Annotated in this window: 57 protein-coding genes (2 of these 57 cut by a window edge); 41 read left to right on the top strand and 16 right to left on the bottom strand. The window is 72.3% G+C overall.

The annotated features are described in order from the left end of the window. Both ACILRH_RS11130 and ACILRH_RS11125 read left to right on the top strand, forming a co-directional pair. Positions 1 to 330 carry the 3' portion of a hypothetical protein gene (locus tag ACILRH_RS11130; RefSeq protein ID WP_395693260.1) on the top strand. Its footprint begins 1,140 nt before the window's first position, so only the last 330 of its 1,470 coding nucleotides appear in the window; its start codon lies off the left edge, out of view; it ends in the stop codon at positions 328 to 330. Between the two features lie 128 nt (positions 331 to 458). After that, complete coding sequence (locus ACILRH_RS11125) at positions 459 to 902, top strand: hypothetical protein (protein ID WP_395693258.1); 444 nt, start codon at positions 459 to 461, stop codon at positions 900 to 902. 225 nt (positions 903 to 1,127) lie between these two features. Here ACILRH_RS11125 and ACILRH_RS11120 read toward each other — a convergent pair whose 3' ends face one another. Next, complete coding sequence (locus ACILRH_RS11120) at positions 1,128 to 1,733, bottom strand: TetR/AcrR family transcriptional regulator (protein ID WP_395693255.1); 606 nt, start codon at positions 1,731 to 1,733, stop codon at positions 1,128 to 1,130. Positions 1,734 to 1,957: 224 nt separating this feature from the next. Between ACILRH_RS11120 and ACILRH_RS11115 the strand changes: the two genes are divergently transcribed. Continuing rightward, the gene (locus ACILRH_RS11115; protein ID WP_395693253.1) at positions 1,958 to 2,743 is read left to right on the top strand and encodes a lysostaphin resistance A-like protein; all 786 of its coding nucleotides are present in this window, start codon (positions 1,958 to 1,960) and stop codon (positions 2,741 to 2,743) included. A gap of 126 nt (positions 2,744 to 2,869) precedes the next feature. On the opposite strand, the gene ACILRH_RS11110 is transcribed toward ACILRH_RS11115, so the two are convergent. The 4 genes from ACILRH_RS11110 to ACILRH_RS11095 all read right to left on the bottom strand — a co-directional run bounded on the left by ACILRH_RS11110 (position 2,870) and on the right by ACILRH_RS11095 (position 6,614). After that, the gene (locus ACILRH_RS11110) at positions 2,870 to 3,463 is read right to left on the bottom strand and encodes a hypothetical protein (RefSeq protein ID WP_395693251.1); all 594 of its coding nucleotides are present in this window, start codon (positions 3,461 to 3,463) and stop codon (positions 2,870 to 2,872) included. Between the two features lie 106 nt (positions 3,464 to 3,569). Then, entirely contained in the window at positions 3,570 to 4,754 is a 1,185-nt protein-coding gene (locus ACILRH_RS11105; protein WP_395693249.1) for a DUF5667 domain-containing protein, read from the bottom strand. A 79-nt stretch (positions 4,755 to 4,833) separates the two neighbouring features. Continuing rightward, complete coding sequence (locus tag ACILRH_RS11100; RefSeq protein ID WP_395693248.1) at positions 4,834 to 5,616, bottom strand: sigma-70 family RNA polymerase sigma factor; 783 nt, start codon at positions 5,614 to 5,616, stop codon at positions 4,834 to 4,836. Positions 5,617 to 5,735: 119 nt separating this feature from the next. Next, on the bottom strand, positions 5,736 to 6,614 hold the full coding sequence (locus ACILRH_RS11095; RefSeq protein ID WP_395693247.1) for an HAD family hydrolase: 879 nt from the start codon (positions 6,612 to 6,614) through the stop codon (positions 5,736 to 5,738). Positions 6,615 to 6,697: 83 nt separating this feature from the next. Between ACILRH_RS11095 and ACILRH_RS11090 the strand changes: the two genes are divergently transcribed. From ACILRH_RS11090 to hemB, 7 genes are all read left to right on the top strand, one after another. Then, positions 6,698 to 8,230 carry a class I adenylate-forming enzyme family protein gene (locus ACILRH_RS11090; protein ID WP_395693245.1) on the top strand — a complete coding sequence of 511 codons (1,533 nt, stop codon included), beginning with the start codon at positions 6,698 to 6,700 and terminating at the stop codon, positions 8,228 to 8,230. Further along, positions 8,227 to 8,475 carry a glutaredoxin family protein gene (locus ACILRH_RS11085; protein ID WP_395693244.1) on the top strand — a complete coding sequence of 83 codons (249 nt, stop codon included), beginning with the start codon at positions 8,227 to 8,229 and terminating at the stop codon, positions 8,473 to 8,475. The genes ACILRH_RS11090 and ACILRH_RS11085 overlap by 4 nt, the downstream gene beginning before the upstream one ends. A 254-nt stretch (positions 8,476 to 8,729) precedes the next feature. Continuing rightward, entirely contained in the window at positions 8,730 to 9,431 is a 702-nt protein-coding gene (locus ACILRH_RS11080; RefSeq protein ID WP_395693243.1) for a redox-sensing transcriptional repressor Rex, read from the top strand. Further along, the gene (locus ACILRH_RS11075) at positions 9,428 to 10,720 is read left to right on the top strand and encodes a glutamyl-tRNA reductase (RefSeq protein WP_395693241.1); all 1,293 of its coding nucleotides are present in this window, start codon (positions 9,428 to 9,430) and stop codon (positions 10,718 to 10,720) included. Before ACILRH_RS11080 ends, ACILRH_RS11075 begins: the two co-directional genes overlap by 4 nt. After that, positions 10,717 to 11,664 carry a hydroxymethylbilane synthase gene (hemC, locus tag ACILRH_RS11070; RefSeq protein ID WP_395693240.1) on the top strand — a complete coding sequence of 316 codons (948 nt, stop codon included), beginning with the start codon at positions 10,717 to 10,719 and terminating at the stop codon, positions 11,662 to 11,664. The genes ACILRH_RS11075 and hemC overlap by 4 nt, the downstream gene beginning before the upstream one ends. Then, positions 11,661 to 13,304, top strand: coding sequence for a uroporphyrinogen-III synthase (locus tag ACILRH_RS11065; protein WP_395693238.1), 1,644 nt, complete (start codon positions 11,661 to 11,663; stop codon positions 13,302 to 13,304). The genes hemC and ACILRH_RS11065 overlap by 4 nt, the downstream gene beginning before the upstream one ends. Before the next feature lie 105 nt (positions 13,305 to 13,409). Further along, positions 13,410 to 14,405: a porphobilinogen synthase gene (hemB, locus tag ACILRH_RS11060; RefSeq protein WP_395693236.1), complete on the top strand. Its 996-nt coding sequence runs from the start codon at positions 13,410 to 13,412 to the stop codon at positions 14,403 to 14,405. 15 nt (positions 14,406 to 14,420) lie between these two features. Here the strand turns inward: hemB and ACILRH_RS11055 are convergent, their stop codons facing one another. Next, positions 14,421 to 15,650, bottom strand: a complete 1,230-nt coding sequence (locus ACILRH_RS11055) for a lytic transglycosylase domain-containing protein (protein WP_395693234.1) — start codon at positions 15,648 to 15,650, stop codon at positions 14,421 to 14,423. A 223-nt stretch (positions 15,651 to 15,873) separates the two neighbouring features. Between ACILRH_RS11055 and hemL the strand changes: the two genes are divergently transcribed. Genes hemL through ccsB form a run of 6 tightly spaced genes read left to right on the top strand, consistent with a single transcriptional unit; the run spans position 15,874 to position 21,935 of the window. Further along, entirely contained in the window at positions 15,874 to 17,217 is a 1,344-nt protein-coding gene (gene hemL, locus ACILRH_RS11050; protein ID WP_395693232.1) for a glutamate-1-semialdehyde 2,1-aminomutase, read from the top strand. Further along, positions 17,214 to 17,897, top strand: coding sequence for a histidine phosphatase family protein (locus tag ACILRH_RS11045; RefSeq protein ID WP_395693231.1), 684 nt, complete (start codon positions 17,214 to 17,216; stop codon positions 17,895 to 17,897). Before hemL ends, ACILRH_RS11045 begins: the two co-directional genes overlap by 4 nt. Further along, a complete protein-coding gene (locus ACILRH_RS11040) occupies positions 17,897 to 18,514 on the top strand; it encodes a TlpA disulfide reductase family protein (RefSeq protein WP_395693230.1) in 618 nt (205 codons plus the stop codon). Before ACILRH_RS11045 ends, ACILRH_RS11040 begins: the two co-directional genes overlap by 1 nt. After that, the gene (locus ACILRH_RS11035; protein WP_395693228.1) at positions 18,507 to 19,268 is read left to right on the top strand and encodes a cytochrome c biogenesis CcdA family protein; all 762 of its coding nucleotides are present in this window, start codon (positions 18,507 to 18,509) and stop codon (positions 19,266 to 19,268) included. Before ACILRH_RS11040 ends, ACILRH_RS11035 begins: the two co-directional genes overlap by 8 nt. A 49-nt stretch (positions 19,269 to 19,317) precedes the next feature. Further along, positions 19,318 to 20,937, top strand: a complete 1,620-nt coding sequence (locus tag ACILRH_RS11030; RefSeq protein WP_395693226.1) for a cytochrome c biogenesis protein ResB — start codon at positions 19,318 to 19,320, stop codon at positions 20,935 to 20,937. Then, positions 20,934 to 21,935, top strand: a complete 1,002-nt coding sequence (ccsB, locus tag ACILRH_RS11025) for a c-type cytochrome biogenesis protein CcsB (protein ID WP_395693224.1) — start codon at positions 20,934 to 20,936, stop codon at positions 21,933 to 21,935. The genes ACILRH_RS11030 and ccsB overlap by 4 nt, the downstream gene beginning before the upstream one ends. Before the next feature lie 119 nt (positions 21,936 to 22,054). On the opposite strand, the gene ACILRH_RS11020 is transcribed toward ccsB, so the two are convergent. Further along, positions 22,055 to 22,255: a hypothetical protein gene (locus ACILRH_RS11020; protein ID WP_395693222.1), complete on the bottom strand. Its 201-nt coding sequence runs from the start codon at positions 22,253 to 22,255 to the stop codon at positions 22,055 to 22,057. Between the two features lie 44 nt (positions 22,256 to 22,299). On the opposite strand from ACILRH_RS11020, the gene ACILRH_RS11015 reads away from it, so the two are divergent. Next, positions 22,300 to 22,566, top strand: coding sequence for a DUF4229 domain-containing protein (locus ACILRH_RS11015; RefSeq protein WP_395693221.1), 267 nt, complete (start codon positions 22,300 to 22,302; stop codon positions 22,564 to 22,566). A gap of 20 nt (positions 22,567 to 22,586) precedes the next feature. Here ACILRH_RS11015 and ACILRH_RS11010 read toward each other — a convergent pair whose 3' ends face one another. From ACILRH_RS11010 to ACILRH_RS11000, 3 genes are read right to left on the bottom strand one after another with little or no spacing between them, the layout of a single operon-like run. Continuing rightward, on the bottom strand, positions 22,587 to 22,718 hold the full coding sequence (locus ACILRH_RS11010) for a hypothetical protein (protein WP_395693219.1): 132 nt from the start codon (positions 22,716 to 22,718) through the stop codon (positions 22,587 to 22,589). A 24-nt stretch (positions 22,719 to 22,742) separates the two neighbouring features. After that, positions 22,743 to 23,618, bottom strand: a complete 876-nt coding sequence (locus tag ACILRH_RS11005; RefSeq protein WP_395693217.1) for a 1,4-dihydroxy-2-naphthoate polyprenyltransferase — start codon at positions 23,616 to 23,618, stop codon at positions 22,743 to 22,745. 10 nt (positions 23,619 to 23,628) lie between these two features. After that, complete coding sequence (locus ACILRH_RS11000; protein WP_395693215.1) at positions 23,629 to 24,888, bottom strand: MFS transporter; 1,260 nt, start codon at positions 24,886 to 24,888, stop codon at positions 23,629 to 23,631. Positions 24,889 to 24,924: 36 nt separating this feature from the next. On the opposite strand from ACILRH_RS11000, the gene ACILRH_RS10995 reads away from it, so the two are divergent. The 6 genes from ACILRH_RS10995 to ACILRH_RS10970 all read left to right on the top strand — a co-directional run bounded on the left by ACILRH_RS10995 (position 24,925) and on the right by ACILRH_RS10970 (position 31,490). Then, entirely contained in the window at positions 24,925 to 25,941 is a 1,017-nt protein-coding gene (locus ACILRH_RS10995) for an AMP-binding protein (protein ID WP_395693214.1), read from the top strand. Further along, a complete protein-coding gene (locus tag ACILRH_RS10990; protein WP_395693212.1) occupies positions 25,938 to 26,879 on the top strand; it encodes an o-succinylbenzoate synthase in 942 nt (313 codons plus the stop codon). The genes ACILRH_RS10995 and ACILRH_RS10990 overlap by 4 nt, the downstream gene beginning before the upstream one ends. Further along, complete coding sequence (gene menD, locus ACILRH_RS10985; protein ID WP_395693211.1) at positions 26,876 to 28,438, top strand: 2-succinyl-5-enolpyruvyl-6-hydroxy-3-cyclohexene-1-carboxylate synthase; 1,563 nt, start codon at positions 26,876 to 26,878, stop codon at positions 28,436 to 28,438. Before ACILRH_RS10990 ends, menD begins: the two co-directional genes overlap by 4 nt. A 213-nt stretch (positions 28,439 to 28,651) precedes the next feature. Further along, positions 28,652 to 28,882 carry a hypothetical protein gene (locus ACILRH_RS10980; RefSeq protein WP_395693210.1) on the top strand — a complete coding sequence of 77 codons (231 nt, stop codon included), beginning with the start codon at positions 28,652 to 28,654 and terminating at the stop codon, positions 28,880 to 28,882. Then, positions 28,858 to 29,568 carry a helix-turn-helix domain-containing protein gene (locus tag ACILRH_RS10975; protein ID WP_395693208.1) on the top strand — a complete coding sequence of 237 codons (711 nt, stop codon included), beginning with the start codon at positions 28,858 to 28,860 and terminating at the stop codon, positions 29,566 to 29,568. The genes ACILRH_RS10980 and ACILRH_RS10975 overlap by 25 nt, the downstream gene beginning before the upstream one ends. Positions 29,569 to 29,624: 56 nt before the next feature. Beyond that, complete coding sequence (locus ACILRH_RS10970; RefSeq protein WP_395693207.1) at positions 29,625 to 31,490, top strand: Na+/H+ antiporter; 1,866 nt, start codon at positions 29,625 to 29,627, stop codon at positions 31,488 to 31,490. 12 nt (positions 31,491 to 31,502) lie between these two features. Here ACILRH_RS10970 and ACILRH_RS10965 read toward each other — a convergent pair whose 3' ends face one another. Both ACILRH_RS10965 and ACILRH_RS10960 read right to left on the bottom strand, forming a co-directional pair. After that, complete coding sequence (locus ACILRH_RS10965) at positions 31,503 to 32,339, bottom strand: SDR family oxidoreductase (RefSeq protein ID WP_395693205.1); 837 nt, start codon at positions 32,337 to 32,339, stop codon at positions 31,503 to 31,505. Next, positions 32,336 to 32,818: a GNAT family N-acetyltransferase gene (locus ACILRH_RS10960; RefSeq protein ID WP_395693203.1), complete on the bottom strand. Its 483-nt coding sequence runs from the start codon at positions 32,816 to 32,818 to the stop codon at positions 32,336 to 32,338. The genes ACILRH_RS10965 and ACILRH_RS10960 overlap by 4 nt, the downstream gene beginning before the upstream one ends. 31 nt (positions 32,819 to 32,849) lie before the next feature. Here ACILRH_RS10960 and ACILRH_RS10955 point away from each other — a divergent pair, with 31 nt between their 5' ends. Further along, positions 32,850 to 33,485: an MBL fold metallo-hydrolase gene (locus tag ACILRH_RS10955; RefSeq protein WP_395693202.1), complete on the top strand. Its 636-nt coding sequence runs from the start codon at positions 32,850 to 32,852 to the stop codon at positions 33,483 to 33,485. Positions 33,486 to 33,617: 132 nt separating this feature from the next. On the opposite strand, the gene ACILRH_RS10950 is transcribed toward ACILRH_RS10955, so the two are convergent. Continuing rightward, positions 33,618 to 34,844, bottom strand: a complete 1,227-nt coding sequence (locus tag ACILRH_RS10950) for an isochorismate synthase MenF (protein WP_395693201.1) — start codon at positions 34,842 to 34,844, stop codon at positions 33,618 to 33,620. 64 nt (positions 34,845 to 34,908) lie between these two features. Between ACILRH_RS10950 and ACILRH_RS10945 the strand changes: the two genes are divergently transcribed. Then, the gene (locus ACILRH_RS10945; protein ID WP_395693199.1) at positions 34,909 to 35,541 is read left to right on the top strand and encodes a hypothetical protein; all 633 of its coding nucleotides are present in this window, start codon (positions 34,909 to 34,911) and stop codon (positions 35,539 to 35,541) included. A gap of 114 nt (positions 35,542 to 35,655) precedes the next feature. Here the strand turns inward: ACILRH_RS10945 and ACILRH_RS10940 are convergent, their stop codons facing one another. Next, positions 35,656 to 36,534: a peptidoglycan-binding protein gene (locus tag ACILRH_RS10940; RefSeq protein ID WP_395693197.1), complete on the bottom strand. Its 879-nt coding sequence runs from the start codon at positions 36,532 to 36,534 to the stop codon at positions 35,656 to 35,658. A gap of 129 nt (positions 36,535 to 36,663) precedes the next feature. On the opposite strand from ACILRH_RS10940, the gene ACILRH_RS10935 reads away from it, so the two are divergent. From ACILRH_RS10935 to ACILRH_RS10860, 16 genes are all read left to right on the top strand, one after another. Beyond that, positions 36,664 to 37,353 (top strand): demethylmenaquinone methyltransferase, encoded by a 690-nt coding sequence (locus ACILRH_RS10935; RefSeq protein WP_395693195.1) that lies wholly within the window; start codon positions 36,664 to 36,666, stop codon positions 37,351 to 37,353. Between the two features lie 216 nt (positions 37,354 to 37,569). Next, a complete protein-coding gene (locus ACILRH_RS10930; protein ID WP_395693193.1) occupies positions 37,570 to 37,929 on the top strand; it encodes an NADH-quinone oxidoreductase subunit A in 360 nt (119 codons plus the stop codon). Positions 37,930 to 38,064: 135 nt separating this feature from the next. Then, positions 38,065 to 38,619: a NuoB/complex I 20 kDa subunit family protein gene (locus tag ACILRH_RS10925; RefSeq protein ID WP_395693191.1), complete on the top strand. Its 555-nt coding sequence runs from the start codon at positions 38,065 to 38,067 to the stop codon at positions 38,617 to 38,619. Then, complete coding sequence (locus ACILRH_RS10920; RefSeq protein WP_395693189.1) at positions 38,616 to 39,329, top strand: NADH-quinone oxidoreductase subunit C; 714 nt, start codon at positions 38,616 to 38,618, stop codon at positions 39,327 to 39,329. Before ACILRH_RS10925 ends, ACILRH_RS10920 begins: the two co-directional genes overlap by 4 nt. Next, on the top strand, positions 39,329 to 40,669 hold the full coding sequence (locus ACILRH_RS10915) for an NADH-quinone oxidoreductase subunit D (protein ID WP_395693187.1): 1,341 nt from the start codon (positions 39,329 to 39,331) through the stop codon (positions 40,667 to 40,669). Before ACILRH_RS10920 ends, ACILRH_RS10915 begins: the two co-directional genes overlap by 1 nt. Continuing rightward, positions 40,666 to 41,457 (top strand): NADH-quinone oxidoreductase subunit NuoE, encoded by a 792-nt coding sequence (gene nuoE, locus ACILRH_RS10910; protein WP_395693186.1) that lies wholly within the window; start codon positions 40,666 to 40,668, stop codon positions 41,455 to 41,457. Before ACILRH_RS10915 ends, nuoE begins: the two co-directional genes overlap by 4 nt. Before the next feature lie 57 nt (positions 41,458 to 41,514). After that, positions 41,515 to 42,825 (top strand): NADH-quinone oxidoreductase subunit NuoF, encoded by a 1,311-nt coding sequence (gene nuoF, locus ACILRH_RS10905; protein ID WP_395693184.1) that lies wholly within the window; start codon positions 41,515 to 41,517, stop codon positions 42,823 to 42,825. Then, positions 42,822 to 45,239 carry an NADH-quinone oxidoreductase subunit G gene (locus ACILRH_RS10900; protein ID WP_395693182.1) on the top strand — a complete coding sequence of 806 codons (2,418 nt, stop codon included), beginning with the start codon at positions 42,822 to 42,824 and terminating at the stop codon, positions 45,237 to 45,239. Before nuoF ends, ACILRH_RS10900 begins: the two co-directional genes overlap by 4 nt. Further along, a complete protein-coding gene (nuoH, locus tag ACILRH_RS10895; protein WP_395693180.1) occupies positions 45,236 to 46,561 on the top strand; it encodes an NADH-quinone oxidoreductase subunit NuoH in 1,326 nt (441 codons plus the stop codon). The genes ACILRH_RS10900 and nuoH overlap by 4 nt, the downstream gene beginning before the upstream one ends. Beyond that, positions 46,561 to 47,130, top strand: a complete 570-nt coding sequence (gene nuoI, locus ACILRH_RS10890; RefSeq protein WP_395693178.1) for an NADH-quinone oxidoreductase subunit NuoI — start codon at positions 46,561 to 46,563, stop codon at positions 47,128 to 47,130. The genes nuoH and nuoI overlap by 1 nt, the downstream gene beginning before the upstream one ends. A 26-nt stretch (positions 47,131 to 47,156) precedes the next feature. After that, on the top strand, positions 47,157 to 47,957 hold the full coding sequence (locus tag ACILRH_RS10885; RefSeq protein ID WP_395693583.1) for an NADH-quinone oxidoreductase subunit J: 801 nt from the start codon (positions 47,157 to 47,159) through the stop codon (positions 47,955 to 47,957). Beyond that, a complete protein-coding gene (nuoK, locus tag ACILRH_RS10880) occupies positions 47,954 to 48,253 on the top strand; it encodes an NADH-quinone oxidoreductase subunit NuoK (RefSeq protein WP_395693176.1) in 300 nt (99 codons plus the stop codon). The genes ACILRH_RS10885 and nuoK overlap by 4 nt, the downstream gene beginning before the upstream one ends. Positions 48,254 to 48,271: 18 nt before the next feature. Then, positions 48,272 to 50,203: an NADH-quinone oxidoreductase subunit L gene (gene nuoL / locus ACILRH_RS10875; protein ID WP_395693175.1), complete on the top strand. Its 1,932-nt coding sequence runs from the start codon at positions 48,272 to 48,274 to the stop codon at positions 50,201 to 50,203. Beyond that, positions 50,200 to 51,735: an NADH-quinone oxidoreductase subunit M gene (locus tag ACILRH_RS10870; RefSeq protein ID WP_395693174.1), complete on the top strand. Its 1,536-nt coding sequence runs from the start codon at positions 50,200 to 50,202 to the stop codon at positions 51,733 to 51,735. Before nuoL ends, ACILRH_RS10870 begins: the two co-directional genes overlap by 4 nt. Continuing rightward, the gene (gene nuoN, locus ACILRH_RS10865; RefSeq protein ID WP_395693173.1) at positions 51,735 to 53,333 is read left to right on the top strand and encodes an NADH-quinone oxidoreductase subunit NuoN; all 1,599 of its coding nucleotides are present in this window, start codon (positions 51,735 to 51,737) and stop codon (positions 53,331 to 53,333) included. The genes ACILRH_RS10870 and nuoN overlap by 1 nt, the downstream gene beginning before the upstream one ends. Positions 53,334 to 53,401: 68 nt before the next feature. Then, positions 53,402 to 54,334 (top strand): polyprenyl synthetase family protein, encoded by a 933-nt coding sequence (locus tag ACILRH_RS10860; protein WP_395693581.1) that lies wholly within the window; start codon positions 53,402 to 53,404, stop codon positions 54,332 to 54,334. Between the two features lie 99 nt (positions 54,335 to 54,433). Here ACILRH_RS10860 and rarD read toward each other — a convergent pair whose 3' ends face one another. Both rarD and ACILRH_RS10850 read right to left on the bottom strand, forming a co-directional pair. After that, the gene (gene rarD / locus ACILRH_RS10855) at positions 54,434 to 55,345 is read right to left on the bottom strand and encodes an EamA family transporter RarD (protein ID WP_395693171.1); all 912 of its coding nucleotides are present in this window, start codon (positions 55,343 to 55,345) and stop codon (positions 54,434 to 54,436) included. A 4-nt stretch (positions 55,346 to 55,349) separates the two neighbouring features. Continuing rightward, on the bottom strand, positions 55,350 to 56,010 hold the 3' portion of the coding sequence (locus ACILRH_RS10850) for a 2-oxoacid:ferredoxin oxidoreductase subunit beta (RefSeq protein ID WP_395693169.1). 431 nt of this gene lie beyond the right edge of the window; the window shows 661 of its 1,092 coding nt (coding positions 432–1,092); the start codon falls outside the window, past its right edge; its stop codon occupies positions 55,350 to 55,352.

Here is a 56,010-nt window from a genome sequence, read left to right as displayed (position 1 = left end):
GCCACCCGGGTCACCCGCCGGGTCGATCTGGACCACTGTGTCCCCTACCAGCAGCAGGGCCCCGCCGGCCAGACCGAGGGGCAGACCGGTGACCACAACGCCGCACCCCTGGGCCGCACCGAGCACCGCGCGAAGACCCACCTGGGCTACACGGTGCGACAACTCGGGCCAGGCGACTACGTCTGGCGCACCCCCCACCGGCTCTACCGCCGCGTCGATGCCACTGGCACCCACCCCATCGATCCCGAGGACGCCGAACAGCTCATCGCCGACGCCGACCTCGACCGCGCCCTGGACCGCATCGAACACGAGTTCCGCCAAGCCAGCTGACCCCTGCGCCCAGCGGAGGTGCCGACGGCCGAACGCCGTGCAACGTCACACCCTCGAAAGGCGCGGACCCCCAGATCCGGTGGTCGGAACGGGCTACGAGAGGACGAGCCGGCCAGTAGTTTCGGGCGATGGGGACGATGCCCGCCGGTCACGAGACCCAGATACCGGAGCGTCCACCACGAGGGTTGCCGCGTCTGTACCGGACTGCGTTCAAGGTCGGACTGGCAGCGCTCGGGCTGATCACGCTCATGTGCATTGTGCATGCGACCGGCGTCCTGTCCCCGAAGCCCCTGACCTACGAGGCTCCATGGGTCGAGGATGCCGAAAATACGGCACCCACGACCGTCAGCCCTGAGGGTCGCCACGTCACCGTGCGCTACTCGGGCGGAGCCTGCGACCAGAGTGCCGATGCGAACGTCGAGGAATCGCCCACCCAGGTGACGATCACCGTCGTCGTGACGGAGCAACGCGGGGAGTCCTGCCCCGCCATGGGGGTGTTCCGCACCATCACGGTCACCCTCGACAGCCCGTTGGGTTCTCGCCGTCTGGTAGACGGCTCCCACTCCTCGTAGACCGAGGGTGACTGGCATGGGCATGACTGCGCTCTCCGCGGCATGAGCGCTTGCGGGCCAGGGCGTCGCACGCTATCTGCGGCAAAGTCGGACGATCGGCGGCGAGGGCCCTCGTAGGCGCGGGCAGAGCGCTGCCCGCTGGTCGACCCCCAGCCTGATGGCAGGTCGAGGCGAGGAGTTCCGGCCGTTCGGAGACGACATGCTGTGGTCTCTTGGGGATCGCGGTCACTCCGTCAGGGGTTCGAGTCCTGCCGGTCGGCTGGTTACTGACTCGATGTAGTGCTTCATGGCGGCGTCGACCCGGTGCTGGTCACCCGTGACGGCTAGGTCCAGCTGGAGGCCGCGGACTTGGGCGAGGAAGCCGGTTGCGATGTTCCGTGCTGCGGGTCCTGGCATGTCGTAGGCCAAGAGGCTGGCCTCGATGGGGCCGAGGAAGTCGGTGATGAGCATCGTGGCCAGTGACCCGAAGCGCCCGGGTGTGCGCACCTGCAGGGCGACCAGCTCGAAGAGGAGCACGAACTGGCGGCGCTCGGCGGGTTGGGACAACTGCTGCCAGGCAACTGACATGGCCTCGGCCGGTGTGGTCGGGGTGCGGCCTCCGGCCGAGCGGACCAGGTTGTCGAGCAGGGCCTCGCGGATGCTGTTGACCACCTCGATGACCAGCTGCTCCTTGCTGCCGAAGTGGCGCAGGAGCGTGCCGTGGGTGACTCCGAGCTCTGCGGCCATCGGTCGCAGCGACAGCTCCGCGATGCCGTGGTCGAGGACGTACTCCACCGAGGCGTCGAGTAGCTCGGGTCGTCGGTGCTGGAACCGCAGCGCCCGTCCGTCCACGCGATCACCCCCACTCACCCGGCTTTCACCTCGCCAACCTTAGGAGAACTGCCACCCCGGCTCACCCCAATCTTTCCTGACCAACTGGTTTACCAAACCACTCGGTCCGCCTAGTCTGGTCCACGTCATCGGCCACATGTGCTGGTACCGCCGGTTGATGTCAACCCCACACGCCCACCGCCGACTCGGCTTCTGTCCGGGTCGACCATCACACGAGGTCCCTCATGCGCGTCGAACCCCGTCCCTTGATCACGGTCGGCCTCGCGGTCGGCTACATGGCGATCGTCGCGATCACCTGGATCGCCGTTGGTACCGACTACGACACGGTCGGTGACTCGGCAGCGAACATCGTCAAGGGCATCGTCCTCCCGGTCGCGCTCGCGTCGGCGTTCACGGCCGCGGTCACCAGCTACCTGGGGTGGTGGGGGCCCGCGATCCGTGAGGACCTGGGCGCTCCCCGGTGGCTGTGGGCGGTGCCGGTCTTGATGTTCCTGCCCGGACTCGGCTCGGTGCTTGGAGGGATCGGTCCTGCCGACCGGTCCGCGTCCTACCTCCTCGCGCTGGGCGTCGGCACGCTGCTGGTCGGGTTCGGCGAGGAGATGTTGACCCGGGGCACCGGCCTCGTCGGCCTGCGCGGCGGTTTCCGCGAGCCCATGGCCTGGTTCTTCAGCTGCCTGCTCTTCGGGCTGGTGCACGCCCTCAACCTCTTCTTCGGACAGTCCTTCCTCTCGACCGTCCAGCAGATCGCCATCGCGTTCGTCGCCGGCTCGGTCCTCTACCTCACGCGGCGACTGGCCGGCACCCTGGTCCTCTGCATGCTGCTGCACGCCTGGATCGACTTCACCACCTTCGCCTTCAACGATGCCGCCGCCGACGCAGAGTCGCCCTTTGGCGTGCTGGGCTTCGCCCAGTGGCTGGCGTTCGTGCTGGCCATCATCGGCATCGTGATGGTGCTGCGGGGCAGTAGCGACCAGCGCGACGACACACCCACGGCCCAGCCCGCCATCTGAGAAGATCCCCGGCACCCGGTGCCGGGATCCCGGATGTCGTGCTGGTTCGGGCGCAGCTCCCCGCACATCATCCGGATCTCGGCATGACCGTGCACTTCGCGGCTCCGGACCCGGACGCGTCGCGGGCTAGCTGGCGCGGATGGTGTAGTCGACGCTGTCGGCGACGTCCAGTCCACGTTCGCCTGACTCGCGCTCATAGTCGTAGGTGACCCGGTCGACCGTCGCAACGCCCGCCCTGGACGGGGTCACCACCAGGATCAGGTACTCCAGTGGGTCGTCCCCGCTGCCACCCCAGCGCACGTGGGTGCCGTCTTCGACGTACCGCACCTCGCGGCACGCTGTACCGAGGTCGCGTGCGTAGCCCGCGATGAACGTGTCCTGGCCGGCGCCGAGCACGCACACCGCTACCCGCGCGGTGGCCGCGGCGGTGTTCGTCCGGAAGTGGACCTTCGGGGCGCCTCGGAACGTCAGGACCTCATCGTCTTCCGCGCGCGGAAGGGCAAGCCCGGCGAATCCCGCGGCCGCCTTCACCGGCCGAGGGTCAGCGTCGAATCCGACGACTGTCCGTTCGCCCAGCACCGTCGGCGCGGTCGGTGGCCGCAGTGCCCACCAGGTCACGATGCCGGCGGCGACCAGCAGCACTACGGACGCGGCGATGATCTGCCGCCGTCGATCCACTGCTGACACGCCGTCGCGTATGCCGGTCCGAGCCTCGGTCATGACCGGAGTATGGCCCGGGGTAGACAGTGACGCTCGCACATCGGCCTCCACGATCGCTCACCGACTGCGCACGCAGCCGGGGAGGGACCCGACCGGCACGGCCGGCTCAGGGAGCCGGCGAGGAGAGCCCGCCGACCACGCCGTCGACCCCGTCGACGACGCTCCCGAGGATCGCCCCGACGCCGTCGACGGCACCGTCGACGGCCTCGCCGACGGTGGACGGGGACGGCGACGGGGTCCTGCTGGGGTGCTTCTTGCCGCCGGAGGTGTCGGCACCACCGCCGAGGGCATCGGCCAGCCCGTCGGTCAGCGCCTGGAGCGGGCCGGTGCTGGCGGTCGGGCCGGGAACGACCGGGTCGGTGACGCTGCCCGGGCCGACGTCACCGGGCTGCACGGTCGGCAGAGCCGGACCCTTCGGGCCGGCCGCGTGGTGCCTGCTGCCGGTCGTCGCGCTCGGCCGGGGCGGGGTCGGCGCCACGACCGCCTGCTGGGCGGCGGCGAGCACCGGCGGGATCGACTCGACCGGCGTACCGCAGTCGGGGCAGCGGTCGGTGGCCTCGGCATCGATGGTCTGCACCGTGCGGGCCGCGCGGATCAGCTCGTCGCGGGCCGACGCCGGCACGAGGGGCTCGAGGGCCGCCAGCCGGTCCAGGCTGTCCGCGCTGAACTCGTGCACCTCGGCGATCGAGGAGCTGTCGCCGTGGTGGGCGTAGTCGGCGAGCAGCAGGTCGGAGCCCTGGACCGCCTGGTCGGTGAACGTGCTGAGCGTGTCCGAGACCCGCAGGTCGGCGCCGAACCCGTCCTGGCGGACCAGCGCGTCGGCCTCGTCGAGCCGGTCGGTGGCGTTCGCGAGGATCGTGGAGCCGCGGTTGCCGTCGCCCACCGACAGGCCCGCGTGCGCGTTCTCGATGACGCGCTTGACCGGGTAGAGCGCCTCACCGGGCAGCGCGCTCTGGGACGCCACGGCGACACCGGTGGTCACGCCGACGATCGCGAGCCCGCCGATGGCCGCGGCCAAGCGCCGCTCGCGGCGCGGCCGGCGCTCGGGTAGCCGCAGCCGGGAGGTGTCCGGCCCGGCCAACGCCGTGGCCGCCTCGGCCATCAGCTGCGCGCGGAGCTCGGAGACGAACTCCGGCCGTGCGGTGACGACCGGCACCGACCGCAGAGCACCCACGAGCTCGAGGAACTCGGCGTCGCGGGGAGACCCGTCGGCCGGGTCGGGGCCGGAGGCGGACTCCACCCACGTGTCGAACTGGTCGGCGCGACGCTGCGCCGAGAACCCCCACGTCATGTCGACCTCAACGAGTGCGCGGGCGCAGGAGTTACGGTGCGCGCCCGCGTGCGGTCGGAGATCCGGAGCCGGGCCGCCATCAGTCCCGGATCCCTTCCGGCATCAGCTTGGCCAGGTTGCGCACGCCGCGCAGCTGCAGCTGCTTGACGGCGCCGTCGGAGCGGCCCAGCACCGCCGCGGTCTCGGCGATGCTCATGCCCTGCAGGAAGCGCATCACCAGGCAGTCCCGCTGCTCCGGCGGCAGCTCGGTGAGCGCCTGGAGCAGGATCTCGTTGGTCAGCCCGGCGAGCACGCTGGACTCGGGTCCCTCGGTGGCGTCGTCGTGCAGCGCCATGTCCTCGGTGGTCAGCTCCAACCGGGTGCGACCCGCCTTGAAGTGGTCGGTCGCCAGGTTGCGGGCGATCGTCATCAGCCAGGCGCCGAAGTCCTTGCCCTGCCAGCGGAAGCCGTTCATGCTCCGCAGCGCGCGGAAGAAGGTCTCGGAGGTGAGGTCCTCGGCCAGCGTGCTGGAGCGGGTGCGGTAGAAGAGGAACCGGTACACCGAGGGCTGGTAGTGGTCGTAGAGCAGCCCGAACGCCTCGGTGTCGCCGCCGCGGGCGAGCTCGACGAGGGCGATCAGGCGGGTCCGCTCGCCCTCGTCCTCCTCCGAGGACGCCGCGAGGTCGGCGTCGTCGTAGCGGCCGCCACCACCGTTCGCGGTGCCCGGGCCGGGCCGGTCGCCGGCGACGGCCTCGATCGCGAGGACGCCCGGGAGACCCGCGCAGCGAGCCTCCGGCACCGGCACGGGGTCGAGGAGCACCTGCGCGACCAGCCGGCGCAGGGCATCGAGCCCGCGCACGACGTCGCTCTCTCCCCACGGCATGGACCGGTGACCTCCCCAAGCAGCTGCCCCCGAAGCCTGCCCATGGTAAACGCGAGTTACTCCTTGGTAAACCCGTGGATCGTCGACCGTAATCAGTGCCAGGGATGAGGTGCCGGGAATCAGTGGCGCCGGGACCGCAGGGTGGCGCCGGCGGCGACCGCCCCCGTGACGGCACCCGCGACCGCTCCGGCCAGCACGCCGGCCCGCAGCGCCTTCCGGCCGGTGCGGTAGTCCCGGATCCGCCAGCCCTGCTCCCGGGCGTGCGCCCGCAGCCGCGCGTCCGGGTTGACGGCGCACGGGTCGCCGACCATCGAGAGGAGGGGCAGGTCGTTGTAGGAGTCGGAGTACGCCGACGAGCGGTGCAGGTCCAGCCCCTCCCGCTCGGCGAGCGCCCGGACCGCCTCCGCCTTGGCCGGGCCGTGCAGCATGTCGCCGACCAGGTGCCCGGTGTAGACGCCGTCGACGTGCTCGGCGACCGTGCCCAGCGCCCCGGTCAGGCCCAGCCGCCGGGCGATGATCTGGGCGATCTCGATCGGCGCCGCGGTCACGAGCCAGACCCGCTGGCCCTCGTCGAGGTGGAGCTGGGCCAGCGCCCGGGTCCCGGGCCAGATCCGGTCGGCCATCGCCTCCTCGAAGATCTCCTCGCCCAGCTCCTGGAGCTCGGTGACGGTGTGGCCGGCGATGAAGCCCAGCGCCGAGGCGCGTGCCTCGGCGACGTGCTCGGGGTCCTCGACCCCGACCACCCGGAAGTAGGCCTGCTTCCACGCCGCGCCCAGGATCTCGCGGGTCGTGAAGAACTTGCGCCGGTGGAGGCCGCGCGCGAGGTGGAAGATGCTCGCGCCCTGCATGACGGTGTTGTCGACGTCGAAGAAGGCGGCCGCCGTCGGGTCCCGGGGTGCGGCGAGGGCGGACTCGACCTCCGCGGCCGCGGCGGACGCCTCGCCGGCCAGGACCGAGCGTGCCTGCAGGTCGCGAGGACGGGGCCGCTTGTCGGTCACAGGCCGAGCGTAGTGTCCCCGCGGGCGCACCGGGCGCTGCCGGCCGGCGTCCCGCTCCGTGGTGCTGTGGAAGGATCGGGCCCATGTCCGGAGTGCGCGACGTCGCGGAGCTCGTCGGCGCTGCGGCCGCGGAGGAGCCGGACCGGCTCGCCCTGGTCGAGACCGGCGGCCGGCGCCGCACCTGGGCCGAGCTGGAGGACGAGGTCGCCCGCACCGCCACCGGGCTCGGCCGGGAGGGCGTCGTCGGCGGCCAGCGGGTGCTGGTCGCGGTCGGCAACCGGATCGAGTTCGTGACGACGTACCTCGGGGTGCTGCGCGCCCAGGCCGTCGCCGTCCCGGTCAACCCGCTCTCGACCGTCGACGAGCTCGGCCGGATGCTCGAGGACAGCGGCGCCAGGGTGGCGGTGGCCGACGCGGGCACCGCGGGAGCCGTCCGCGCGGCCGCACAGGCCCTGGCCGCGCCGCCCCGGGTGGTGGTCGTCGGCGAGGCGTCGTACGACGAGCTGCTGGACGTCGAGCCTCGCCCGGTGCCGCCGCTGCAGGATCCCGAGAAGCTGGCCGCGCTGCTCTACACCAGCGGCACCTCCGGCCGGCCGCGCGCCGCGATGCTGACCCACCGGGCCCTGCTGGCCAACGTCGACCAGGTCGCGCAGGTCGAGCCGCCGATGGTCGCCCGCGAGGACGTCGTGCTCGGGGTGCTCCCGCTGTTCCACGTCTACGGCCTCAACGCCGTGCTGGGCGCCGTGCTGCGACACCGCGCCGTGCTGGTGCTCGTGGAGCGGTTCGACCCCCACCGGACGCCCGACGTGGTCGCCGCGGAGCGGTGCACGGTGCTGCCGGTCGCGCCGCCGGTCTTCGCCTACTGGGCCGACGAGCCCGAGCTGGCCGAGCGGCTCCGGTCGGTGCGCGTCGTCCTCTCCGGGTCCGCGCCGTTGTCGGCGCAGGCGTGCGAGCAGTTCACGGCACGCACCGGGATCCCGGTGCACCAGGGCTACGGGTTGACCGAGGCGGCACCGGTCGTCACGAGCACGCTCTGCAGCGCGCACCCCCGCCCCGGGTCGGTGGGTGCGGCCCTGCCCGGCGTCGGGCTGCGGCTGGTCGACGAGGGCGGCCGGGCGCCCGAGGGTGACGATGTCGGCGAGATCCAGGTCCGGGGGGCGAACCTGTTCAGCGGCTACTGGCCCGACGGCGACGGCGGTCCCGACGCGGAGGGCTGGTGGTCCACCGGCGACGTCGGGTTCCTGGACGAGGACGGCGACCTGTTCCTGGTCGACCGGCTCAAGGAGCTGGTCATCGTCTCCGGGTTCAACGTCTACCCGACCGAGGTCGAGGACGTCGTCGCCGAGGTGCCCGGCGTCGAGGACGTCGGAGTGATCGGCGTCGAGGACCCGCAGACCGGCGAGGCGGTCGTCGCCTACATGCGCGCCCAGGCGTCCGCCGACCCCGCGGCCCTCGTCATGGCGGTCCGCGAGCACTGCGCGGCACGCCTGGCCCGGTTCAAGCAGCCGTCCCGGGTCGAGGTCGTCGATGAGCTGCCCAGGACGGTGACGGGCAAGGTCCAGAAGGGCCGGCTGCGCACCATCGAGCGGCGCCGGGCCCTGGGGCTGCTGGAGTGAGCCGCGAGCCCGCCCGGGTCACGCTCTACTCCCGTCCCGGCTGCCACCTCTGCGACGACGCCCGCGCCGTGGTCGAGCGGGTGTGCGCCGAGCTCGGCGAGCGGTACGACGAGGTCTCGATCGACGACGACCCCCAGCTGCTCCGGCGGTTCGGCGAGGAGATCCCGGTGACCTTCGTCGACGGCCGCCAGCACGACTTCTGGCGGGTCGACGAGCAGCGGCTCCGCGCGGCGCTCGCCCGCTGAGCCCCCGCTGGGAGGCGCGGCCGGCCCGCGCGAGCACCCACCCGCCGTACGTGGGTCATCTCACATGTGCTAGTCCCAGCCCGGGCGGTGCCCGTCGCCGGTTTTGTTCTCCTGTTCACAAACTCCTACAGTGATCGCGCCGCCGGGTGCACGCGGCCTGTCACGGGCTGGTGCGCGGGTGCCCGACGACGGCCCAGCCCACGGGACCCGCACGGGTCCAGCCCACGGCGACACGGCTTGGAGACGAGAAGGCAGTGACCGCACGGAACTCTCCCGAGAGTGCCCGGCCCGAGAGTGCCCGGGACATCCCCGAGGCGACCGTCGCGCGACTGCCCGTCTACCTGCGGGCCCTCACCACGCTGTCCGAGCGGGGTGTCGGCACCTGCTCCAGCGAGGAGCTGGCGACCGCCGCCGGCGTCAACAGCGCGAAGCTGCGCAAGGACCTGTCCTACCTGGGCAGCTACGGCACCCGGGGCGTCGGGTACGACGTGGACTACCTGCGCTACCAGATCGCCCGCGAGATCGGCGTGACCCAGGACTGGCCGGTCGTCATCGTCGGCATCGGCAACCTGGGCCAGGCGCTGGCCAACTACTCCGGGTTCCGCAGCCGCGGCTTCCGGGTCGTGGCGCTGCTCGACGCCAACCCCGACCGCCACGACGAGGTCGTCGCGGGCATCGACGTGCGCCCCTTCAACCACCTCGAGCGGATCGTGCGCGAGCACTCCGTGGCCATCGGCGTGATCGCGACGCCCGCCCGGGCCGCCCAGGACGTCGCGGACCGGATGGTCGCCTGCGGCATCACGAGCATCCTCAACTTCGCGCCGATCGTGCTCTCCGTCCCGCCCCAGGTCGACATCCGCAAGGTGGACCTGTCGATCGAGCTGCAGATCCTCGCCTACCACGAGCAGCGCAAGACCCAGGGCGCCCAGGCCGCGACCCAGGAGGTGACCGCGTGAGCGTCCTCGTCGTCGGCATCTCCCACAAGTCCGCGCCGGTGTCGCTGCTCGAGCAGGTCGCGCTCGACGAGCAGGGCGTCCACAAGCTCATCGACGACGTGGCCGCCAGCGAGCACGTCACCGAGGCCACCGTCATCGCCACCTGCAACCGGCTGGAGATCTACGCCGAGGTGGACCGCTTCCACGGCTCCGTGGAGGAGGTGTCGCGCCTGCTCATCGACCGGGCCGGCGAGGAGACCGCGGCCATGCTGCCGCACCTCTACGTCCACTACGACGACGGCGCCGTGTCGCACCTGTTCCAGGTCGTCGCCGGCCTGGACTCGATGGCGCTCGGCGAGGGGCAGATCCTCGGCCAGACCCGCGACGCGCTGAGCGCCGGGCAGGAGACCGGGACGGTCGGTCCCGCGCTGAACGTGTTGTTCCAGCAGGCCCTGCGCGTCGGCAAGCGCGCCCGCGCCGAGACCGACATCGACCGGGCCGCCCCGTCGCTGGTCACCGCCGCGCTCGACCGCAGCCACGCCGCCCTGGGCGACCTCACCGGCCACCGGGTCCTGGTGCTCGGCGCCGGGGCGATGGCGGGTCTGGCGACCGCGACGGTCGCCCGCCGCGGCGCGGCCAGCATCACCGTCGCCAACCGCACCAGCAGCAACGCCCACCGCCTCGCCGCGGAGTACGGCGCCCGCCCGGCCGCCCTCGCCGACCTGGAGGCCGAGCTCGCGGTCGCCGACGTCGTCGTGGCCTGCACCGGTGCGACCGGTGCGGTCGTCAGCCGCGACATGGTCGAGCAGGCGGTCGCCGGGGGTCGTCGGATCGCGATCCTCGACCTCGCCCTCCCGCACGACGTGGACCCCGCCGTCGCCGACCTGCCCGGCGTCACGCTCATCAACCTCGCCGAGCTCGCCGAGGAGCTGCGCGACTCCGAGGCCGGCCGCGAGGTCGAGCAGGTGCGCCGGATCGTGGCCCAGGAGGTCGCGGCCTTCCTGACCGCCCGGCGCCAGGCGAGCGTCACCCCGACCGTGGTGGCGCTCCGCTCGATGGCCACCTCGGTCGTCGACGCCGAGATGGAGCGGCTCCAGAGCCGGGTGCCCGACCTCGACGAGGCCACCCGCGCCGAGGTGCTGCACGCCGTGCGCCGCGTCGCCGACAAGCTGCTGCACCAGCCGACCGTGCGGGTCAAGGAGCTGGCCAACGAGGACGGCGCGGTCTCCTACGCCGACGCGCTCGCCCGGCTGTTCGCCCTCGACCAGGACGCCGTCGAGGCCGTCGTCCGGCCGGAGGGCCTCTCATGACCACCCTCCGCATCGGCACCCGCGCCTCCGCGCTCGCCACCACCCAGTCGGGGTGGGTGGCCGACCTCCTGCGCGAGCGGCTCGCCCGGGAGGTCGAGCTGGTCGAGATCTCCACCGAGGGCGACCGCAGCCAGGCCGCCGGCACCTCGTTGGTCGGTGCGTCGTCGACCGGGGTATTCGTCTCGGCGCTGCGCGAGGCGCTCCTCGACGGGCGCGTCGACCTCGTCGTGCACTCGCTCAAGGACCTGCCGACCGCGCCGGCGCCGGGCATCGCGCTGGCCGCCGTACCCGGCCGCGAGGACCCGCGCGACGTCGTCGTCGCCCGCGACGGGCTGACCCTCGGCGAGCTGCCGGTGGGCAGCCGCGTCGGCACCGGCTCGCCGCGGCGCGCCGCCCAGCTGCACGCGCTCGGCCTGGGCATCGACATCGTCGGGGTCCGCGGCAACGTGGACACCCGGATCGCCAAGGTCCGCTCCGGCGAGTTCGACGCCGTGGTGCTCGCCCGCGCGGGCCTGGCCCGGCTCGGCCGGCTGGACGAGGCGACCGAGGTGCTCGACCCGCTGCAGGTGCTCCCGGCCCCTGGCCAGGGGGCGCTGGCGGTCGAGTGCCGCGCCGACGGCGACCTCGCCGAGGTCGTCCGCGAGGCGATCGACGACCCCGCCGCGCGGGCGGCCGTGGCCGCCGAACGGGCGGTGCTCGCCACCTTGGAGGGCGGCTGCTCCGCGCCGATCGGCGCGCTCGCGGACGTCGTCGAGGGCGAGGACGGCGAAGAGCTCTGGGTGCGGGCCGTGGCGCTCTCATCCGATGGGGCGCTCTCGGTGCGGATGTCCGCATCGGGCGCCCTCGCCGACGCCACCGGCGTCGGGACCCGGTTGGCCGAGGAGATGCTCGCCGACGGAGCAGCACGACTGACGGATCCACCAGCGAAGAGGCAGAACGCATGACGCGAGGCAAGACCACCACCACCGGCACGGGCGCGCTGCGCGGCTGGGTGTCGTTCGTCGGCAGCGGCCCGGGCGACCCCGGCCTGCTGACCGTGCGGGCCGTGGACCTGCTCCAGCAGGCCGACGTCGTGGTGACCGAGTCACCCGAGCACGCCGACCTGGTCCGCGCCCTGCGCGGCGCCACCGAGGGCGGACCCGAGCTCGTCGACGGCGGCTTCGGGGAGGACGGTCAGCCGCTGACCCACGCCGCCCGCGCCAAGGTCGTCGTGAAGCAGGCCAAGCGCGGTCTCCGCGTCGTCCGGCTGATGGCCGGCGACCCGTTCCTCTACGCCTCGGGCCCCGAGGAGGCGCAGGCCTGTGCCAAGGCGGGCATCGCCTTCGAGATCGTCCCGGGCGTCTCCTCGGTGAGCGCCGTGCCGGCGTACGCGGGCATCCCCCTGACCACCAAGGACCAGCGCGAGGTCGCGGTCGTGACGTGTGGCGACAAGGTCGACTGGAGCCGGTACGCCGACCGCCGCACGCTGGTGCTGCTCTCGGCCGTCGGCCAGATCGGTGACATCGCCGCGGCCCTCGTCGCCGCCGGCCGGTCGCCGCAGACCCCGGTCGCGATGACCCGCGTCGGCACCACGACCGAGCAGGCCACCGTCGCCTCGACGCTCGAGCGGATCGCCGCCGACGCGCGGGCCGCGCGGATGTCACCGCCGGCGATCACCGTGGTCGGCGACGTCGTCGACCTGCGCGAGGCCCTCTCGTGGTTCGAGACCAAGCCGCTGTTCGGCTGGCGCGTCCTCGTGCCGCGCACCAAGGAGCAGGCGGGCTCGCTCTCCCAGCGGCTGCGCGGCTACGGCGCCGTCCCGGACGAGGTGCCGACGATCTCCGTGGAGCCGCCGCGCAACCCCCAGCAGATGGACAAGGCGGTGCGCGGGCTCGTCGAGGGCCGCTACGAGTGGATCGCGTTCACCTCGGTCAACGCGGTCAAGGCGGTCCGCGAGAAGTTCGAGGAGTATGGCCTCGACGCGCGCGCCTTCTCCGGGCTCAAGATCGCGGCGGTCGGCGAGAAGACCGCCCAGGCGATCGCGGACTGGGGCCTGCGCGCCGACCTGGTGCCCTCGGGCGAGCAGTCGGCCGCGGGCCTCCTGGAGGACTGGCCGGAGTACGACGAGCTGCTCGACCCGATCAACCGGGTCTTCCTGCCGCGCGCCGACATCGCGACCGAGAACCTGGTGGCCGGCCTGATCGACCTCGGGTGGGAGTGCGACGACGTGACGGCCTACCGGACCGTGCGCGCGGCCCCGCCGCCGGCCGAGACGCGCGACGCGATCAAGACCGGCCGGTTCGACGCGGTCGTCTTCACCTCGTCCTCCACCGTCCGCAACCTGGTCGGGATCGCGGGCAAGCCGCACCCGTCCACGGTCATCGCGGTCATCGGGCCGGCCACGGCGAAGACCGCCGAGGAGCACGGCCTGCGGGTCGACGTGCTGGCGCCCAAGCCGGACGTCGAGGTCCTCGTCGACGCGCTCGCCGACTTCGGCGCCGCGCGCCGGCTGGCGATGGTCGAGGCCGGCCAGCCGGTGACCAAGCCCTCGGACCGCAAGCCTTCCGCGCGTCGGCGCACTCGCGAAGCGGGAGCGGCGACGTAGAGCGGAAGGGTCGAGTAGGTCCGCCTCCGAGGCACGAGGAGGCGACGGCCGTATCGAGACACCGGTGAGGTCAGGAGCAGCCGTGATCGCGTCAGGAGAGTTCGGATGAGCGACGTCCCGGAGGTCGTGGGGCCGACGATCCGGCCGCGGCGGCTGCGCACCACGCCGGCGCTGCGCCGGATGGTCGCGGAGACCTCGGTCGAGCCGCGTCAGCTGGTGCTGCCGCTCTTCGTGCGCGAGGGCATCACCGAGCCGGTGCCGATCTCCTCGATGCCCGGGGTCGTCCAGCACACCCGGTCCTCGCTGCTCGGGGCGGTCTCCGAGGCCGCCGAGCTGGGCCTCGGAGGCGTGATGCTCTTCGGGGTCCCGACGGAGAAGGACGCCGTCGGGTCCGGGGCGACCGACCCCAACGGCGTGCTCAACCTCGCGATCACCGATGTCGTGGGCGAGGTCGGCGACGCGCTCACGGTGATGAGCGACCTGTGCCTCGACGAGTTCACCGACCACGGCCACTGCGGCCTGCTCACCCCGGACGGTCGCGTCGACAACGACCGCACCCTGGCGGCGTACGCCGACATGGCCCGCGCCCAGGCGCACGCCGGCGTCGACATGGTCGGACCGAGCGGGATGATGGACGGCCAGGTCGCGGTCGTGCGCGAGGCGCTGGACGCCGCCGGGCACGCCGACGTCTCGATCCTGGCCTACTCGGCGAAGTACGCCTCGGCGTTCTACGGCCCGTTCCGCGAGGCCGTCGACTCCTCCCTGGAGGGCGACCGGCGCACCTACCAGCAGGACACCCCGAACGCCGTCGAGGGCGTGCGCGAGGCGCTGCTCGACGTCGCGGAGGGCGCCGACATCGTCATGGTCAAGCCGGCCCTGGCCTACCTCGACGTGATCCGCCGCGTGCGCGACGCCGTCGACGTGCCCGTCGCGGCCTACAACATCTCCGGCGAGTACGCGATGGTCGAGGCGGCCGCCGCCCGCGGCTGGATCGACCGCGAGCCCGCGATCCTGGAGACCCTCACCTCGATCCGCCGCGCCGGCGCCGACGTGGTGCTGACCTACTGGGCCGCCGAGGCCGCCCGGCTGCTGCGTCGCTGACCGCGAGTCGGCGCCCTAGTGCGTGTACGCGTACACGCACTTGTCGAACGGGTCGTCGTTCTTCAGCGGGTTGTCGATCTTGCCCTCGAGGGTGCACTGGGCGACCGCCTGGGCGAGGGTGAGCACCTGGTCGACCGGTCCGACCGAGGTCGAGGGGAGCGGTGGGACCGAGACCGGGGTGCCCGGCACGTGCACGCCGCCGCCTCCGCCCGAGCCGCCGTTCCCGCCACCGGACCCGCCGGAGCCGCCGTTCCCGCCCCCGGACCCGCCGGAGCCGCCGTCCCCGCCACCGGAGGGCGTGGGTGCGGCCGTGGGTGCCGGGCTGGGCTGGGCCGTCGGGGCCGAGCCGCCACCGGACTGGTGGTGCTGGCCGTGGTGCTGGTGGTGCCCGCGCGGACCGTGGGCGGCGGGCGCCGGCGCCGGGACGAGGTAGCCCGCGGACGTCGTGCCGTTCGGTGCGGAGGTGAAGTCGCCGTCGGTGTAGGCCGCGGCGATCCGCAGCACCAGGTCGACGTAGGACTGGCTGTGGTTGTAGCGGTAGACCGCAGCGCGCTGGCCGGCCGTGGACGAGAGGTCGTCGTCACCGGAGCACAGGTAGACGGCGGTCGCGAGCGCCGCGTCGTCGATGTCCTGGGGGTTGCGCTTCCCGTCACCGTCGGCGTCGACCCCGACCACCGACCAGGTCGACGGGATGAACTGCATCGGGCCGATGGCGCGGTCGAAGCGGGCGTCGGAGTCGTACTGCCCGGCATCGGTGTCCGCGATCCGGGTGGTGCCGTCGGACCCGTTGAGCGCCGGGCCGTAGATGCCCGGCCGGGCGACGCCCTGGGCGTCGAGCGTGTTGCCGCCGGTGCGACCGTGGTCGGACTCCACCCGGCCGATGGCAGCGATCAGCTGCCACGAGAGGTGGCAGCCCCGGTCGGCGGCGTCGATCACGGTCTCGGCGCGCTGGTAGGCCGCCAGGGCGGCGGACGGGATGCCCGAGGTCGAGGCGGTGGCGACGACCTGCTGCGTGCCACCCGGGACGCCCGGCGCGACGGCGCCGGCGGAGGACACGCTCGCGGGCGCGGTGATCGCCTGCGTCGGGACCGTCGAGCCGTCGGGGAGCGGGGTGTCCGGGCTGGCGTCGGCGGCGGCGACGCCGGTGCCGACCCCTGCGATGCTCGCGGTCCAGGCCGCGGACAGGATGGCGAGAGGGACCAGCGCCATCGCCTTGTGGGCGCGTCCGAAGCGCGCTGTGGTCATGCTGATCGCCCTCCTGCTGCCAGACCGGATGCTCTGACCTTCGTCTGACCCGCCGCCCGAGCCGCGTGTCCCTCGTCACGTGGTGATCGGCACAACGAGTGCACCGCCTGCTGGTTACGCGACAGGGACGACCATTCCCGCAGGTCATGACGGTGAAACGCGCGGCGGGGGGCTGGCACCACCTCCTGGGCGCGCGGTTGGCGGCACTTGGGACAATGGGCCGGTGAGCCCCTCCGCCGACGACCGCACCGCCGCCTCCCGCGCCCTCTTCGAGCGGGCGCGGGCGGTGACGCCAGGGGGCGTGAACTCGCCGGTGCGCGCCTTCAACGCGGTCGGCGGCACCCCTCGGTTCATCCGGTCCGCGCAGGGCGCGTGGCTCACCGACGTCGACGGGACCGAGTACGTCGACCTGATCTGCTCCTGGGGCCCGATGCTGCTCGGGCACGCCCACCCCGAGGTGCTGGCCGCGGTCGAGGCGGCGGTGCGCCGGGGCACGTCCTACGGCGCGCCGACCGAGCCGGAGGTGGAGCTCGCCGAGGAGATCGTGGCGCGGGCACCGGTCGACCGGGTCCGCTTCGTCTCGTCCGGCACCGAGGCCACGATGTCCGCCATCCGGCTGGCCCGCGGCGTCACCGGCCGCGACGTGGTCGTGAAGTTCGCCGGCTGCTACCACGGCCACGTCGACTCGCTGCTGGCCTCGGCCGGCTCCGGCCTCGCGACGTTCGCGCTGCCGGGCACGCCCGGCGTCCCCGAGTCGTCGACCGCGCTCACGCTGGTGCTGCCCTACAACGACCGCGCGGCGGTGGAGAAGGCCTTCGAGGAGCACGGCGACCGGATCGCCTGCCTGGTCACCGAGGCCGCACCGGGCAACATGGGGGTGGTCCCGCCCGACTCCTACGAATCGGGGGGAGGGTTCAACCGGTTCCTGGCCGAGACCTGCGCGCGCCACGGCGCGCTGTTCGTCAGCGACGAGGTGATGACCGGCTTCCGGGCCACCCGGCAGGGTCACTGGGGTCTCGACGGCGCCGTCGAGGGCTGGCGACCCGACCTGGTCACCTTCGGCAAGGTGATGGGCGGCGGCTTCCCCGCTGCGGCGTTCGGCGGCCGGGCCGACGTGATGGCCCAGCTCGCCCCGGAGGGGCCGGTCTACCAGGCCGGCACGCTGTCGGGGAACCCGGTCGCGACCACCGCCGGCCTCACCACCCTGCGACTGGCCACCGACGAGGTCTACGCCCATGTCGGGTCGGCGGCGGAGACGATCCGCGAAGCGGCGGGTGAGGCACTCACGCGGGCCGGGGTCCCGCACGTCGTCCAGACCGCGGGCACCATGTTCTCGGTGTTCTTCACCGACGGCCCCGTCCGGGACTTCGACGACGCCTCGCGCACCGACCAGACGGCGTACGCCGCGTTCTTCCACGCCATGCTGGACCGCGGCGTCTACCTGCCGCCCTCGGCGTTCGAGGCCTGGTTCCTGTCCGCCGCCCACGACGACCGGGCGGTGCAGACCGTCCTGGACGCCCTGCCCCACGCCGCGCAGGCCGCGGCCACCGCCGAGGAGGCCCGGTGACCGACGCGACCGAGACGACCGTCCACCTGCTGCGGCACGGCGAGGTCCACAACCCCGAGGGCGTGCTCTACGGCCGCCGCGACGGCTACCACCTCTCCGAGCTGGGCGTCCGGATGGCCGAGCGGGTCGCCGCGGCGATCGGTGACCGCGACATCACCCAGATCCGCTCCTCGCCCCTGGAGCGGGCCCAGGAGACCGCCCGGCCGCTGGCAGCGGCGCGCGGGCTGGAGATCGTCGTCGACGAGCGGGTGATCGAGTCGACCAACAAGTTCGAGGGGCTGAACTTCGGCGACGGTGCGATGACCATCGTGAAGCGACCGCGGCTGTGGCGGCACCTCTGGAACCCGTTCCGGCCCTCCTGGAGCGAGCCGCACCGCCAGATCGTCGCCCGGATGATGGCCGCCGTCCACGACGTCCGCGAGGCGGCCGCCGGGCACGAGGCCGTGATCGTCTCCCACCAGCTGCCGATCTGGACCACGCGGCTCCACGTCGAGGGCCGCCGACAGCTGCACGACCCGCGCAAGCGGCAGTGCACGCTGTGCTCGCTGACGTCGCTGCACTTCGTCGGTGAGACGATCACCCAGGTCCGCTACTCGGAGCCGGCCGGAGACCTGATCCCGGCCAAGGACAAGAGCGCGCCGTTCTCGGCCGGTGGCGCCCCCGAGGAGAGAAGGCCGTAGTGCGACGTGTCGTGGTGGCCGTCCTCGGCTGCCTGCTCCTCCTCTCCGGGTGCTCCTCCCTCAACGGCACCGGCGACAAGGGCTTCTACTCCGGTGACGGCGAGGTCCACCTGATCGACCCCGCCGACCGCGGCGACCCGGTCGACCTCAGCGGCACCGACCTCGACGGCAAGCCGATCGACCTCGCCGACCACCGCGGCAAGCCGGTGGTCGTCGTCGTGTGGGGCTCGTGGTGCGGCCCCTGCCGCGCCGAGGCGCCGGACGTGGTGGCCGCAGCGCGGCAGATCGGCGGCACCGCCCAGGTCGTCGGCATCAACCTGCGCGACCCGTCGACGAGCACTGGTCAGGCGTTCGTCCGCCGCTTCGACGTCCCCTACCCGTCGATCTTCTCGCCCGACGGCAAGGCCATGCTGGCCTTCCAGGGCACCCTCGGGCCGAACTCGATCCCGTCGTTCGTGGTCCTCGACGACCAGGGGAGGGTCGCGGCGAGCATCCTCGGTGCGCTCCCGGGCCGGCAGACGCTCGTCGACGTGGTCTCGGACGTCGCGGCGGAGGGCGGATCGGGCGGCGCGTCCTCCTCGAGCCCCACCGCCGGGGAGCAGACGACCGATGGCTGAGTGGTTCCAGGACACCGCCCTGTCCGGATCGCTCGTGCTGGCGGTGCCGGTCGCGCTGGTCGCCGGGCTGGTGTCCTTCTTCTCGCCGTGCGTGATCCCGCTGCTGCCCGGCTACCTCTCCTACGCCACCGGCCTGTCAGGAGCCGACCTCGCGAACGGCGTCGCCGGCTCGCGCCGCGGCCGGATGTTCCTCGGGTCGCTGCTCTTCGTCGCCGGCTTCACCGTCGTGTTCGTCATCCTCGGCACGGCGTCCGGTGCGCTCGGGGCCTGGCTGGTGACCTGGGACCGGCAGCTCGCCGTCGTCCTCGGGCTGCTGATGATCGTGCTCGGGCTGGCCTTCGCCGGCTGGCTGCCGTTCCTGAACCGGGAGTGGCGGGTCCACCAGGTGCCCGCGGTCGGGCTGGCCGCCGCGCCGGTGCTCGGCTTCCTCTTCGGGCTCGGCTGGACGCCGTGCATCGGCCCCACCCTCGCCGCGATCACCACCCTGGCGTTCTCGGAGGGCACGGCCGCCCGCGGCGCACTGCTGTCCGCCGTCTACGCGATCGGCCTCGGGCTGCCGTTCATCGCCGCCGGCCTCGCCTACGAGAAGGCGCTCTCGGCGATCGGCTGGGTCCGCCGGCACCAGGTGTGGGTGATGCGGGCCGGTGGCCTGATGCTGATCGGGGTCGGCGTGCTGCTGCTCACCGGCTGGTGGGCCGACGCCGTGAACTGGCTGCAGCTGCGTCTGGTCGAGGACCAGGGCACGGTCATATGAGCACCCCACCAGACCGCTCGCTGCGCTCGCGTCCCGGCGGGGACCCCGCATGAGCACGCCCACGCGCTCCGCGCTGAGCACCCGTCCGCCCGACGACGACCGCCGGGCCGGCGAGCTGACGTTCCGCGAGCTGCTGCGGTGGACCTGGCGGCAGCTCACCTCGATGCGCACGGCACTGGTGCTGCTCCTACTGCTCGCGCTCGCCGCCATTCCGGGGTCGATCATCCCCCAGGACGGCGTCGACTCGATGAAGACGTCGAGGTGGCAGGCCGCGCACCCGAAGCTGACACCGGTCTACGACCGGCTCGGTCTCTTCTCGGTCTACGACTCCCCGTGGTTCTCGGCCATCTACATCCTGCTGATGCTCTCGTTGGTGGGCTGCATCCTGCCGCGCACCTTCCACTACTGGCGCGGCCTGCGGGCCCAGCCACCGGCGGCCCCCCGCAACCTGACCCGGCTGCCGGACCACGCGTCGTACTCGACGACGGCGGCGCCGGACGAGGTGCTCGAGCGCGCCCGCGCGACGCTGCGGGGGAGGCGCTACCGGTTGCGGGCCGGCGAGGACGGTGACGCCGTCTCGGCCGAGCGCGGCTACCTGCGCGAGGCCGGCAACCTGGTCTTCCACCTGTCGGTGCTCGTCGTGCTCGTCGGCTTCGCGCTCGGCAGCCTGTTCGGCTACAAGGGCGGGGTGATCCTGCTGGTCGGCGACCAGTACGGGTTCTCCAACAACCTGACGCAGTACGACGACTTCAAGCCCGGGAGCCTGTTCCGCGCCGACAGGATGGAGCCGTTCTCCTTCAGCATCGACGACTTCAGCGTCGACTGGCTGCTGACCGGCCCGCGGGCCGGCATGGCCCGCGGCTTCCAGTCCCACCTGACCTACCAGGAGTCGCCGGGCGCCCCGGAGCGGGGCTACGACCTCAAGGTCAACCACCCGCTCACGATCGGGAACACCGACGTGTTCCTGATCGGCCACGGCTACGCGCCGGTCATCACCATCACCGACGGCGAGGGGAACACGACCGGGGGACCGACGGTGTTCCTGCCGGTCAACCAGAGCTTCCAGTCGATCGGGGTCGTGAAGGCACCCGACGCCGAGCCCACCCAGATCGGGCTGGAGGGCGAGTTCTACCCGACGGTGGCGTTCTCGAAGCAGACCGGCAGCTACTACTCGCTGCTCGGCAAGCCGCTCGACCCGATGATCTCGATGCTCGTCTACACCGGCGACCTCGGCATGGACTCGGGCGCGCCGCAGTCGATCTACGCCCTCGACAAGTCGCACGTCACGATGCTCACGAAGCCGAACGGCGCGCCGTACCGGATCGACCTGCGCCCGGGCGAGAGCGTGAAGCTCCCCAACGGCCTCGGGACCGTCAGCTTCGACGGCCTGCAGCAGTGGAACAAGATCCAGATCAGCCAGACCCCCGGCAAGTGGATCGCCCTGACCGGGGTCGTGCTCGCCCTCCTCGGGCTGCTCGGGTCGCTGTTCATCCGGCCCCGACGGGTCTGGGTTCGCGTCCGTCGGGAGGGGGACGGCACACTGGTCGAGGTCGCCGCGCTCGACCGGTCGGGCGGTGGCGACACGGCCGCGGTCGTCGACGAGCTCGTGGCCGCCCTGCAGGAACCCCGGGACCGACCCGGTGACGGACCAGGAGAGGACCAGTCGTGACCGACGCCGCGTGGGAGAGCCTCAGCAACCAGGCCGTGGCGGCCTGCGGGCTCGTCTACTTCCTGGCCCTGCTCGCCCACCTGGTCGAGTGGGCCTCGCTCCGCAAGGTCCCGGTCGGTGCCGTCGCGACGTCGGTGGCCGCCGAGGACGTGCCCGGTGGCATCGCGATCGCCACCGGGCCGGACGACGTCGGCACGGACGAGGCGACCGCTCGTCGGACGGCGATGTTCGGGCGCCTGGGCTATCTGCTCACCTGCATCGGCGTCGGCATCCAGCTCGTCGCGCTCGTCGCGCGCGGGATGGCGGCCGACCCGAACCGGGTGCCGTGGGGCAACATGTACGAGTTCACGCTGACCGGCACGTTCGTCGTCGCGTTCCTCTACGTGCTGCTCTACCACCGGCTGCACCTGGCCTGGATGGCCCCGGTGGTCCTCGTCTTCGTGCTCGCGGTGCTGATGATCGCCGTGACCTGGCTCTACGCCCCGGTCGCGCCGCTGACCGAGGCGCTGTCGTCGTACTGGCTGGTGATCCACGTGGTCTCCGCGATCATCGCCACCGGCGCCTTCACCCTGGGCGGGATCACGTCCGCGCTCTACCTGGTCAAGGTCCGCCGCCCGGACACGACGACCGGCTACGTCGCCCGGCTCCCCAAGCCCGAGGTCCTCGACCGGGTCTCCTACCGGCTGCACGCCTTCGGCTTCCCGGTCTGGACCTTCGCGGTGCTGATCACCGGGCCGATCTGGGCCCACCAGGCGTGGTCGTCCTACTGGAACTGGGACCCCAAGGAGGTGTGGGCGTTCATCACCTGGGTGGTCTACGCCGCCTACCTCCACGCCCGCACCACCGCCGGCTGGAAGGGCCGCAACGCCGCGATCCTCGCCCTGGTGGGCATGGCGACGCTGTGGTTCAACTTCATCGGGATCAACTACTTCTCCACCACCTCGCAGCACTCCTACGCGAGCGGCGCGGGGGCGCTCGTTTCGCCGGTCGACCGGTGAAACGTGCACGACACGCCGGTGGGTGACGGCGTGTCCTGCACCGTTCCCCTGACGACCCCGGCCGGCGAGCGTCCGGTGCTGGCCGTCGGGTGCGGGACGTCGGGTGCTGCTGACCCGCGTCAGACGTCAGGGTCCTCCGGGTGCTTGCGCTTGCGGTCCAGGTCGCGCAGGAAGTCCGGGTCGTCGTCGGGACCGATCACCCGCGGCGGCTCGGGACGGGGGCGTCGCGGTGCCGGCACCTCGCCACGCCGCTGGAGGGCTCGGGTCGTCAGGTAGACCGCAACCGCGACGAGGATCACGAGGAGCAGGAACTTCAGCACACCCCCAGCGTAGGCACTCGCTGGTGATGCCTACCCTGAATCCCGTGAAGGAGTTCTGGATCTACAGCGCCCTGCGGCTCGGGCTCTTCGCGGCGTCCCTCGGAGTCGTGGCCGGCGTGTGGTACCTCGCCGCCGGGTCCGTGCCGGTCTTCTGGGCCGTGGTCGTCGCCCTCCTGGTGAGCGGCATCGGGTCCTACTTCGTGCTCGCCGGCCAGCGCGAGGCGCTCGCGCGCCGCGTCCAGGTGCGGGCCGACCGGGCGAAGGAGCGCTTCGAGGAGATGAAGGCCAAGGAGGACGTCGACGACGCCTGAGCGCGCAGGTCGGGCGCCGGTCAGTCCTTGCGGCGACCGAGCTGGCGCTGGATGCGCTCGGGGGACTGCCCGAGGATCTTCGCCAGCAGCGGCACGCGGTAGCGGTAGGCCAGCACCGCCAGCACCACGACGAGCAGGATCACCCAGAGCATGTCCCGAGCGTACGTGAGGGACGGTCAGCCGGCCGCGACGAGCGCGAGCGCAACCAGCACCGCCCACAGCAGCTCGGCGAGCCCCGTCGACTGGAGCACCGGGACCAGACCGGGTCCGGTGGCCCCGGACAGCACCACCCGGCAGCCGCGGAGGGCGACGACGAGGAAGCCCAGGCCCACCAGCGCCCACCAGGTCGTGAGGGCTGCGACCGCGGCGACCGCCGCGACCGCGACGAGGACGAGCGCCACGTAGAGGAGCCGGGTGCGGCGGTCGCCGAGCAGCACCGCGAGCGTCCGCTTGCCGGCCACGGTGTCGGTCGGGATGTCGCGCAGGTTGTTGGCCACCAGGATCGCGCACGCGAGCGCTCCGACGCCGACGGCCGCGGCCAGGGCCGCCCACTCCCAGGTCTCGGTCTGGACGTACGTCGTGCCGGTCACCGCGACCAGGCCGAAGAAGACGAACACCATCACCTCGCCGAGCCCGAGGTAGCCGTAGGGCCGCGACCCGCCGGTGTAGAACCAGGCCGCGAGCACGCAGACGAGCCCGACCAGCACCAGCCACCAGGCGGTGGTCGCGGCGAGGACGAGCCCGGCGACGGCAGCGACGCCGAACGCCACGAAGGCCGCCCGCTTCACCGCGCCGGGCGTGGCCGCACCCGACCCGACCAGGCGCATCGGACCGACCCGGTCGGCGTCGGTGCCGCGCACGCCGTCGGAGTAGTCGTTGGCGTAGTTGACCGCGACCTGGAGCGCCAGGGCCACCACGAGGGCGAGCAGCGCCTTCCACCACACGACGGCGTCGACGTACGCCGCGACTCCCGTCCCGGCGACCACGGGTGAGACCGCGGCGGGGAGGGTGCGGGGCCGGGCGCCGGCCAGCCACTGTCCAGGAGATGCCACGAGGGGAGATTCAAGCAGCCGTCGCCCGGTCCGCGCGCGCCAGGTAGCGCTCGGCGGCCCGTGCCGCGGGGCCCATCCCCAGCACGGCGAGCACGATGACGGAGGCGATGACGACCCAGCCGGTCGCCCCCCACTCGAGCGCGAGGTAGGTGAAGGCGGCCGGTGCCCACACGCTGCCGAGCGTGCCGCCGAGCTGCGACACGCCCTGGTACTCCCCGCGCCGGTCGGGGTCGGAGAGCTCGGACAGGAAGCCCCAGTGGCCGGCGGACTGGAAGAGCTCGGCACCGGTCACCGTCACGTGGCCGAGCCAGACCAGCACGATCGTGACCCAGCCGAGCGTGTCGTGGGTGACGAGCACGACGAAGCAGGACAGGACGAAGAAGGCGCCGCTGATCCGCGCCGCCCGCAGGGACGTCGCGACCGAGTTCACGCCTCGTGCCGCGGGCACCTGCAGCAGCACGGCGAGCACCGTGTTGGTCCCGAAGAGCCAGGCGAGCAGCACGTGGGGTGCGTCGGTCGCCTGCACCAGCCAGAGCGGGATGACGACGTTGAGGAGCACCTGGTTGGTGCCGAGGACCCCGTCGAGGACCGACAGCGACAAGAAGCCCCGGTTGCGCAGGGCACTGCCGGCGCTCGACCCGTCGGCCAGCGCCTTCTCCGCGGGGGACGCGACGACGCGGTCGTGCTCGGCGTCCGGGAGCTGGGTGATGAACGCGGCGTTGACGAACAGGATCGCCGCGGTGACCCAGGGCACCGCGCGCACGAGCGTGTCGCTGTCGAAGGCCAGGGCGAGGCCGCCGATCATCGCGCCGAGGGTGAAGCCGATGTTGAGTGCCGCCCGCATGAAGGCCAGCGACCGCACCCTCTCGTCGTGGGGGAAGACGTCGAGCGTGTAGGCGCCGCGGCCCGACCACCCCGCGTTGCCGACGACCTCGATCGCGACGGTCATCGCCAGGAATGCGGCGAAGCTGCCGATGAACGGCCAGACCAGGTAGAGCGCCGCGCCGACGAACGCCGAGGCGGCCCACTGCCGCCGCGGGCCGACCCGGTCGGCCAGCCGCCCGAGCGGCACGGCGAACGCGAAGGTGACCACGCCGGCGACGGTGAGCCCGAGCCCGACCTGAGCGGCGCTGAGCCCCACGATCTGGGTGAAGAAGACCGCGCTGCCGGTGATGAACGCACCCTCGCCGGTGGCGAACAGCACCGACTGGAGCGACAGCCGGCGTGCCAGCGGCGTCGGGGGCAGGAACCGGTCCAGACGGGTGGGCACCCGGGCATCCCATCACGCGTCGCTAGGGTCGGTCGCGTGGATAACGCCGTCCGTGCGGTCGCCGACTGGCTCGCCGCGGACGACCCCGCGCCCTGGGTCGTCGAGACGTCCGGGTCCACCGGAGTGCCGAAGCGGGTGCTGCTGCCCCGCGCGGCCGTCCTCGCGTCGGTCCGGGCCAGCGCCCGGCGGCTCGGGGCGTCCGGCCGCTGGCTGCTGGCGCTGCCGGCGTCGTACGTCGCCGGCCTGCAGGTCGTCTGCCGCTCGCTCGTCGCCGGGCACGAGCCGGTCCTGCTCGACGAGCACGCCGGCTTCGCTGCGGCGACCGACGCCCTGGGCGAGGTCGACCGGTTCGTCTCGCTCGTCCCCACCCAGCTGCACCGGCTCCTCGACACCGACGTGGCGGCGCTGCGCACCTTCCACACCGTGCTGCTCGGCGGCGGGCCGGTCGACCCGCGGCTTCGCGAACGCGCCCATGACGCCGGCGTCCACGTCGTGGCGACCTACGGATCGGCCGAGACCGCCGGCGGCTGCGTCTACGACGGGCTGCCCCTCGACGGCGTGGGTGTCGCGATCGGCGAGGACGGACGGGTGCGGATCGCGGGACCCACGCTCTTCGCCGGGTACGACGGCGACCCGGCCCGGACCGCCGAGGCGCTCGTCGACGGCTGGTTCCTGACCTCCGACGCTGGCCGTCTCGACGAGGACGGCCGGCTGCACGTGCTGGGCCGGCTCGACGACGTGGTGGTCACCGGTGGGGTGAACGTGCCCGCCCCGGCCGTCGCGGTGCGCCTGCGGGAGCACCCGGCGGTGGTGGCGGCGGAGGTCCTCGGGGTGCCGGACGGGGAGTGGGGCAACCGGGTCGTCGCCTTCGTCGTGGTCGCGACGGGCTCGACCACCGGGATCGGGCTCGACGAGGCCCGCGACTGGGTGGGCGCGGTCCACCCGCGATCGTGGGCGCCGCGGCAGCTGGTCCGCCTCGACGCGGTGCCGCTGCTCGACAACGGCAAGCCCGACCGGCTCGCGCTGCGAGCCCTGGTCGAGGAGCCGGCGTGAGGGTCTTCAGCCTGCCGATGCGCACCCGGTTCCGCGGCATCACCGTGCGCGAGGGTGTCCTGCTCGCAGGACCTGCCGGCTGGGGTGAGTGGAGCCCCTTCCTGGAGTACGACCCGGTCGTCGCGGAGCCGTGGCTCCGTTGCGCGGAGGAGGCGGCCGCCGGTGACTGGCCGGCGCCGGTGCGCCACACCGTCCCGGTCAACGTGACCGTGCCGGCGGTGGGGCCGGAGCAGGCGCACGCGATCGTCCGGGCCGGCGGCTGCCGGACCGCGAAGGTCAAGGTCGCCGAGCCCGGACAGGGGTTGGCCGACGACCAGGCCCGGCTCGAGGCGGTGCGCGACGCGATCGGTCCCGGAGGCCGGGTGCGCATCGACGTCAACGGCGGCTGGGACGTCGAGACGGCGGTCGCCCGCATCGCCGTCCTGGACCGGGCGGCGGGCGGCCTGGAGTACGTCGAGCAGCCGTGCGCGAGCGTCGAGGAGCTCGCCGCCTGCCGCCGTGCCGTCGAGGTGCCGGTCGCGGCTGACGAGTCGATCCGACGTGCCGCCGACCCCTACCGGGTGCGCGACCTCGAGGCCGCGGACGTCGCCGTGCTCAAGGTGCAGCCGCTGGGCGGGGTCCGTGCGTGCCTGCGGATCGCGGAGGACATCGGCCTGCCCGTCGTGGTGTCGTCGGCGCTGGAGAGCAGCGTCGGGATCGCCGCCGGCGTGGCCCTGGCCGCGGCGCTGCCCGAGCTGCCCTACGCCTGCGGCCTGGCCACGGTCCAGCTGCTGGGGCGCGACGTCGTCGCCGACCCGCTGCTGCCGGTCGAGGGCGCGCTACCCGTCCGGGTGCCCACGGTCGACGAGTCGTTGGTGGCGGCCGCGCCCGACCGGGTGGCGCACTGGGAGACCCGCCTCGCCGCGGTGCGTACCGTGCGGCAGGATCGGTCCTCGTGACGTCGACAGCCCTCGCCCGGTCCGTGCTGACCGCTCTGGTCGAGGCCGGCGTCACCGAGGTGGTGGTCTGCCCCGGGTCGCGCAACGCGCCGCTCTCGTTCGCCGCGTACGACGCCGCCGCAGCCGGCCTGGTCCGGCTGCACACCCGCATCGACGAGCGCAGCGCGGGGTTCCTCGGCCTCGGCCTGACCCGCAACGGGCGCCGCGCGGCCGTCGTGTGCACCTCCGGCACGGCGGTGGCCAACCTGCACCCGGCCGTCCTGGAGGCCGCCCACGCGGGCGTGGACCTCGTCGTCGTCACGGCGGACCGGCCGGCCCGGATGCGCGGCACCGGTGCCAACCAGACGACCGACCAGGTCGGCATCCTCGGGCCGCTGGTGCCCACCCAGGACGTCGCGGACCTGGACGTCCGGCAGGCCGGGCCGGTCCACGTCAACGTGCCGCTCGACGAGCCGCTGGTGCCCGAGGACCGCTGGGTGCCCGACGTCGTCCCCGGGACCCCGGTGGCGCGGGTCCGGCCCGCGGTCCACGTGACGATCCCGTCCGGGCCGCGCACCGTCGTCGTCGCCGGTGACGACGCCGGCCCGCCGGCGCGGGTCCTGGCCGAGAGCGCCGGCTGGCCGCTGCTGGCCGAGCCGTCCAGCGGCTCGCGCACGGGCGCCAACGCGATCCGCACCTACCGACTGCTGCTGGCCTCCCACCTCGGTGACCGGGTCGAGCGGGTCGTGGTCTGCGGCCACCCCACCCTGTCCCGCCCGGTCACCCGGCTGCTGTCACGTCCGGACGTCGAGGTCGTCGACACCCCGTCGTACGGCGTCTGGACGCAGCGGCCCTTCCCGGTCGCCGAGCGGCTGCCGGTGGTGCCGGCGGTGGACGCCCCCGACGACCCGGCGTGGCTGGCGGAGTGGCAGGCGGCCGACCGCGGCGTCGCCGCACGGCTCGACGCGCTGCTGGCCGCCGAGCCGGACCTGACCCCTCACGAGGTCGCGGGGGCCGTCGCCCGTGCGCTGCCCGAGGGGGGCCTGCTCGTCGTCGGCGCGTCCAGCCCGGTCCGCGACCTGGACCTGATGGTTCCGCGCTACCGCGTCGGCGCGCGCCGCAAGGTGCTCGCCAACCGGGGCCTGGCCGGCATCGACGGCACCGTCTCGACCGCGGTGGGCGCGGCGCTGGCCCGCCCGGCCAGCACGCGGGCGCTGGCGCTGATGGGTGACGTGACGTTCCTCCACGACGCCAACGGGCTGGTCATCGGGCCCGACGAGGCCGTCCCGGACCTGACGATCGTCGTCGTCAACGACGACGGCGGGTCGATCTTCACGATGCTCGAGCAGGGAGCGGTCGAGTACGCCGACCAGTACGAGCGGCTCTTCGGCACCCCGCACGGCGTCGACCTCGCCAGTCTCTGCGCGGCCACCCGCACCCCGCACCTGCGCGTCACCAGCCTGCCCGAGCTCGAGCAGGCGCTGGCCAGCCCGAACGGCGGCATCGAGGTCGTCGAGGCCGTCGTGCGCCGCGACAACCGCCGCGAGCTCGACGAGCGGATCCGCGCCCTGCGCCCCTGACCGGACTGCGACGGCGCACCCGTCGCTCCGGTCCTGCCGGCCGCGGCGCGCACCCGGGCGGTGCCGGGGGTGGGGCGGGGTCGTCAGGGGAAATGTGCAGGACACGCCGTTCCCCACCGGCGTGTCCTGCACACTTCCCCGGTCGACCGGGGAAACGAGCACCACCGCAACCACGATCAAGCACCCGGCGGCCGGGTGGCGCAGGATCGGCGCATGACCACGACCGCCGACACCGACCTGTTCGCCCGGTTCGTCGACGACCTCGCGGACGCCCTCGACGACCACGACCTGACCGGTGACGAGCGGGCCGCCCGGCTGCACTTCTCCCGCTACCACCTGGACCGGGTGGTGCGGGCGAGCGCGGGGGAGCCGCCGCAGGCGCTGCGGCGCCGGGTCCTCCTCGAGCGGGGGCGTACCGGATGGTCACGACCTCCGCGCCGCTGATCGACGTCGCGGTCGAGGCGGGCTACGGCTCGCACGAGGCGTTCACCCGCGCCTTCACCCGGGCGTACGGCGTCGCGCCGGCCGCCTGGCGTCGCAGGCCCGGCCACATCCAGCTCGCCGCACCGAGCGGCGTGCACTTCCACCCACCCGGCAGCCTCCGGCTGCCCTCACGCAACGAGGTGACCTCGATGGACCTGCTCACGAAGATGGTGGAGCACCACGTCTGGCTGACGGGGGAGATGATCCGCGTCGCGGGCCGGCTCTCCGACGAGCAGCTGGACCAGCCGATCGACCTCGACGTCGACGACGACGAGCAGACGATCCGCTCCCTGCTGTCCCGGCTGGTCGGCCAGATGGGCATGTGGAACGCCGCCCTGGCGACCCGCGACTACGACTGGTCGGTCGAGGAGCACGAGCCGCTCGACGCGATGCGCGACCGGCTCGCCGTCGAGGGGCCGGCGTACCTCGCCCACGTCCGCGACGTCGTCGAGCACGGCCGCCTCGACGAGACCTTCGTCGACGCCCTGTGCGAGCCGGCCGAGGTGTTCACCCACGGCGGGATGATCGCCCACGTCCTCACCTTCGCCGCCCACCGCCGCACCCTCGTCGCGCTCGCCCTGGCGAAGCACGGGGTGGACGAGCTCGGGTGGGGTGACCCGATGCGCTGGGTGGCCGCTCCGGCCTGAGGACACGGGGCGCGAGACGAAACGGGGCGGTCACCAGCGGCAGGGACAATGGCGCGGTGGAGATCGCCCTGTTCCTCGTCCTGCTCGCCGTCGGCGTGCTCGCCGGCGTGGTCGTCGCCGACCGGATCGGCGTCCCCGCGCCGCTCCTGCTCGTGGTCGCCGGCGTGGCCGCGTCGTTCCTGCCGTGGGTCCCGCAGGTCCACCTCGAGCCCGAGGTGGTGCTCCTGGGCCTGCTCCCACCGCTGCTCTACTCGACCGCGATCTCGTCGTCGCTGGTGGACTTCAACGCCAACCGCCGGTCGATCCTGCTGCTCTCCGTGGGGCTGGTGCTGTTCACCACCGCCGGCGTCGGCCTGCTCGTCCACGCGCTCGTCCCGGGCACGAGCTGGGCCATCGCCTTCGCGCTCGGGGCGGTGGTGGCGCCCCCGGACGCCGTCGCCGCGACGGCGATCGGCCGACGGGTGGGTCTCCCACGACGCGTCGTGACGATCCTCGAGGGCGAGTCACTGTTCAACGACGCCACGGCGCTGGTCTCCCTGCGCACCGCGATCGCCGCTGGTGGGGTCGGGATCGAGCTGTGGCGCGTCGGCTTCGACTTCCTGGTCGCCTCGGTCGGTGGCGTGCTGATCGGCGTGGCGGCGTTCTGGGTCGTTGCCCGGATGCGCCGTCGGATCACCGACCCGGTGCTCGACGTCGGCCTCTCCTTCGTCATCCCCTTCGCCTGCTTCCTGCTCGCCGAGGAGCTGCACTCGTCGGGCGTGGTGGCGGTGGTCGTCGCCGGCCTGCTGCTCGGCCACAAGGCGCCGATCCTGCAGACCGCGCAGTCGCGGATCGCCGAGCGGATCAACTGGCGCACGATCGCGTTCCTGCTCGAGAACACCGTGTTCGCGCTGATCGGCCTGCAGGCTCAGTGGATCCTGCAGGACCTCGCCGACAGCACCCTCTCGGGCGGCCGCATCGTCACGGTCTGCCTCGCCACCCTGGTCGCGGTGATCGTGCTGCGGATGGTCTGGATGTTCGGCGCCCGCTACCTGCTGGTGCGGCCCGGCCCCGACCCCGTCACCGGCCAGCGCCCGCCGTGGTCCTTCACCTTCCTCCTCGGCTGGGCGGGGATGCGTGGCGTCGTCACCCTGGCGGCGGCCTTCGTGATCCCCGAGAGGACCGACCACCGCGAGGTGCTGCTGATGGTCGCGTTCACCGTCGTGGCCGGGACGCTGCTGATCCAGGGACTGTCGCTGCCGTGGTTCGCCCGCCGGCTGCACGTGCCCTCGCCCGACCCGCTCGACGACGCGCTCGCCCGGGCGACCCTGCTCCAGCAGGCGTCCAAGGCGGCGCTCGACGAGCTGGAGAAGATCGAGTACGACGACCACACCGGCGTGTGCGACCTGATCCGCCAGCGTCTCGACCAGCGCAACTTCGCCGCGTGGGAGCGGCTCGGGACCACCGCGGACGAGGAGTCCCCGGCTGCGCTCTACTACCGGGTCCGCAGCCAGATGATCGACGCCGAGCGGCGGCGGATCCTGGAGATCCGGCGGTCCGGCAACGTCGCCTCCGACGTCATCGCCGACGTCCTCGCCAGCCTCGACGTCGAGGAGTCGATGCTCGACAACGCCCAGCAGGAGCGGGACGAGACGGCGTCGTACGCCCGCCGCCGCTGGACGATCGGCGAGAAGTGCGCGGACCTGGAGCGCTACCCGACGGTCGACGATGAGCCGGCCACGGCCTGCCAGGCGTGTCTCGACGAGGGCACCCGCTGGGTGGCGCTGCGGCGCTGCCTGGAGTGCGGCAACGTCGCCTGCTGCGACTCCTCGCCGCGTCAGCACGCCACCCGGCACTTCCACGAGACCCAGCACCCGGTCATGCAGTCCGCCGAGCCCGGCGAGGACTGGCGCTGGTGCTACGTGCACCACCTCACGGCCTGACCGCCGTCCGGGTCAGCCGGCCAGGGCCTGCTCGAGCGTGCGGGGCGGGTGCCCGGCCAGCCGCCCGACGTGGTCGGTCACGTCCGCGACCGCGCCGTCGCGGATGGCGGTGTAGGTGCTGACCCACGCGTCGAGCTGCCACTGCTCGGCGCCGTACCTCTCCCGCCGCCACGCGTACGCCGCCTCCTCCGTCTCGTCCTCGAACCGCAGGTCGCGCCCGAGCACGGTGCCGGCCCGCGCCGCCACCTCCGCGAGCGTGAGCGCCTCCGGGCCCGTGAGCGTGTACGTCGCTCCCGCGTGGTCGCCGGGGGAGCGCAGCACCGCGGCGGCACAGTCGGCGACGTCGGCGCGGGCGACCGGGGCCACGCGGCCCTCGCCCGCGGGCCCGCGGATCACGCCGCGGTCGTCGGCGAAGAACGGCAGCACGTCCGCGTAGAAGTTGTCGCGCAGGAAGGTGAAGCCCATCCCGCTCCTGCGCAGGGCGGCCTCGGTGTCCGCGTGGTCCCGGCCGAGGGTGAACGTGGCGTCGGGCGCCGCCCCGGCGAACGACGTGTAGACCACGTAGCGCACCCCGGCCTCGGCCGCGGCGCCGACGACCGTGCGGTGCTGCTGCCGGCGGTCCGCCGACTCCGACGCGGACACCAGGAACAGGGTGTCGACCCCGCGCAGGGCGCTGCGCGCGGCGGCGAGGTCCGCGTAGTCGCACACGCGCACGTCGGTGTCGATGTCGGGGGCTCGTGCCGGGTCACGCACCAGCAGCCGCAGGTCGGTGCGGAAGTCGTCGGAGAGGGCGCGGGCGACCAGCCCGCCCACCGCCCCACTGGCGCCGGTCACGGCGATCACGGTCATGTCCGCACCATCCTGATCTCGACGGCGTCCAGGTCGGCGTAGCGTTCGCGCGCCCCGTCCGGCGCGAACCCGTTGCGGCGGTAGAAGGCCTGCGCGCGGGCGTTGGCCTCGAGCACCCAGAGCGAGCAGCCCCCGGCCGGACGGACCGCCTCCCACAGCGCCTGGCCGAGGCCGGTGCCCCACCAGGAGGCGCGGGTGTAGAGGGCGTAGAGCTCCGAGGGGGTCGCCGGCTCCTCGTCGCGGCACGGTCCCGCGACCGCGAACCCGACCAGCTCGCCGTCGGCCTCGGCCAGCAACCGTGGCGGTCCCGACGCCAGCTGGCGCGACCAGGCCGCGACCCAGCGGTCGGTGTCGGCCAGCCGCTCCTCGAGCAGCCGCGCGTCGACGTACGGACCGTAGGACTCGCGCCAGCACGCCGCGTGCATCGCGGCGCCGGCCTCGGCGTCGGCGGGCGCGGCGGGTCGGAGCGTCGGTGTCACCTCGTCATCGTAGGGAGGGCATCGTAGGGGCATGCGGATCACCAAGCTGGGCCACGCCTGCGTCCGGATCGAGCACGACGGCACGACGGTCGTCATCGATCCCGGCGTGTTCACCGACCCGTCCGCCGTCGACGGCGTCGACGCCGTGCTGGTCACGCACGAGCACCCGGACCACTACCTCGCGGCGCATCTGGAGGCGGCCGACGCCCCGGTCTTCACGATCGAGGCGGTCGCGGCGAAGATCCGCGAGGACGCGCCCGCGGTCGCCGAGCGGCTCACGGTGGTGAGGCCGGGTGAGTCGTTCGACGCCGGCCTGCCGGTGCGCGCGGTGGGCGAGCTGCACGCCGTCATCCACCCCGAGTTCCCGCGCATCACCAACAGCGGGTACGTCGTCGACGCCGGCGGCACGCGGGTCTACCACCCCGGCGACGCGCTCACCGGGCCCGGGGAGGAGGTCGACGTCCTGCTGTGCCCGGTCTCGGCGCCGTGGCTGAAGGCCTCCGAGGCGATCGAGTTCGCCCGCGCGGTCCGCGCGCCGCGCAACCTGGCGATCCACGACCGCGTCTACAGCGAGGCCGGCCTCGGCATCATCGACGCCCACATGAACGCGTTCCTGCCGAAGGACGGCCTGGAGTACGCCCGCCTCGCCGACGGCGCCGACCTGTAGGTCGGCTCGCCGGCGCCCGGTCAGGCTCTTCCTGTCAGGCGTTGCAACCCCCGACAACGTCCGGAAGAGCCTGACAACCCCGGATGAATCCCCGGTCAGCCGGGGATTCATCCACCCCCCAACGACCGACCCTCAGCCGGCGGTGAGCGCGTCCCGGACGGGGACGAACTTGGCCTGGGCCTCGGCGAGCTCGGCCTCGGGGTCGGAGTCGGCGACGATGCCGCAGCCGGCGAAGAGCCGCACGGTGGAGCCCGAGATCGCCGCGGAGCGCAGCGCGATCCCCCACTCGCCGTCGCCGGAGGCGTCCATCCAGCCGACCGGGCCGGCGTAGCGGTCGCGGGCCATGCCCTCGATCTCCGTGATCAGGTCGGTGGCCGTGCCGGTCGGCGTGCCGCCGACGGCGGCCGAGGGGTGCAGCGCCTCGGCGAGCTGGAGCGAGGAGACCGTGGCGGCGTCGTGGACGACGCCGGCGACGTCGGTCGCGAGGTGCATGACGTTGGGCAGGTGCAGGACGAACGGGGCCTCGGGCACGTTCATCGAGGAGCAGTGCGGCTCCAGCGCGTCGGCGACCGAGCGCACGGCGTACTCGTGCTCCTCGAGGTCCTTCGACGAGCGGGCCAGGGTGGCGGCCAGCGCCAGGTCGCGGTCGTCGTCGCCGGTGCGCCGGATGGTGCCGGCGAGGACCCGCGAGGTGACCAGGCCGCGCTCGCGGCGCACGAGCATCTCGGGCGTCGCGCCGAACATCCCGTCGACGTGGAAGGTCCAGCACATCGGGTAGACCTCGCTGAGGCGGTGCAGCGGCCACCGCACGTCGATCGGCTCGTCCGTGGTGGCGACCAGGTCCCGGGCCAGCACCACCTTCTCGAGGTCGCCGCGGTTGATCCGCTCGACCGCGTCGGCGACGACCGACATCCACTGCTCGCCGTTGAGGGAGCCGTCGGCGAACGACACGCCCACCGGGGCGGCGGGGGGCTCGGCCGCCGCGAGCTCGGGCACGGCGACCTCGCCGACCGTCGTGACCCAGGCGACGTCACCGCGCCGGCCGACGACGACCTGCGGCACCACCAGGGTCGAGTCACCCGGCTCGTCGGCGAACGCGAAGGTGCCGAACGAGACCAGGCCGGTGCCCGGCTCGCCCACCTCGTCGTCCACCACGGCGCGCGCGGTCGTCTCGCTCCACCACTTCGCGGCGTCGGCGAAGCGCGTGTGGCCGGTGGTCCGCACCTGTGCCGCGACGCCCCAACCCACGAGGCCGTCTCCACGGCGCAGCCACGACACGGGTCGGTCGGCCGGCACCAAGTCGAGGAGCCGTGTGGCCCCGTCGAGGTCGAGGCGCACGGTGCGGACGGTGAGCGTCACGAGCCGAAGCGTACTCACGACCCCCTGCGGGACCCTCCTCGGCGGGCGAGTAGCGTCGCGGGACGTGAGCTCCTCCACCTCCAGCAGCCGCACCTCCACCTGGGTCGGGATCGCCGTCGGCGTGGTCCTGCTCGCCCTGGTCGGGCTCTTCGCCATCGGGCTGCCCAAGGTCGCGAAGGCCGACGCGAGCGAGGAGGTAGAGCTGGTGCTGCCCGACACGCTGCCCGGCGGCTACGCCGCCGCGGACGACCCGGACTCGTTCGCCGACGGCGAGCTCGCGGCGCAGGCCGAGGCGATCGCCACGCAGCAGGCCGCGAGCACCGAGTACGGCAACACGGTGCTGCCGAAGGTGCTCGGCACCCCAGCGGTGACCCGCAGCTACGTCGTCGACGGCACCCAGGCCGTCTTCGTCCAGGTGTTCCGGTCCGCCGGCGGAGCCTTCGCCCCCGGCGTGCTGACCGACCCCACGACGACGAACGGCGCCGGCGGGACCACGATGGAGAAGGTCGGCGACGGGGCCTGCATCCTCACCTACGGGCAGAGCGCCGACGGCAGCGCCGCCGAGCCCTCCGACAGCCAGTGCCAGGTCACCTCGGGCGACCTCACGGTGCAGATCCAGTCCAGCGGCGTCCCGGCGAAGGACCTCGTCACGGTGGCCGACGGGATCCTCGCGGACCTCTCGCCCGACGCCTCCTGAGCCCTGAGGGCGTCGCTCAGCCTCGATACACCGGTCGCGACCTCCTCCGTCGGTCGCGCGGCTACTCGACCTGGCGCCGGGTCCCCGGTCCTCGCACGCTCAGACCGGGGGCGCTCAGGACCAGTAGACGACGACCGAGTCCCCGACGCGGACCTGGTCGTAGAGATGCTGCAGCCCGTCGTAGTCCCGGACGTTGACGCACCCGTGCGAGGCGCCGGCGTAGCCGACCGTGGCGAAGTCGGAGGAGTAGTGCACCGCCTGGCCACCGGAGAAGAACATCGACAGCGGCATCGAGGAGCCGTAGAGCCGAGACACGTGGTCGGCGTCCTTGAGGTAGACGTGGAACAGGCCCTCGCGGGTCGGGGTGGTGGAGGCGCCGAACCGCACGTCCAGGGTCTGCAGCACGTGGCCGTCGACCACCCACCGCAGGGTCCGGCTGGTCTTGTCGACGCAGAGCACCCGCCCGGTGCGGCAGCGGGGGTCGAGCGCCCCCGGCCGGTTGCCGAGGTTGTGCAGCTCCGCGTCGGTCGGCGCGGTCGTCATCGCGTGGAGCCGGTCGAGCGTGCGCTGGTCGACGACCCCGGTCACCGGGATCTCGCGCTTGCCCTGGAAGCCTCGGACGGCGGTCGTGGTGACGTCGCCGTAGTTCCCGGTCACGTCGGCGGTGAACCAGGCGATCTGCTTCAGCCGCGCCTGCAGGTCGCGCACCTGGTCGCCCTGGTCGCCGGGTCCGAGCAGCCGCGGTCCCGGGGTCAGGGACGGGGTGGGCTTCGGCGTCGGCTTCGGCGTGGCGGTCCGCGTCGGGGTCGGCGTAGGCGTGGGCCGCGCGCTCGGCGTGACGGGGTGGGCAGAGGGCGTCGTCGCGGTGCCGGTGCCCCGGCCGCCGGCCGTCGGCTCGGCGGCGTCGTCCTTCGCGGCGTAGCCGGTCAGGAAGGAGGCGCCGACGAGCAGGGCCGCGACGGCAGCGACGATCACGAGGCGACGGATCAGCATGAGGGCACTCCCGGGGAAGGGTGGAGGTTCCGGACACGAGGGTGACGCCTGGGCGGGGCGTTCGGTTGCACCCGATCCGGCGCGCCCCGGCTCCGTGACCAACCCGTTACGCGAAGTAGTCTCTGCGCCGTGGTCCGTGCCGAGCTCGACAAGCAGCCCTCCGACGTCCGCCGCATGTTCGACGCGGTGGCGAAGAGGTACGACGTCACCAACGACGTCCTCTCGCTCGGTCAGGACCGGCGCTGGCGCCGCGAGGTGATCGCCGCCGTCGACCCGCGGCCGGGGGAGCGGGTGCTCGACCTCGCCGCGGGCACCGGGACGTCGAGCCAGCCGTTCGCCGACCGGGGCGCGGAGGTCGTCCCGTGCGACTTCTCGCTGGGGATGCTCCAGGTCGGCAAGAGGTCGCTCCCGCACCTGCCGTTCACCGCGGGCGACGGCACCGCGCTGCCGTTCGCGGACGGGACCTTCGACGCCGTGACGATCTCCTTCGGGCTGCGCAACATCGTGGACCCGCTCGCCGGGCTGCGGGAGCTGCGCCGGGTGACGCGACCGGGAGGACGGCTGGTCGTGTGCGAGTTCAGCCACCCGACCTGGCCGGTCTTCCGCACCGTCTACCTGGAGTACCTGATGCGTGCGCTGCCGCCGATCGCGCGCGCGGTCTCCTCGTCGCCGGATGCCTACGTCTACCTCGCCGAGTCGATCCGCGCGTGGCCCGACCAGGCCGGTCTCGCGACCATGCTGGCCGACGCCGGCTGGCAGCAGCCCGAGTGGCGCGACCTGTCCGGCGGCATCGTGGCGCTCCACCGCGCCACCCGGTGACCGCGCCGGGGCGGACGCCGATTTAGAGCACGTCCTCGTGCCCAAAAACCCGCAGGTCAGGCCGGATTTTCGGTCACCGGGAGTCGTCTCCCCCGAGCACCCGCCCCCCGCGTGCGCGGGCGCGGAGCGAGTGGTTAGATGTGCGACGGACCACTTCGTGATTCCGTTCACAAGGTCACAATCGACGCTCTGAGGACTGCTCGGAAGAGGCGAGGAATGCAGCTCTACACGCCCGTGCTGGCGCTGGCCGCCCTGGCGGCCGCGTTCGCGATCTTCTCGGTGATCATGAGCTCGCTCGTCGGGCCGCGCCGCTACAACCGCGCTCGGCTCGACTCCTACGAGTGCGGCATCGAGCCCACGCCGCAGCCGGTCGGCGGCGGCCGGTTCCCGGTGAAGTACTACATCACCGCGATGCTGTTCATCGTCTTCGACGTCGAGATCATCTTCCTGTACCCGTTCGCGGTGTACTTCGACTCGCTGCGGCTCTTCGGCCTGGCCGAGATGGTCGTGTTCATCGTCACCGTCTTCTTCGCGTACGCGTACGTATGGAAGCGCGGTGGCCTCGAGTGGGACTGACGATCGCGATGTCCGCGCCCTGCCGGCGTTCTCCTCGGTCGACGGCCGCTCCGCTGCGCTCCGCAAGAAGGCCGCCTTCCCTCGTCGGCCTTGGCATGACACGAACCTCGCGACCCTCAGCTGGAGGAGAAGTTCATGGGGATTGAAGAGAAGCTCCCGAGCGGCGTCCTGCTGACCACGGTCGAGGGCGTCGCCGGCTACATGCGCAAGGCGTCGTTCTGGCCGGCGACCTTCGGCCTGGCCTGCTGCGCGATCGAGATGATGACGACCGGCGGCCCGAAGTACGACCTCGCCCGGTTCGGCATGGAGGTCTTCCGCGCCAGCCCGCGGCAGGCCGACCTGATGATCGTCGCCGGCCGGGTCAGCCAGAAGATGGCACCGGTCCTGCGCCAGATCTACGACCAGATGCCCAACCCCAAGTGGGTGCTGGCGATGGGCGTGTGCGCGAGCAGCGGTGGGATGTTCAACAACTACGCGATCGTCCAGGGCGTCGACCACGTCGTCCCCGTCGACATGTACCTCCCCGGCTGCCCCCCGCGCCCGGAGATGCTCATCGACGCGATCCTCAAGCTGCACGACCAGGTGCAGCACACCAAGCTCGGCAGCAACCGCGCCAACGAGGTCGTCGAGCTCGAGGCGGCGGCCCTCCAGGCGCTGCCCACCTCCGCGATGAGGGGCCAGCTGCGATGACGGAGCAGGACCACACCGACACCACTCCCGAGAACGTCCCGGCGCCGGCCGGCGCGGTCGAGTCGGTCGGTGTCCGCCACGGGATGTTCGGGGTCCACGGCACCGGCGACACCAGCGGCTACGGCGGCCTCACCCAGGCGATCGTCTACCCCGGCGACGCCCAGCGGCCGTACGGCGGCTGGTTCGACGAGGTCGCGGACGCGCTGGTCGCTGCTGCGCAGGACGCGGGCCTCGAGCTCGCGGAGCCCCGCGTGGTGATCCACCGCGGCGAGATCACCTTCCACGTGCGCCGCGAGGACCTCCCCATCGTGGCGAAGCTGCTGCGCGACGACGAGCGGCTCCGCTTCGAGCTCTGCTCGGGCGTCAGCGGCGTGCACTACCCCGACGACACCGGGCGCGAGCTGCACGCGGTCTACCACCTGCTCTCGATGACCTACAACCGCCGGATCCGGCTGGAGGTCACCGCGCCGGACGCCGACCCGCACATCCCGTCGATCGTCTCGACGTACCCGACCAACGACTGGCACGAGCGCGAGACGTTCGACATGTTCGGCATCGTCTTCGACGGCCATCCCGCGCTCACGCGCATCCTCATGCCCGACGACTGGCCGGGTCACCCCCAGCGCAAGGACTACCCGCTGGGCGGCATCCCCGTGGAGTACAAGGGCGGCACCGTCCCGCCGCCGGATCAGCGGAGGAGCTACAACTGATGAGCACCACCGAAGACCTCTACGCGAGCAGCAGCGACACCACCGAGGGTCGCGTCTTCACCGTCACCGGCCAGGACTGGGACTCCATCGTCGAGGGCCTGTCCGAGGAGGCCGACGAGCGGGTCGTCGTCAACATGGGTCCGCAGCACCCGTCCACCCACGGGGTGCTCCGGCTGATCCTCGAGCTCGAGGGCGAGACGGTGACCGAGGCCCGCTGCGGCATCGGTTACCTCCACACCGGCATCGAGAAGAACATGGAGTTCCGCTCCTGGACGCAGGGCGTCACGTTCTGCACCCGGATGGACTACCTGTCCCCCTTCTACAACGAGATGACCTACGTGCTCGGTGTCGAGCGCCTGCTCGACATCGAGGACGACGTGCCGGAGAAGGCACAGGTCATGCGGGTGCTCCTCATGGAGCTCAACCGGATCTCCTCCCACCTGGTCGCGATCGCGACCGGGGGCATGGAGATCGGCGCCCTGACGGTCATGACGATCGGCTTCCGAGAGCGCGAGCTGGTCCTCGACCTGTTCGAGCTGATCACCGGCCTGCGGATGAACCACGCCTTCATCCGTCCCGGCGGCGTGGCGCAGGACCTTCCGCCCGGCGCGCTCGACGAGATCCGCGGGTTCATCGCCCTGATGCGCAAGCGGCTGCCCGAGTACGCCGACCTGTGCAACGCCAACCCGATCTTCAAGGCCCGTCTCGAGGGCGTCGGCCACCTCGACCTCGAGGGCTGCCTCGCGCTCGGCATGACGGGTCCGGTGCTGCGCAGCACCGGCTACCCGTGGGACCTGCGCAAGACCCAGCCCTACTGCGGCTACGAGACCTACGACTTCGACGTGCAGACCTGGGACACCGCCGACTCCTACGGCCGGTTCCGCGTCCGCCTCAACGAGATGTGGGAGTCGCTGAAGATCGTCGAGCAGGCCGCCGAGCGGCTCGCGAAGATGGACGGCGCCCCGGTGATGGTGGCCGACAAGAAGATCGCCTGGCCCAGCCAGCTCGCGATCGGCAGCGACGGCATGGGCAACTCCCTCGACCACATCCGCCACATCATGGGCGAGTCGATGGAGGCGCTGATCCACCACTTCAAGCTCGTCACCGAGGGCTTCCGGGTCCCAGCCGGCCAGGCCTACGTGCCGGTCGAGTCGCCCCGTGGCGAGCTCGGCGCCCACGTGGTCTCCGACGGCGGCACCCGCCCGTTCCGGGCGCACTTCCGCGACCCGTCGTTCACGAACCTGCAGGCGACGAGCGTGATGAGCGAGGGCGGCCTGGTCGCCGACGTCATCGTCGCCATCGCGTCCATCGACCCGGTCATGGGAGGCGTCGACCGATGAGCCTGAGCGAGACCACGCTCACCGAGCTGCGCGAGATCGCGGCCCGCTACCCCGAGGGTCGCTCGGGCCTGCTGCCGATGCTCCACCTGGTGCAGTCGGCCGAGGGCCGGGTGACCTCGGAGGGCATCGAGACCTGCGCGGAGATCCTCGGCATCACCGCGGCCGAGGTCAGCGGCGTCGCGACCTTCTACACGATGTACAAGCGCCGCCCGGTCGGCGACTACCACGTCGGGGTCTGCACCAACACGCTCTGCGCCGTCATGGGCGGTGACGTGATCTTCGAGCGGCTCAAGGAGCACCTCGACGTCGGCAACGACGAGCGCACCGCCGACGCCCCAGGAAAGAAGAGCATCACCCTCGAGCACGTCGAGTGCAACGCGGCCTGCGACTACGCGCCCGTGATGATGGTCAACTGGGAGTTCATGGACAACATGACGCCCGAGTCGGCCGTCGAGCTCGTCGACGACCTGCGCGAGGGCAAGGAGGTCCGCTCCACCCGTGGGCCGCGGGTGGTCACCTGGCGCGAGGCCGAGCGCGTGCTCGCCGGCTTCCCCGACGACCTCGCCGACGAGGGGCCGGCCGCCGGCCCCGCGTCGCTGGTCGGGCTCGGCATCGCCCGCACGAACGGGTGGACTGCGCCGGAGTCGGGTGCGGGCCGTACGGCAGGACAGCCGCAGGAGCTCGGCGAGGCCGCAGCCGACGCGGGCAGCCGCCCGTCGGAGAGCGCGGTCGTCGAGAAGGAGAGCGGCACCTCCGAGACCGCCGCCGAGAAGGGGGAGGCCAAGTGACTGCGTTTCGAGACGCTCGCTTCGCTCGCTCCTCAACAACCGGAGAGAGGACACTCCGTGACTGACACTCTGACCCCGGTCCTGACCGACAACTGGGGCGACGAGCGGGCCTGGACGCTGGCCGCGTACGAGGCGCGCGGTGGCTACCGGGCGCTGGACAAGGCGTTCGCGATGGCGCCGGGCGCCGTGATCGACGAGGTCAAGGAGTCCGGGCTGCGCGGGCGCGGCGGGGCCGGGTTCCCCACCGGCATGAAGTGGGGGTTCATCCCGCAGGACAACCCGCGGCCGAAGTACCTCGTGGTCAACGCCGACGAGTCCGAGCCGGGCACCTGCAAGGACATCCCGCTGCTGATGGCCAGCCCGCACACGCTCCTCGAGGGCGTGATCATCAGCAGCTACGCCTTCGGCGCCCACCAGGCCTTCATCTACATCCGGGGTGAGGTCCTCCACGTGATCCGCCGCGTCCAGCGCGCGGTGCAGGAGGCCTACCTCGCCGGCCACCTCGGCAAGAACATCCACGGCTCGGGCTTCGACCTCGACGTGGTGGTGCACTCCGGTGCCGGCGCCTACATCTGCGGTGAGGAGACCGCACTGCTCGAGGGTCTGGAGGGCCGCCGCGGGCAGCCGCGGCTGCGTCCGCCCTTCCCGGCGGTCGCCGGTCTCTACGCCAGCCCGACGGTCATCAACAACGTCGAGACCATCTCGTCGGTGCCGAGCATCATCGAGCACGGTTCGTCGTGGTTCGCCTCGATGGGCACCGAGAAGTCCAAGGGCTTCGGCATCTTCTCCCTCTCCGGCCACGTCAAGAACCCGGGTCAGTACGAGGCGCCGCTCGGCATCACGCTTCGCCGGCTGATCCTGCTGGCCGGCGGCATGCGCGACGGCCACGAGCTGAAGTTCTGGACGCCGGGTGGCTCCAGCACGCCGCTGCTGACCGCCGAGCACCTCGACGTGCCGCTCGACTTCGAGGCCGTCGGTGCCGCCGGCTCGATGCTCGGCACCCGCGCCCTGCAGATCTTCGACGACACCACCTGCGTGGTGCGGGCGACGCTGCGGTGGACCGAGTTCTACAAGCACGAGTCCTGCGGCAAGTGCACGCCCTGCCGCGAGGGCACCTGGTGGCTGGTGCAGACGCTCTCGGCCCTCGAGAAGGGCCAGGGCAGCGAGGCCGACCTCGACCTGCTCCTCGACCAGTGCGACAACATCCTCGGCCGCTCGTTCTGCGCGCTCGCCGACGGGGCCGTGAGCCCGGTCGCCAGCTCGATCCAGTACTTCCGTGACGAGTACGTCGCGCACCTCACCGGCGGCGGGTGCCCCTTCGACCCCGCCGCTTCGACCCTCTTCGCCGCTGAGGGAGCCTCGGCATGACCACCGCCCCGGACAAGACTCCCGAGAAGGCCGTCGAGACGGTCACCCTCACGATCGACGGGATCCAGGTGAGCGTCCCCAAGGACACCCTGGTGATCCGGGCGGCCGAGGAGGTCGGGGTGCAGATCCCGCGCTTCTGCGACCACCCCCTGCTCGCGCCGGTCGGCGCCTGCCGCCAGTGCCTGGTCGACATCCCGGACGCCGGCAACGGCCGCGGCTTCCCCAAGCCGCAGGCCTCATGCACGCTCCCGGTCGCCGAGGGCATGGTGGTCAACACCCAGGCCACCAGCGAGGTCGCTGACAAGGCTCAGCAGGGGATCATGGAGTTCCTCCTGATCAACCACCCGCTCGACTGCCCGGTGTGCGACAAGGGCGGTGAGTGCCCGCTGCAGAACCAGGCGATGAGCAACGGCCGCGGCGACTCGCGGTTCGAGGGCTACAAGCGCACGTTCCCCAAGCCGATCAACCTCTCCCCGCAGGTGCTCCTGGACCGCGAGCGCTGCATCGTGTGCCAGCGCTGCACCCGCTTCGCCGAGGAGATCCCCGGCGACCCCTTCATCTCGCTCGTCGAGCGCGGGGCGATGCAGCAGATCGGCATCGCCGAGGACGCGCCGTTCCTCTCCTACTTCTCCGGCAACGTCATCCAGATCTGCCCGGTCGGCGCGCTGACCAGCGAGGACTACCGGTTCCGGTCCCGCCCCTTCGACCTGGTCTCCACGCCGGGGGTCGCCGAGCACGACGCGTGCGGGTCGGCGATCCGCGTCGACCACCGGCGCGGCAAGGTGATGCGCCGCCTGGCCGGCAACGACCCGGAGGTCAACGAGGAGTGGATCACCGACAAGGACCGGTTCGGCTTCCACTACGCCACCGAGCCCGACCGGCTGACCTACCCGCAGGTGCGTGACGTACTGCCGGACGGGCGACGTGGCGAGCTGCGCCCGGCGTCCTGGCCCGAGGCGTTCGCGGTCGCCGCTCGCGGCCTGCGCGCCGCGGGCGCGAGCGCCGTGCTGACCGGCGGCCGGGTGACCGCCGAGGACGCCTACGCCTACAGCACCTTCGCGCGGGTGGCGCTCGGCACCAACGACATCGACTTCCGCGCCCGCCCGCTCTCGGCCGAGGAGACCTCGTTCCTGGCCTCCGAGGTGGTGCTCCGCTCGTCGGTGACCTACCGCGACCTGGAGTCCGCCTCCACCGTGGTCCTCGCCGGGCTGGAGCCCGAGGACGAGGCGGGGATGATCTTCCTGCGGCTGCGCAAGGCGGTCCGCCACGGCACCACGCGCGTGGTCGCGGTGGCGCCGTACACCACCCGTGGCTTGGCCAAGCTCGACGCCCACCTGGTGCGCACCGCGCCCGGAGCGGAGGCGTCGGCCCTGGAGTCGATGGTGGAGCACGCCGAGCACGGCGTCGACAAGCACGCGGTCATCCTGGTCGGCGAGCGCCTGGCGACCTCTCCGGGGGCGCTGACCGCTGCGGCGACGCTGGCGGCACGCACGGGCGCCCGCCTGGCCTGGGTGCCGCGGCGAGCCGGGGACCGGGGCGCGATCGAGACCGGCTGCCTGCCCAACCTCCTGCCCGGAGGTCGGCCCGTCGCCGACCCGGCCGCCCGCGTCGACGCGGCGACGACCTGGGGCGTCGACCACCTCCCCGAGACCCCGGGCCGTGACGCCGACGCGATCGTCGCCGCCGTGGTCGCTGGCGAGATCGGCGGCCTCGTGGTCGGCGGCATCGACCCGGCCGACACCGCGGACCCGACGGCCACCCGCGCAGCGCTCGACGCCGCGTCCTTCGTGGTGTCGCTCGAGCTGCGCGAGACGGAGGTCACCCGTGCGGCCGACGTCGTGTTCCCGGTGGCCCCGGTGGTCGACAAGGCCGGCACGTTCGTGACCTGGGAGGGCCGCCCGCGGCCCTTCGAGCAGGTCTTCGCCAACCCTGCCTCGCTGCCGGACCTGCGGATCCTGGCCGGCATCGCCGAGGAGCTGAGCTCGTCGGGGATGGGCGCCCCCCTGGGGTTCCGCACCGTGGCCGAGGCCCGTGCCCGCATGGAGGAGATGGGCCCGTGGGACGGCGAGCGCGCCGCGCACAGCCCGGTCGCGGCCGCGACCGCCGGCGGTGACGGCCTCGCGCTGTCGACCTGGAAGCTGCTCGTCGACAACGGATCGATGCAGGACGGCGACAAGGCGTACCGCGCGACCGGCCGGGCGCCCGTCGTCCGGCTGAGCCGGGCGGCGTACGACGCCGTCGGGCCGGTCGTGACGGTGACCGGTGACCGCGGCTCGGTGACGCTCCCCGCGGAGCCGGCCGACCTCGCCGACGACGTCGTGTGGGTGCCGGCCAACTCCTCCGGCGCCGGCGTGCTCGTGGATCTCGCGTCGCCCGGCAGTCGGGTGACCGTCTCGAAGGGAGCCGAGCTGTGACCGGCATCGCCGTGCTGGCGACCGAGGACACGCTGAAGTACTTCGGCCACGACCCGTGGTGGGTCGTGGGGCTGAAGACGCTGCTGATCTTCGTCGTCCTCGTGCTGCTGACGCTCTTCAACATCTGGTGGGAGCGCCGGGTCGTGGCCCGGATGCAGCACCGGATCGGCCCCAACGTCAACGGCCCCTTCGGCCTCCTGCAGTCGCTGGCCGACGGCGTCAAGCTGGCGCTGAAGGAGGACATCATCCCGACGGCCGCCGACCGTGCGGTCTTCATCCTGGCGCCGATCATCTCCACCACCACGGCGTTCGTGACCTTCGCGGTCATCCCCTTCGGGCCGGTCGTGAACTTCTTCGGGGTCGAGACCCCGCTTCAGCTGACCGACATGCCGGTCGCCGTCCTCTTCGTGATGGCGATCGCGTCGATCGGCATCTACGGCATCGTGCTCGGTGGCTGGTCCAGCGGCTCGACGTACTCGCTGCTCGGCGGCCTGCGCTCGAGCGCTCAGATGATCTCCTACGAGGTCGCGATGGGCCTCGCGCTCGTCGCGGTGTTCCTCTACGCCGGCTCGATGTCCACGTCGGAGATCGTGGCCGCCCAGGGCGACCTGTGGTTCGGGCTGATCCTGGCGCCGTCGTTCGTGATCTACGTGATCGCGATGGTCGGAGAGACCAACCGGGCGCCGTTCGACCTCCCCGAGGCCGAGGGCGAGCTGGTCGGCGGCTTCCACACCGAGTACAGCTCGCTGAAGTTCGCGCTGTTCTTCCTCGCCGAGTACGTCAACATGGCCACCGTCTCCGCGCTGGCGACGACGCTGTTCCTGGGCGGCTGGCACGCGCCGTTCTGGATCGACCACGTCTGGCCCGGCGCCAACGAGGGCTACTGGCCGGTGCTGTGGTTCTTCGGCAAGCTGCTGTTCTTCATCTTCTTCTTCATCTGGCTGCGTGGCACGCTGCCGCGGCTGCGCTACGACCAGTTCATGGCGTTCGGCTGGAAGCGGCTGATCCCGGTCTCGCTGGTCTGGATCGTGGCGGTCGCGACCATCCGTGCCATCTCGCTCGAAGGCGGCATCGACCGCAGCTACCTGCTGATCGGCATCGGTGTGCTCGCCGTGCTGTTCCTGGTGCTCTTCTTCGTCGGCGAGCGGGGCGAGGAGGAGACCACGGCACCGGACGGGGCCGCCACCACGGGCGGCTTCCCGGTCCCGCCGATGCCGGCCGGCGGTGCCGTCCGCGGTGCCGCCCGCCCGCTCACGTTCGAGTCCCGCACCCCGGTGACCGAGCCCGCTGCGTCCACGCGCGGTGCAGGGGAGGAGATCTGATGGCCGAGGAGTCCAAGTCGTTCAAGGAGCAGTTCTGGGACCCGGTCGCCGGGTTCGGGGTCACCTTCCGGACGATGTTCCGCAAGGTCGTGACCGAGCAGTACCCCTTCGAGAAGATGCCGACGGCCCCGCGCTTCCACGGCCGGCACCAGCTCAACCGCTGGCCGGACGGCCTCGAGAAGTGCGTCGGCTGCGAGCTCTGCGCCTGGGCCTGCCCGGCCGACGCCATCTACGTCGAGGGCGACCAGAACGTCGACCTGCCCGACGGGTCGGGCCGGTTCAGCCCCGGTGAGCGCTACGGTCGCGTCTACCAGATCAACTACCTGCGCTGCATCCTGTGCGGGCTCTGCATCGAGGCGTGCCCCACCCGTGCGTTGACGATGACCAACGAGTACGAGCTCGCCGACAACAACCGCGCCGACCTGATCTACGAGAAGCAGGACCTCCTCGCGCCGCTGCTGCCCGGCATGGAGCAGCCGCCGCACCCGATGCTCCTCGGCGACGACGAGGGCGTCTACTACCGCGGCGAGTTCACCGCGCCGACGGCCGGACAGGAGGCCGACAAGTGACCGCGTTCTGGATCCTCGCCCCCGTGATGGTGGTCGCGGCGCTCGGCATCCTCTTCGTCCGCAAGGCCGTGCACGCCGCCCTGCTGCTCGCCGTGGTGATGATCAGCCTGGCCGTGCTCTACGCCGTCCTGGACGCGCCCTTCCTGTTCGCGGTGCAGATCATCGTCTACACGGGCGCCATCTTGATGCTGTTCCTGTTCGTGCTGATGCTCGTCGGCGTCGACGCGTCCGACTCGGTCGTCGAGACGATCCGCGGGCAGCGGGTGCTGGCCTCGCTCGGCGGCCTGGCGCTCGGCCTGGTGCTCGTCATCGGGCTCGGCCAGGTCGCGCTCGGCACGGCGGTCGGCACGGACGCGACCCGCGGCGCCGGCAACATCGAGGCGCTGGCCAACCTGCTGTTCTCCCAGTACGTCTTCGCCTTCGAGGTCACCAGCGCCCTGCTGATCACGGCCGCGGTGGGCGCGATGGTGCTCGCCCACCGCGAGCGCCTCACGCCGAAGGACACCCAGGCCTCGCTGGCCGCCCAGCGGGTGCGCGACTTCGGGGAGAAGGGCACCCACCTCGGGCCGCTGCCGCCCCCGGGTGTCTACGCCCGCCACAACGCGGTCGACACCCCGGCGCTGCTGCCCGACGGCACCGCGGCGGAGTCCTCGGTCTCGCGGGTGCTGGCCGCCCGCGGCACGGTGCGCTCGGGCCCGGCGCTCGCGAGCGACATCGGGGAGATCGGCCGTCAGGTCGGCGGCGCGACCCATGCGGGCCGCGACAGCCAGGCCGCGGTCACGACCACCGAGCAGACCCCGGCGACCGGCGGAGGTGAGGACCAGTGAACATCACGCCCTTCATCGTGCTCTCGGGGATCCTGTTCACGATCGGCTGCGTCGGCGTGCTCACGCGGCGCAACGCGATCGTGGTGTTCATGTGCGTCGAGCTGATGCTGAACGCCACGAACCTCGCGCTGGTCGCCTTCTCCCGCCAGCACGGGAACCTCGAGGGCCAGGTCGCCGCCTTCTTCGTGATGGTGGTCGCCGCTGCCGAGGTCGTCGTCGGGCTCGCGATCATCATGACCATCTTCCGGACCCGTCGCTCGGCCTCGGTCGACGACGCCAGCCTGCTGAAGTACTGACGAGGAGCGTCGAGACACATGTATGCGTTCCACGAGGGCGGCGCGATCCCGGTCGTCGACCCCACGCAGGCCGACGGGGTCTTCGCCCTGCTCTGGCTGGTCGTCGCGCTGCCCCTGGCCGGCGCGGCGATCCTCCTGGTCGGTGGCAGGTACACCGACAAGTGGGGGCACCTGCTCGGCACCCTGCTGCCGATCGGTTCGTTCGCGATCTCCCTGGCGATGTTCGTCTCGCTGCTCGGGCGCAGCGAGGACGACCGCCAGGTGGTCCAGCACCTCTACACCTGGTTCCAGGTCGGCCACCTCGACGTCGGCATGGACCTGATGCTCGACCAGCTGTCGGTGCTGTTCCTGCTGCTGATCACCGGTGTCGGGTCGCTGATCCACATCTACTCGATCGGCTACATGGCGCACGACCCGCGCCGGCGCCGGTTCTTCGGCTACCTGAACCTCTTCGTCGCCGCGATGCTGGTCCTGGTCCTCTCCGAGAACTACCTCGGGCTGTTCCTCGGCTGGGAGGGCGTCGGCCTGGCGTCGTACCTGCTCATCGGGTTCTGGCAGCACAAGCCGTCCGCGGCCGCCGCCTCGAAGAAGGCGTTCGTGATCAACCGCGTGGGTGACATGGGTCTGTCGCTGGCGATCATGATGTTCTTCGTCCTCTTCGGGTCGACGAGCTTCCACGTGATCAGCGACGCCGCGGGCAACGCCTCGCAGACCCAGATGACGATCCTCGGCCTGCTGCTCCTGCTCGGCGCGTGCGGCAAGTCGGCGCAGTTCCCGCTGCAGGCCTGGCTGATGGACGCGATGGAGGGCCCGACCCCGGTCTCGGCCCTCATCCACGCAGCCACCATGGTGACCGCCGGTGTCTACCTGATCGTGCGGTCGAACTTCGTGTTCGACCGGGCGCCCGACGCCCGCACCGTCGTGCTCGTGGTGGCCCTGATCTCGATCTTCTGGGGCGCCTGGATCGGGTGCGCGAAGGACGACATCAAGAAGTCGCTCGCCGGCTCCACCATGAGCCAGATCGGCTACATGATGACCGCGGCGGGGCTCGGCGTCGCCGGCTACCCGTTCGCGATCTTCCACCTGCTCACCCACGGCTTCTTCAAGGCGGACCTGTTCCTCAGCGCCGGCTCGGTGATGCACGGGATGGGCGACGACGTCGACATGCGCCACTACGGCCTGGTCCGCAAGGTCATGCCGGTCACGTTCATCACGTTCACGCTCGGCTACCTGGCGATCATCGGCATCCCGCCGTTCGCCGGGTTCTGGTCCAAGGACAGCATCATCGAGGCCGCGATGGGCCAGAACGTCCTGGTGGGCGCCCTGGCCATCCTGGGCGCCGGTGTCACCGGCTTCTACATGACCCGGATGATGCTGATGACCTTCTTCGGCGAGAAGCGGTGGGAGAAGGACCTCCATCCCCACGAGTCGCCGCTGGTCATGACGATCCCGATGATGGTGCTCGCCGCGCTGGCCGCCGTCGGTGGCCTGCTCATCCTCAACGACTGGATCGTGGACTGGCTCGAGCCCGTCACCGGGACGGTCCCGACCGAGAACCCGCCGCTCCCGGCGCTCGCGACCTCCGCCATCGCCCTGGTGGTCGTCCTCATCGGTGCCGCCACCGCCTGGCAGCTCTTCGGCCGCCGGTCCGTGCCGCGCACGGCGCCGACCGACGTCTCATGGGCAGTCCGGGCGGGTCGCGAGGAGGTCTACGGCAACGTCATCAACGACACCCTCGTGGTCAACCCGGGCCGGCACGTCACGGCGGCGTCGCTCGCCACCGACCGGTACGCCGTCGACGGCACCTTCATGGGCGGCGCGGTCGCGGTCGGTGGGATCGCCGGGTTCGTCCGCAAGGCCCAGAACGGGTTCGTCCGGACCTACGCCCTGTCCCTCCTCGGCGGCGCGCTGATCGTCGCGCTGGCCCTCCTGGCGGTGAACCTCGCATGAGCAACCTTCCCTGGCTCACCATCCTCTGGGTGGTCCCGCTGCTCGGCGCGGTCGTGACCGCGTTCCTGCCACGGGCCCGCGGCGAGGTCCTGCCCAAGCAGGTCGCGCTCGGCTTCTCGCTGCTGACGCTCCTGGTCGGTGTCGGCGTCGCCGTGCAGTTCGACCCGCACGGCGGCATGCAGCTGACCGAGGTGCACGACTGGATCTCCGCGTTCGGCGTCCACTACGCCCTGGGCGTCGACGGGCTCGGCCTGCTCCTCGTGCTGCTGACCGTCGCCCTCGTGCCGATCGTCTTCATCGCCTCCTGGCACGAGGCGGACGGCCTCGGCACGGCGGCGTTCTTCGCCTGGGCGCTCGCGCTGGAGTCGCTCGCCCTGGCCGTCTTCCTGGCCACCGACGTGTTCCTCTTCTACGTCGTCTTCGAGGCCACGCTCATCCCGGCGTACTTCCTCATCGGCCGCTACGGGCAGCCGGGCCGGGCGTCCGCCGCGCTGAAGTTCCTCATGTTCCAGCTCGGCGGAGGCCTCGTGCTGCTCGCCGCGGTGATCGGGCTCTACGTCGTGTCCGCCCGCGCCGGCAGCCCGTCGTACCTGCTGTCGGACCTGCAGAACATCGACATGAGCACCACCTGGGAGCGCTGGCTCTTCATCGGGTTCATGGTCGCCTTCGCCGTGAAGGCACCGCTGTTCCCGGTGCACACCTGGCTGGCCGACACCACCGAGAAGGCGACCCCCGGCACCAGCGTGCTGCTGGTCTGCGTGCTGGACAAGATCGGCACCTTCGGGATGCTGCGCTACTGCCTGGGCCTCTTCCCCGGAGCCTCGCAGTGGGCGACGCCGGTGGTCGTCACGATCGCGCTGATCTCGATCGTCTACGGCGCGTTCCTGGCGATCGGGCAGGACGACATCCTGCGCCTGATCGGCCTGACCTCGCTGAGCCACTTCGGCTTCATCACGCTCGGCATCTTCGCGCTGACGACCCAGGGCGGCTCCGGCTCGATCCTCTACATGGTCAACCACGGCGTCGCGACGGCGGCGATGTTCCTCATCGCCGGCTACCTCATCAAGCGCAAGGGCACCGCGCGGATCAGCGAGATCACCGGCGTCGAGAGCACCGCACCGGTGCTGGCCGGGCTCTTCCTGGTCGCCGGGCTGGCGACCGCCGGACTGCCGGGCCTGAGCCAGTTCGTGTCCGAGATCCTCGTGATGATCGCCGCGTTCGACTACCACTGGTGGGTCGGAGCGGTCGCCGTCACCGGCATCGTGCTGGCCGCGATCTACGTGCTGTGGCTCTACCAGCGCACGATGACCGGGCCGCCGCGCCCGGGTGATGCGGCCGTCAAGGACCTCAACGGCCGCGAGCTCGTGGCGGTCGTCCCGCTCGTCGTCGGGCTGCTGCTCTTCGGCTTCTTCCCGATGCCGCTGCTGCACGCGGCCAACCCGACGGTCGAGAACCTGCTGGTGCACGTGGGCGTCTCCGACGACCAGCCGAGCGTCCCGGCCGCCGAGACCGCTGAGGAAGGCGATCACTGATGGACTTCGTCAAGCCCACCATCGAGTACAGCCAGCTGTGGCCGATGCTCGTGGTCTACGGCGTCGCCTGCCTCGGCGTGGTGGTCGAGGCGTTCGTGCCGCGGGCCCACCGGTTCCGCGTGCAGACGCTCCTCTCGGCGGCCGGGCTGCTGGTCGCGCTCGCCGGCACGATCTATGTCGCCACGAACCTCGACGTGCTCGGTGACGGCACGGCCCGCGGCTCCATCGACGTCGAGGGCACCATCGCCGTCGACGGTCCCACGGTGTTCTTCTGGGGCATCATCCTGCTCTGCGCCCTGGGCGGCGTGCTGCTCTTCGCCGAGCGGCGCCTCGAGGGCGGGGTGTCGGCGTTCGCCGGCCAGGCGGCCGCCCTGCCGGGCACCGAGGCCGAGCGCCAGGCGTCGACCCGCGGCCTGGAGCACACCGAGATCTACCCGCTGCTGCTCTTCGCCGTCGGCGGCATGATGCTCTTCCCTGCCGCCAACGACCTGCTCACGCTCTTCGTGGCCCTCGAGGTGCTCTCCCTGCCGCTCTACCTGCTCTGCGGGCTGGCGCGCCGGCGCCGGCTGCTGAGCCAGGAGGCGGCGCTGAAGTACTTCATGCTGGGTGCCTTCTCGTCAGGCTTCTTCGTGTACGGCGTCGCGCTCACCTACGGCTTCGCCGGGTCGATGGGCTTCTCGGAGATCAACGAGGCGGTCCGTGACGACATCGGCAACCAGACGCTGCTGCTCCTCGGTCTCGGCATGATGTCGGTCGGCCTGCTCTTCAAGGTCGGCGCCGCGCCGTTCCACACCTGGACCCCCGACGTCTACCAGGGCGCCCCCACCCCGGTGACGGCGTTCATGGCGGCCGGCACCAAGATCGCCGCGTTCGGCGCGATCCTGCGCCTCTACTACGTCGCCTTCGGGTCCGACCGCTGGTCGTGGCAGCCGATGCTGTGGGTGATCGCCATCCTGACCATGGTCACCGGAGCCGTGCTGGCCGTGGTCCAGACCGACATGAAGCGGCTGCTCGCCTACTCCTCCGTCGCGCACACCGGGTTCATCCTCACCGGCGTCCTCGGCGTCCAGCAGGCCTCGGACCTCTCCGACGGGCAGGTCACCTCGCTGCAGGCGGTGCTGTTCTACCTGACCACCTACGGGTTCGCGATGATCGGTGCGTTCGCACTGGTCACGCTCGTGCGTGACTCCGGTGGCGAGGCGACCACCTTCGCCCGCTGGCAGGGCCTGGGACGCCGCTCGCCGCTGGTCGCCGGGCTGTTCGCGTTCTTCCTGCTCTCGATGGCCGGCATCCCGCTGACCGCCGGGTTCGTCGGCAAGTGGGCCGTGTTCACCGTCGCGCTCTCGGCCGGCGCCTGGCCGGTGGTGGTCGCCGCGATCCTGTGCAGCATCATCGCGGTCTTCTTCTATGTCCGGGTGATCGTGCTGATGTTCTTCCTCGACGGTGACACCACGGGCGGCGAGGTCGCCACGGTCACCAAGCCGTCGGTGCTGACCTCCGCGACGATCCTCGTCGGCGTGGCCGCGACGCTGGTCCTGGGCATCGTCCCCGGTCCGGTGCTCGATCTCGCGGCGAATGCGGGACAATTCGTCAGGTGACCACGACTTCCGCAGCGCTGGCCCTCCCCGTCACGGACGAGGCGCTCGCCGCACGGCTGCGCGAGCGCATGGCCGCGGTCGAGGTCGCGCTGGCCGGCCACGTGCGCAGCCGCGCCGGCTTCGTCACCGAGGCAGCCAGCCACCTGATGGAGGCCGGCGGCAAGCGCTTCCGACCGCTGCTGGTGCTGCTGGCCGCCGAGACCGGTGACCGCCCCGACAGCGACGACGTGGTCACCGCGGCGTGCGTGGTCGAGCTCACCCACCTCGCCTCGCTCTACCACGACGACGTCATGGACGAGGCGGATCTGCGTCGGGGAGCGGAGACCGCCCACGCCCGCTGGGGCAACCTCGTGGCGATCCTGACCGGCGACTTCCTCTTCTCCAAGTCCTCCGAGCTGACCGCGGAGCTCGGCGCGGACGCGGTGCGCATCCAGGCGCAGACGTTCACCCGGCTGGTCGAGGGCCAGATCCTCGAGACCGTCGCCCCGGGGCCCGACGAGGACCCGTTGGCGCACTACCTCGACGTGGTCGCCGGCAAGACCGGCTCGCTGATCGCCACCTCGGCGCGCTACGGCGCCCGCTTCGGGGGCGCCAGCCGGGAGGTCGAGGAGGCGTTGACGGCGTACGGCGAGATCGTCGGGTCGGCCTTCCAGCTCTCCGACGACATCCTCGACATCGCCTCCGAGTCCGACGAGTCCGGGAAGACCCCGGGCACGGACCTGCGCGAGGGCGTGCCCACGCTGCCGGTGCTGATGGCTCGCGCCGCGGCCGATCCCGCCGACGCCCGCCTCGTCGAGCTGCTTGACGGCGACCTCGCCGACGACTCCCGGCACGCCGAGGCGCTCGACCTGCTGCGCAAGCACCCCGCGATGGAGCAGGCCCGCGCCTACGTCGTCGCCCGCGCCCAGGAGGCGAAGGACCAGCTCGCCGCCGTCCCCCCCGGCCCGGTCCGCGACGCCCTCGAGGCCTTCGCCGACGTCGTCGCGAGCCGGACGGCGTAGCTTCTCGGCTCACGGGGTCTCGACACGCCGGTCGCGACCTCGTTCCTCGGTCGCGCGGCTCGCTCGACCACCATCAGCGGATCCGTTGGCGCGTCCCCGCTAGGCGGCGGTGGAGGCCTCGACGGTCAGGCGCAGCTGGCGGCGCCGGTGGTTGATCGCCTCGAAGGTGAAGAGCATCAGCGCGATCCAGACCAGCGCGAAGCCGACCCACCGCCCGGCCGGCATGTCCTCGTGGAAGTAGGTGACGCCCAGCACGAACTGCAGGGTCGGCGCGAGGTACTGCAGCAGGCCGAGGGTGACCATCGAGACCCTGGTCGCCGCCCCGCCGAAGCAGATCAGGGGCACGGCGGTGACGATGCCGGTCGTCATGAGCAGCAGTGCGTGCCCGGCGCCGTGGGTGGTGAACCCGGAGTCGCCGTGCGTCTCCAGCCACAGCAGGTAGGCCACCGCGAACGGCGCGATGACGGCCGTCTCGTAGGCCAGGCTCTCCGTGGCGCCGACGTTCGCGGTCTTCTTGCACAGCCCGTAGCTGCCGAAGGAGAAGGCGAGCACGAGCGCGACCCAGGGCGGGCGGCCGTACTCCGCCGTGATCACCGCGACCGCGGCGGCGGCGATCCCGAGCGCGACCCACTGGAGCGGTCGAAGCCGCTCGCGCAGGATCACGACGCCCATCAGGACGGTCACCAGCGGGTTGATGAAGTAGCCGAGCGACGTCTCCACGACCCGGCCGTTGTTGACCCCCCAGATGTAGGTCGTCCAGTTCACCGTGATGACCGCGGCGGCGACGGTCAGGACCAGGCGGGTGCGCCGGTCGCGCCAGATCGCGGCCAGCTCGCTGCGGCGGCGCAGGGCGAGCACGAGGGCGACCATGACCAGGCACGACCAGATGACCCGGTGCCCGAGGATCTCCACGGCACCGCCGGGCTCGAGCAGCGGCCAGTAGAGCGGGAACGCACCCCACATGAGGTACGCGGCTGCGCCCAGCAGCAGACCCCGCCGAGCGTCGGGCACCCGCTCAGGCCACGGTCCAGGTGTCCCCGCTGCCGATGAGCGCGGCCAGCCGGTCGGCCGGCTCACCCGGCGCCGCGTCCCGGGCCGTGGCGACCTGGGCACGGGCCTGGTCGTCGTACGCCGGGCGCTGGACCTGGCGGAAGATCCCGATCGGGGAGCGGTTGAGGTAGCCGGCGTCGGTCAGCCGGGAGATCGCGAACGCCGTGGTGGGGTCGGCCTGGTGGGCGTCGTGGACCAGCAGCTGCTCGGTGGGGACCTGGCCGGGCCCGGAGCCCACCTCGACGACCTTGACGCCACCGGAGGCGGGGTCGCGCACGAGCCCCTGGGATCCGTTGCCGAAGGTGATCGGCTCGCCGTGGACCAGCGGGATGATCGCGTTCGCCTTGGTGTCGTTGTCCTTGATCGCGTCGAACGCGCCGTCGTTGAAGATCGGGCAGTTCTGGTAGATCTCCACGAACGACGTGCCGCGGTGGGCGGCGGCCGCCGACAGCACCGAGGTGAGGTGCTTGCGGTCGGAGTCGATGGTGCGGGCCACGAACGTGCCCTCGGCGCCGAGGGCCAGCGACACGGGGTTGAAGGGGTGGTCGACCGAGCCCATCGGCGTGGACTTGGTGATCTTGCCGGCCTCGGAGGTGGGGGAGTACTGGCCCTTGGTCAGGCCGTAG

The sequence above is a fragment of the Nocardioides sp. genome (assembly GCF_044226765.1).
Taxonomy (GTDB): Bacteria; Actinomycetota; Actinomycetes; order Propionibacteriales; family Nocardioidaceae; genus Nocardioides.
The sequence above is the reverse complement of the archived record's forward strand: the minus strand, read 5'-3'. Positions and strand labels throughout refer to the sequence as shown.

Coding starts and splice junctions, on each gene's coding strand:
- nuoI (WP_395693178.1), top strand. CDS start 46,561: ATGGCCGAGGAGTCCAAGTCGTTCAAGGAGCAGTTCTGGGACCCGGTC.
- ACILRH_RS10975 (WP_395693208.1), top strand. CDS start 28,858: ATGGTCACGACCTCCGCGCCGCTGATCGACGTCGCGGTCGAGGCGGGC.
- ACILRH_RS11030 (WP_395693226.1), top strand. CDS start 19,318: ATGAGCACGCCCACGCGCTCCGCGCTGAGCACCCGTCCGCCCGACGAC.
- ACILRH_RS10930 (WP_395693193.1), top strand. CDS start 37,570: ATGCAGCTCTACACGCCCGTGCTGGCGCTGGCCGCCCTGGCGGCCGCG.
- ACILRH_RS11125 (WP_395693258.1), top strand. CDS start 459: ATGGGGACGATGCCCGCCGGTCACGAGACCCAGATACCGGAGCGTCCA.
- ACILRH_RS10940 (WP_395693197.1), bottom strand. CDS start 36,534: ATGCTGATCCGTCGCCTCGTGATCGTCGCTGCCGTCGCGGCCCTGCTC.
- ACILRH_RS10920 (WP_395693189.1), top strand. CDS start 38,616: ATGACGGAGCAGGACCACACCGACACCACTCCCGAGAACGTCCCGGCG.
- ACILRH_RS10860 (WP_395693581.1), top strand. CDS start 53,402: ATGGCCGCGGTCGAGGTCGCGCTGGCCGGCCACGTGCGCAGCCGCGCC.
- ACILRH_RS11035 (WP_395693228.1), top strand. CDS start 18,507: ATGGCTGAGTGGTTCCAGGACACCGCCCTGTCCGGATCGCTCGTGCTG.
- ACILRH_RS10965 (WP_395693205.1), bottom strand. CDS start 32,339: ATGACCGTGATCGCCGTGACCGGCGCCAGTGGGGCGGTGGGCGGGCTG.
- ACILRH_RS11110 (WP_395693251.1), bottom strand. CDS start 3,463: ATGACCGAGGCTCGGACCGGCATACGCGACGGCGTGTCAGCAGTGGAT.
- ACILRH_RS10900 (WP_395693182.1), top strand. CDS start 42,822: ATGACCACCGCCCCGGACAAGACTCCCGAGAAGGCCGTCGAGACGGTC.
- ACILRH_RS11090 (WP_395693245.1), top strand. CDS start 6,698: ATGTCCGGAGTGCGCGACGTCGCGGAGCTCGTCGGCGCTGCGGCCGCG.
- ACILRH_RS10955 (WP_395693202.1), top strand. CDS start 32,850: ATGCGGATCACCAAGCTGGGCCACGCCTGCGTCCGGATCGAGCACGAC.
- ACILRH_RS10885 (WP_395693583.1), top strand. CDS start 47,157: ATGGTGGTCGCGGCGCTCGGCATCCTCTTCGTCCGCAAGGCCGTGCAC.
- nuoL (WP_395693175.1), top strand. CDS start 48,272: ATGTATGCGTTCCACGAGGGCGGCGCGATCCCGGTCGTCGACCCCACG.
- ACILRH_RS11010 (WP_395693219.1), bottom strand. CDS start 22,718: ATGCTCTGGGTGATCCTGCTCGTCGTGGTGCTGGCGGTGCTGGCCTAC.
- nuoE (WP_395693186.1), top strand. CDS start 40,666: ATGAGCCTGAGCGAGACCACGCTCACCGAGCTGCGCGAGATCGCGGCC.
- ACILRH_RS11065 (WP_395693238.1), top strand. CDS start 11,661: ATGACGCGAGGCAAGACCACCACCACCGGCACGGGCGCGCTGCGCGGC.
- ACILRH_RS11100 (WP_395693248.1), bottom strand. CDS start 5,616: ATGCCGTGGGGAGAGAGCGACGTCGTGCGCGGGCTCGATGCCCTGCGC.
- ACILRH_RS11055 (WP_395693234.1), bottom strand. CDS start 15,650: ATGACCACAGCGCGCTTCGGACGCGCCCACAAGGCGATGGCGCTGGTC.
- hemC (WP_395693240.1), top strand. CDS start 10,717: ATGACCACCCTCCGCATCGGCACCCGCGCCTCCGCGCTCGCCACCACC.
- hemB (WP_395693236.1), top strand. CDS start 13,410: ATGAGCGACGTCCCGGAGGTCGTGGGGCCGACGATCCGGCCGCGGCGG.
- ACILRH_RS10925 (WP_395693191.1), top strand. CDS start 38,065: ATGGGGATTGAAGAGAAGCTCCCGAGCGGCGTCCTGCTGACCACGGTC.
- ACILRH_RS10980 (WP_395693210.1), top strand. CDS start 28,652: ATGACCACGACCGCCGACACCGACCTGTTCGCCCGGTTCGTCGACGAC.
- ACILRH_RS11115 (WP_395693253.1), top strand. CDS start 1,958: ATGCGCGTCGAACCCCGTCCCTTGATCACGGTCGGCCTCGCGGTCGGC.
- ACILRH_RS11105 (WP_395693249.1), bottom strand. CDS start 4,754: ATGACGTGGGGGTTCTCGGCGCAGCGTCGCGCCGACCAGTTCGACACG.
- nuoN (WP_395693173.1), top strand. CDS start 51,735: ATGGACTTCGTCAAGCCCACCATCGAGTACAGCCAGCTGTGGCCGATG.
- ACILRH_RS10915 (WP_395693187.1), top strand. CDS start 39,329: ATGAGCACCACCGAAGACCTCTACGCGAGCAGCAGCGACACCACCGAG.
- ACILRH_RS10870 (WP_395693174.1), top strand. CDS start 50,200: ATGAGCAACCTTCCCTGGCTCACCATCCTCTGGGTGGTCCCGCTGCTC.